45 protein-coding genes, 1 tRNA gene and 1 pseudogene (1 of these 47 cut by a window edge) are annotated in these 57,671 nt (G+C 71.0%); 19 read left to right on the forward strand and 28 right to left on the reverse strand.

What is annotated here, in order from left to right; genetic code table 11:
• The 5 genes from PCA76_RS30380 to PCA76_RS30400 all read left to right on the forward strand — a co-directional run.
• Positions 1–154, forward strand: the 3' end of a protein-coding gene (locus PCA76_RS30380) for a DUF742 domain-containing protein (RefSeq protein ID WP_272613857.1). The gene continues 335 nt to the left of window position 1, outside the view; only the last 154 of its 489 coding nucleotides appear in the window; its start codon lies beyond the left edge, outside the window; its stop codon occupies positions 152–154.
• Positions 132–899 carry a GTP-binding protein gene (locus PCA76_RS30385; RefSeq protein WP_272613858.1) on the forward strand — a complete coding sequence of 256 codons (768 nt, stop codon included), beginning with the start codon at positions 132–134 and terminating at the stop codon, positions 897–899. The genes PCA76_RS30380 and PCA76_RS30385 overlap by 23 nt, the downstream gene beginning before the upstream one ends.
• A gap of 38 nt (positions 900–937) precedes the next feature.
• Positions 938–1,453, forward strand: a complete 516-nt coding sequence (locus tag PCA76_RS30390) for a hypothetical protein (protein ID WP_272613859.1) — start codon at positions 938–940, stop codon at positions 1,451–1,453.
• Positions 1,454–1,488: 35 nt separating this feature from the next.
• The gene (locus tag PCA76_RS30395) at positions 1,489–3,714 is read left to right on the forward strand and encodes an AAA family ATPase (protein WP_272613860.1); all 2,226 of its coding nucleotides are present in this window, start codon (positions 1,489–1,491) and stop codon (positions 3,712–3,714) included.
• A gap of 92 nt (positions 3,715–3,806) precedes the next feature.
• On the forward strand, positions 3,807–4,739 hold the full coding sequence (locus tag PCA76_RS30400) for an SMP-30/gluconolactonase/LRE family protein (protein ID WP_272613861.1): 933 nt from the start codon (positions 3,807–3,809) through the stop codon (positions 4,737–4,739).
• 61 nt (positions 4,740–4,800) lie between these two features.
• On the opposite strand, the gene PCA76_RS30405 is transcribed toward PCA76_RS30400, so the two are convergent.
• The 9 genes from PCA76_RS30405 to PCA76_RS30445 all read right to left on the reverse strand — a co-directional run bounded on the left by PCA76_RS30405 (position 4,801) and on the right by PCA76_RS30445 (position 11,629).
• The gene (locus PCA76_RS30405) at positions 4,801–5,310 is read right to left on the reverse strand and encodes a GNAT family N-acetyltransferase (protein WP_272613862.1); all 510 of its coding nucleotides are present in this window, start codon (positions 5,308–5,310) and stop codon (positions 4,801–4,803) included.
• 131 nt (positions 5,311–5,441) lie between these two features.
• A complete protein-coding gene (locus PCA76_RS30410; protein WP_272613863.1) occupies positions 5,442–6,338 on the reverse strand; it encodes a hypothetical protein in 897 nt (298 codons plus the stop codon).
• Complete coding sequence (locus PCA76_RS30415; RefSeq protein WP_272613865.1) at positions 6,307–6,960, reverse strand: DUF3618 domain-containing protein; 654 nt, start codon at positions 6,958–6,960, stop codon at positions 6,307–6,309. Before PCA76_RS30415 ends, PCA76_RS30410 begins: the two co-directional genes overlap by 32 nt.
• 22 nt (positions 6,961–6,982) lie before the next feature.
• Entirely contained in the window at positions 6,983–7,378 is a 396-nt protein-coding gene (locus PCA76_RS30420; RefSeq protein WP_272613866.1) for a phage holin family protein, read from the reverse strand.
• Positions 7,375–8,025, reverse strand: coding sequence for a hypothetical protein (locus tag PCA76_RS30425; protein ID WP_272613867.1), 651 nt, complete (start codon positions 8,023–8,025; stop codon positions 7,375–7,377). The genes PCA76_RS30420 and PCA76_RS30425 overlap by 4 nt, the downstream gene beginning before the upstream one ends.
• A 165-nt stretch (positions 8,026–8,190) precedes the next feature.
• Complete coding sequence (locus PCA76_RS30430) at positions 8,191–8,592, reverse strand: DUF3263 domain-containing protein (protein WP_272613868.1); 402 nt, start codon at positions 8,590–8,592, stop codon at positions 8,191–8,193.
• A gap of 106 nt (positions 8,593–8,698) precedes the next feature.
• Positions 8,699–9,715 (reverse strand): ABC transporter permease subunit, encoded by a 1,017-nt coding sequence (locus tag PCA76_RS30435; RefSeq protein WP_272613869.1) that lies wholly within the window; start codon positions 9,713–9,715, stop codon positions 8,699–8,701.
• Positions 9,712–10,722, reverse strand: coding sequence for an ATP-binding cassette domain-containing protein (locus tag PCA76_RS30440; RefSeq protein ID WP_272613871.1), 1,011 nt, complete (start codon positions 10,720–10,722; stop codon positions 9,712–9,714). Before PCA76_RS30440 ends, PCA76_RS30435 begins: the two co-directional genes overlap by 4 nt.
• A 121-nt stretch (positions 10,723–10,843) precedes the next feature.
• Positions 10,844–11,629 carry a DeoR/GlpR family DNA-binding transcription regulator gene (locus PCA76_RS30445; RefSeq protein WP_272613872.1) on the reverse strand — a complete coding sequence of 262 codons (786 nt, stop codon included), beginning with the start codon at positions 11,627–11,629 and terminating at the stop codon, positions 10,844–10,846.
• Between the two features lie 200 nt (positions 11,630–11,829).
• Between PCA76_RS30445 and PCA76_RS30450 the strand changes: the two genes are divergently transcribed.
• The 3 genes from PCA76_RS30450 to nagA all read left to right on the forward strand — a co-directional run bounded on the left by PCA76_RS30450 (position 11,830) and on the right by nagA (position 15,063).
• Positions 11,830–12,759: an SIS domain-containing protein gene (locus PCA76_RS30450; protein WP_272613874.1), complete on the forward strand. Its 930-nt coding sequence runs from the start codon at positions 11,830–11,832 to the stop codon at positions 12,757–12,759.
• 232 nt (positions 12,760–12,991) lie between these two features.
• On the forward strand, positions 12,992–13,957 hold the full coding sequence (locus PCA76_RS30455; protein ID WP_272613875.1) for an ROK family protein: 966 nt from the start codon (positions 12,992–12,994) through the stop codon (positions 13,955–13,957).
• On the forward strand, positions 13,954–15,063 hold the full coding sequence (gene nagA, locus PCA76_RS30460) for an N-acetylglucosamine-6-phosphate deacetylase (RefSeq protein WP_272613877.1): 1,110 nt from the start codon (positions 13,954–13,956) through the stop codon (positions 15,061–15,063). Before PCA76_RS30455 ends, nagA begins: the two co-directional genes overlap by 4 nt.
• A 31-nt stretch (positions 15,064–15,094) precedes the next feature.
• Here the strand turns inward: nagA and PCA76_RS30465 are convergent, their stop codons facing one another.
• Positions 15,095–16,306 (reverse strand): DUF4032 domain-containing protein, encoded by a 1,212-nt coding sequence (locus tag PCA76_RS30465; protein WP_442930174.1) that lies wholly within the window; start codon positions 16,304–16,306, stop codon positions 15,095–15,097.
• A gap of 132 nt (positions 16,307–16,438) precedes the next feature.
• Here PCA76_RS30465 and PCA76_RS30470 point away from each other — a divergent pair, with 132 nt between their 5' ends.
• Both PCA76_RS30470 and PCA76_RS30475 read left to right on the forward strand, forming a co-directional pair.
• Positions 16,439–17,176, forward strand: coding sequence for a phosphatase PAP2 family protein (locus tag PCA76_RS30470; protein ID WP_272619740.1), 738 nt, complete (start codon positions 16,439–16,441; stop codon positions 17,174–17,176).
• A gap of 11 nt (positions 17,177–17,187) precedes the next feature.
• Positions 17,188–18,423, forward strand: a complete 1,236-nt coding sequence (locus PCA76_RS30475) for an APC family permease (protein WP_272613880.1) — start codon at positions 17,188–17,190, stop codon at positions 18,421–18,423.
• A 19-nt stretch (positions 18,424–18,442) separates the two neighbouring features.
• On the opposite strand, the gene PCA76_RS30480 is transcribed toward PCA76_RS30475, so the two are convergent.
• The 7 genes from PCA76_RS30480 to PCA76_RS30510 all read right to left on the reverse strand — a co-directional run bounded on the left by PCA76_RS30480 (position 18,443) and on the right by PCA76_RS30510 (position 38,270).
• Positions 18,443–19,228 carry an ABC transporter permease gene (locus tag PCA76_RS30480; RefSeq protein WP_272613881.1) on the reverse strand — a complete coding sequence of 262 codons (786 nt, stop codon included), beginning with the start codon at positions 19,226–19,228 and terminating at the stop codon, positions 18,443–18,445.
• On the reverse strand, positions 19,225–20,214 hold the full coding sequence (locus PCA76_RS30485) for an ATP-binding cassette domain-containing protein (protein WP_272613882.1): 990 nt from the start codon (positions 20,212–20,214) through the stop codon (positions 19,225–19,227). Before PCA76_RS30485 ends, PCA76_RS30480 begins: the two co-directional genes overlap by 4 nt.
• 30 nt (positions 20,215–20,244) lie before the next feature.
• Positions 20,245–23,103 carry a BTAD domain-containing putative transcriptional regulator gene (locus PCA76_RS30490; RefSeq protein ID WP_272613883.1) on the reverse strand — a complete coding sequence of 953 codons (2,859 nt, stop codon included), beginning with the start codon at positions 23,101–23,103 and terminating at the stop codon, positions 20,245–20,247.
• 255 nt (positions 23,104–23,358) lie between these two features.
• Positions 23,359–23,781, reverse strand: coding sequence for a hypothetical protein (locus tag PCA76_RS30495; RefSeq protein ID WP_272613884.1), 423 nt, complete (start codon positions 23,779–23,781; stop codon positions 23,359–23,361).
• Between the two features lie 183 nt (positions 23,782–23,964).
• The gene (locus PCA76_RS30500; protein ID WP_272613886.1) at positions 23,965–35,538 is read right to left on the reverse strand and encodes a LamG-like jellyroll fold domain-containing protein; all 11,574 of its coding nucleotides are present in this window, start codon (positions 35,536–35,538) and stop codon (positions 23,965–23,967) included.
• 109 nt (positions 35,539–35,647) lie between these two features.
• The gene (locus tag PCA76_RS30505) at positions 35,648–36,223 is read right to left on the reverse strand and encodes a hypothetical protein (RefSeq protein ID WP_272613888.1); all 576 of its coding nucleotides are present in this window, start codon (positions 36,221–36,223) and stop codon (positions 35,648–35,650) included.
• A gap of 64 nt (positions 36,224–36,287) precedes the next feature.
• A complete protein-coding gene (locus PCA76_RS30510) occupies positions 36,288–38,270 on the reverse strand; it encodes an NAD-binding protein (protein WP_272613889.1) in 1,983 nt (660 codons plus the stop codon).
• Positions 38,271–38,363: 93 nt separating this feature from the next.
• Here PCA76_RS30510 and PCA76_RS30515 point away from each other — a divergent pair, with 93 nt between their 5' ends.
• The 4 genes and pseudogenes from PCA76_RS30515 (at position 38,364) to PCA76_RS30530 (ending at position 42,365) form a co-directional block, all read left to right on the forward strand.
• Positions 38,364–38,852 carry an MSMEG_6728 family protein gene (locus PCA76_RS30515; RefSeq protein ID WP_272613891.1) on the forward strand — a complete coding sequence of 163 codons (489 nt, stop codon included), beginning with the start codon at positions 38,364–38,366 and terminating at the stop codon, positions 38,850–38,852.
• A gap of 26 nt (positions 38,853–38,878) precedes the next feature.
• Positions 38,879–40,431, forward strand: a pseudogene (locus tag PCA76_RS30520) (FAD-dependent oxidoreductase).
• Between the two features lie 67 nt (positions 40,432–40,498).
• Positions 40,499–41,707 carry a hypothetical protein gene (locus tag PCA76_RS30525; protein ID WP_272613892.1) on the forward strand — a complete coding sequence of 403 codons (1,209 nt, stop codon included), beginning with the start codon at positions 40,499–40,501 and terminating at the stop codon, positions 41,705–41,707.
• Positions 41,708–41,921: 214 nt separating this feature from the next.
• Positions 41,922–42,365 carry an HNH endonuclease gene (locus PCA76_RS30530; RefSeq protein ID WP_272613894.1) on the forward strand — a complete coding sequence of 148 codons (444 nt, stop codon included), beginning with the start codon at positions 41,922–41,924 and terminating at the stop codon, positions 42,363–42,365.
• Between the two features lie 70 nt (positions 42,366–42,435).
• Here PCA76_RS30530 and PCA76_RS30535 read toward each other — a convergent pair whose 3' ends face one another.
• The 3 genes from PCA76_RS30535 to PCA76_RS30545 form a co-directional block, all read right to left on the reverse strand.
• Entirely contained in the window at positions 42,436–43,914 is a 1,479-nt protein-coding gene (locus PCA76_RS30535) for a serine/threonine-protein kinase (protein WP_272613895.1), read from the reverse strand.
• Between the two features lie 132 nt (positions 43,915–44,046).
• Entirely contained in the window at positions 44,047–44,814 is a 768-nt protein-coding gene (locus PCA76_RS30540) for an enoyl-CoA hydratase/isomerase family protein (RefSeq protein WP_272613897.1), read from the reverse strand.
• 141 nt (positions 44,815–44,955) lie between these two features.
• Positions 44,956–47,343 (reverse strand): M4 family metallopeptidase, encoded by a 2,388-nt coding sequence (locus PCA76_RS30545; RefSeq protein ID WP_272613899.1) that lies wholly within the window; start codon positions 47,341–47,343, stop codon positions 44,956–44,958.
• Between the two features lie 152 nt (positions 47,344–47,495).
• Here PCA76_RS30545 and PCA76_RS30550 point away from each other — a divergent pair, with 152 nt between their 5' ends.
• Positions 47,496–48,047, forward strand: a complete 552-nt coding sequence (locus tag PCA76_RS30550; RefSeq protein ID WP_272613900.1) for a protealysin inhibitor emfourin — start codon at positions 47,496–47,498, stop codon at positions 48,045–48,047.
• 10 nt (positions 48,048–48,057) lie between these two features.
• On the opposite strand, the gene PCA76_RS30555 is transcribed toward PCA76_RS30550, so the two are convergent.
• From PCA76_RS30555 to PCA76_RS30570, 4 genes are all read right to left on the reverse strand, one after another.
• Positions 48,058–48,702, reverse strand: a complete 645-nt coding sequence (locus PCA76_RS30555; protein ID WP_272613902.1) for a histidine phosphatase family protein — start codon at positions 48,700–48,702, stop codon at positions 48,058–48,060.
• Between the two features lie 70 nt (positions 48,703–48,772).
• Positions 48,773–49,414 carry a DUF998 domain-containing protein gene (locus PCA76_RS30560; protein ID WP_272613903.1) on the reverse strand — a complete coding sequence of 214 codons (642 nt, stop codon included), beginning with the start codon at positions 49,412–49,414 and terminating at the stop codon, positions 48,773–48,775.
• A gap of 35 nt (positions 49,415–49,449) precedes the next feature.
• The gene (locus PCA76_RS30565) at positions 49,450–49,869 is read right to left on the reverse strand and encodes a VOC family protein (RefSeq protein WP_272613904.1); all 420 of its coding nucleotides are present in this window, start codon (positions 49,867–49,869) and stop codon (positions 49,450–49,452) included.
• Positions 49,870–49,904: 35 nt separating this feature from the next.
• Positions 49,905–50,330, reverse strand: a complete 426-nt coding sequence (locus PCA76_RS30570) for a helix-turn-helix domain-containing protein (RefSeq protein WP_442930175.1) — start codon at positions 50,328–50,330, stop codon at positions 49,905–49,907.
• A gap of 264 nt (positions 50,331–50,594) precedes the next feature.
• Between PCA76_RS30570 and PCA76_RS30575 the strand changes: the two genes are divergently transcribed.
• The gene (locus PCA76_RS30575) at positions 50,595–50,948 is read left to right on the forward strand and encodes a hypothetical protein (protein ID WP_272613905.1); all 354 of its coding nucleotides are present in this window, start codon (positions 50,595–50,597) and stop codon (positions 50,946–50,948) included.
• A 254-nt stretch (positions 50,949–51,202) separates the two neighbouring features.
• On the opposite strand, the gene PCA76_RS30580 is transcribed toward PCA76_RS30575, so the two are convergent.
• Positions 51,203–51,279 (reverse strand) — tRNA-Thr (locus tag PCA76_RS30580).
• Between the two features lie 350 nt (positions 51,280–51,629).
• Here PCA76_RS30580 and PCA76_RS30585 point away from each other — a divergent pair.
• Complete coding sequence (locus tag PCA76_RS30585; RefSeq protein WP_272613906.1) at positions 51,630–52,721, forward strand: ABC transporter ATP-binding protein; 1,092 nt, start codon at positions 51,630–51,632, stop codon at positions 52,719–52,721.
• A 167-nt stretch (positions 52,722–52,888) separates the two neighbouring features.
• Positions 52,889–53,488 carry a hypothetical protein gene (locus PCA76_RS30590; protein WP_272613907.1) on the forward strand — a complete coding sequence of 200 codons (600 nt, stop codon included), beginning with the start codon at positions 52,889–52,891 and terminating at the stop codon, positions 53,486–53,488.
• Between the two features lie 54 nt (positions 53,489–53,542).
• Here PCA76_RS30590 and rlmB read toward each other — a convergent pair whose 3' ends face one another.
• Entirely contained in the window at positions 53,543–54,673 is a 1,131-nt protein-coding gene (rlmB, locus tag PCA76_RS30595) for a 23S rRNA (guanosine(2251)-2'-O)-methyltransferase RlmB (RefSeq protein WP_272613908.1), read from the reverse strand.
• Positions 54,673–56,088 (reverse strand): cysteine--tRNA ligase, encoded by a 1,416-nt coding sequence (gene cysS / locus PCA76_RS30600; protein ID WP_272613909.1) that lies wholly within the window; start codon positions 56,086–56,088, stop codon positions 54,673–54,675. The genes rlmB and cysS overlap by 1 nt, the downstream gene beginning before the upstream one ends.
• 63 nt (positions 56,089–56,151) lie before the next feature.
• On the opposite strand from cysS, the gene PCA76_RS30605 reads away from it, so the two are divergent.
• Positions 56,152–56,916, forward strand: coding sequence for an IclR family transcriptional regulator (locus PCA76_RS30605; RefSeq protein ID WP_272613911.1), 765 nt, complete (start codon positions 56,152–56,154; stop codon positions 56,914–56,916).
• Between the two features lie 128 nt (positions 56,917–57,044).
• On the opposite strand, the gene PCA76_RS30610 is transcribed toward PCA76_RS30605, so the two are convergent.
• The gene (locus PCA76_RS30610) at positions 57,045–57,338 is read right to left on the reverse strand and encodes a hypothetical protein (protein WP_272613913.1); all 294 of its coding nucleotides are present in this window, start codon (positions 57,336–57,338) and stop codon (positions 57,045–57,047) included.
• Positions 57,339–57,671 lie beyond the last annotated feature (333 nt).

Raw genomic sequence — 57,671 nt, forward strand, 5'->3', positions numbered from 1 at the left:
GGCCCGGACCCGGCTGCACTTCGGCGTGACCCGGGTCCTGGTCGGTGACCTACGGGCGGCCGGACACCTGGACGTGCACGTCACCGACGCCGACGACGCCTTCGACCCCAACCTCATCCTGCGAGTGATTGATGGACTCCGTGCGATCTCCTGAATGGCCGGTCGCCCCGCTCGGCGGGGTCGCCGCAAACAGCGCCGCAGCCCGTTACGGCATGTCGTCGGGCACCGGGCCCATCATCGGGCGCGCCAGCCCGCAGCCGGCCCCGCCGCCACCGCCACCGCCGTACCAGCCGCCGTCCGGCACGGGGTCGACGCGGCCACCGGCCGGCAGACCGGCCGCACCGCCGATCCCGGTCAAGATTCTGGTCGCCGGTGGGTTCGGGGTGGGCAAGACCACCACCGTGGGTGCGATCTCCGAGATCGCGCCCCTGACCACCGAGGCCGAGATGACCACCGCCGGGATCGGTGTGGACGACCCGGGTGCCCGGTCCAGCAAGACCACCACCACGGTGGCGATGGACTTCGGCTGCGTGACCATCGACCGCAGCCTGAAGCTCTACCTGTTCGGCACGCCGGGTCAGTCCCGGTTCGGCTTCATGTGGGACGACCTTGCTCGGGGAGCGCTCGGCGCGCTGGTCGTGGTGGACAGCGCCCGGCTGGACGACTGCTTCCCGGCGATCGACTTCTTCGAGCGGGCGGGGCTGCCGTTCGTGGTCGGGGTCAACGCCTTCGACGGCCGGCTGGCCCTGGAACTCGGCGAGATCCGCTGGGCGCTGGCCATCGGTGACCAGGTTCCCCTGGTCCAGTTCGACGCCCGGGACCGACTCTCGGTGCGGGACGCTCTGTTGGTCGTCCTGGACCGCGCGCTGGACCGTGCTACCCGGGACAGGAGGGCCTGAGCCAACCGGCTCCGGCCGTGGCGGGAAGGGGTGATTCGGTGAGGGGCGACCTGGACGAGACACTGGCCCGACTGGCCCGGCGTGAGGAGGCGCTGCGCCGGCGGGCCAACGACCGTGACGACACCGCACCACCGCCGGAGCAGGTCGGACCTGGTCGCGGCGACGCCCGCAACGCCGGGCCGGGCCGGCACGACGCCCGCCACGCGGGGGCGGACGCCCCCGGCGACGTGGCCGGGTGGGGGCCCGTCGAGGACGTGGCCGAGGCGGTCCGCCAGGTCGTCGGCGCCTATCCCGGTTTGACGGTCACCGTGCACGTGGAGCACGCCGGTCGGACGTACCCGTTGCGGGTCTCCTGGGACGGACCGGACGTCACGGTCGGGCCGGTGCCCCCGGCAGCCCCGGTGGAACCCCCGCCGACCTGGCCGCTGTCCGGCCGGACGGTGCCCGCCTGGGTGCCCGGCCCGGACGGGTTGACCCCCGACCCGGCGGCCCGGTTGGCGGAGCTGATCCGGCGGGACCCGACGCTGTTGGACGAGTTGGATCCGCGGCGCTGACGGCGGGGCTGGCTGCCGGCGGCTACGGTCGGGCGGTGGCGCAACCCGACCTGACCCTGACGGCGAGCCTACGGCCGGCCGCGCTGGACGCCCGACGGGGCATCGTGCGGCTGCACCCGGAGGTGCTGACCGCGCTGGGGCTGCGCCCCGGTGATCCGGTCCGGCTTGCCGGCCGCCGGGAGACGGCCGGCATCGTGGCGGCCGCTGCGCCGGGCGCGAGCAGCGCGCTGCTGTACGCCGACGACCTGACGTTGGGCAACCTGGGCCTGCGTGACGGGGGTCAGGTGCGGGTGACTCCGGTGCCGCTGATCCCGGCGGGCCGGGTCGTCCTGGCCGGCCCGGTGGGGGTGGTCGCGGCGGTCAGCCCGGAGATGCTCCGGCTCGCCCTGCTGGGCAAGGTGCTCACCGCTGGCGACGACGTGTCGCTGTTGCCGCAGGATGTGCTGCCGGACGCCTCGGTGCGCAGCCTGGTCGAGGCGGCTCGACGCAGCCTCGCCAACACGGTCGGTTTCGCCTGGACCAGCACCCTGCTCACCGTGGTCACGGTCGAGCCGGGCGTCGGCGCGCTGGTCACCATGGACACGTCGATCGCCTGGGAGCACGGCCCGGCCACCCACGGCGGGATTGCCCCGGTCGACGCCCCGCCGGCCCAGCCGCGCGGGACGGCTGACGAGGTCCCGGCGGTGGACCCGCCCGACGACGCGCCCGACGTCGACGAGCTACCCGGGCTGCGGGCCCAGGCCGAGGAGCTGAACGAGCTGCTCGACCTAGGCTTTCACCACCGGGAGGTGCTGGGCCGGCTGGGCACCACCATCTCGTTGGGGGTGCTGCTCGTCGGCCCGGCCGGCTCCGGGAAGTCAGCGCTGGTTCGGGCCGTCGCCGCCCGGGTCGGTGCCCGCGTCCACCCGCTCTGGGCACCCGAGGTGGCCGCGCTGGCCAACCAGGCCGCCGCCGACCGGTTGCGCGCAGCGGCGACGGCGGCCCGAGCCGGCGCACCGGCGGTGCTGCTGGTCTCGGACGTCGAGGCGCTCGCGCCGGCGGACGATCCCGGCCCGGTGGCGACGGTCTTCCGCCAGGTGCTCGCGGAGAGCATCCGAGCCGGTGTCGCCGTGGTCTGCACCACCGGCCGGCCGGAGGCGGTCGACCCCGCACTGCGTGCGCCCGACCTGCTGTCACTGCGGATCAGCATCCCGCTCCCCGACCAACCGTTGCGCCGCGAACAGCTCACCGTGCTGACCCGGCAGGTGCCGCTGGCCGACGACGTACGGCTGGACGAGGTGGCCGCGCGTACCCCCGGGTTCGTCGCGGCGGACCTGGCCGCGCTGGTCCGGGAGGCCGGGGTACGCGCGGCGCTGCGGCAGAAGTCCGCCGAGACGCCGACGGTGTCGATGGCCGACTTCACCGCCGCTCTGGAGGTGGTCCGGCCGACCACGATGGCGGCGTCGACCCTGGATCTGGCCTCGGTGACTCTGGACGACGTGGGTGGCCTGGACGAGGTCAAGCAGACGCTGACCGAGTCGGTGCTGTGGCCGCTGACCTACCCGGACACCTTCGCCCGGCTCGGGGTGCAACCACCGCGCGGCGTGCTGCTCTACGGACCACCGGGGTGTGGGAAGACATACCTGGTCACCGCACTGGCTGGGTCGGGGCGGGCCAACGTGCTGTCGGTGAAGGGCGCGGAGCTGCTCTCCAAGTGGGTCGGCGAGAGCGAACGCGCGGTCCGCGAGCTGTTCCGCCGGGCCCGGGAGGCGGCCCCCACCCTGATCTTCCTGGACGAGGTGGACGCGCTGGCCCCGGTACGCGGCCAGGCCACCGACGGAGGGACCACGGACCGGGTGGTCGCCGCGCTGCTCACCGAACTGGACGGGGTGGAGACGCTGCGCAACGTGGTGGTCGTCGGCGCCACGAACCGGCCGGACCTGATCGACCCGGCGCTGCTGCGGCCGGGCCGGTTGGAGCGGCTGGTCTACGTGCCGCCACCGGACGGGCCTGCCCGCGCGGAGATCCTGCGGGCCGCGTCAAGGCAGGTGCCGCTGGCACCGGACGTCGACCTGGCCGTCCTCGGCGACGAGCTGACCGGCTTCTCCGCTGCGGACTGCGCGGCGCTGGTCCGGGAGGCGGCACTGGCCGCCATGCGGGAGTCGCTGGCTGCCGCCACCGTCACCGCCGAGCACGTGGCGAGCGCGCGGGCACGGGTACGTCCGTCGCTGGACCCGGCCCAGGTCGCCTGGTTGGCCGCGTACGCCGCCAACCGGGGGTGAGCGGAGCAGTACAACCTTTCGTCGCACCTCGGGCGTTCCTAGGAGGTCATCTTCCTCAGTGGAGTTATCCACTCGGACGTCAGAGGTGCTCCTTGCACAAGCTGTTCTCTCTCATCGCCGTCCCGCTGCTGGCGGCGGCGACCCTGTCCACGGTCGGCGCACCGGCGGCGGCTCACCCGACGAAGCCGTTCCCGGCCCGGATCGCCCTGCCCGACGGCTTCACCCCCGAAGGGCTGACGATCGGTCGGGGCACCACCGTGTACGTCGGGTCCATCCTGGATGGCGCCGTATGGCGGGGTGACTTACGCACCGGGCGCGGCTCCGTGCTGATCCCGGGCACACCGGGCACCGACAAGGCGGGCCTCAAACTCGACCCGCAGGGCCGACTCTGGACCGCCGACTTCTCCGGCGGCGGCGCCAGCGTGTACGACGCGGGCACCGGTGCCAAGCTGGCCCACTACCAGTTCACCGACGAGCCCGGCAGTTACGTCAACGACCTGGTGATCACCGACCGCGCGGTCTACTTCACCGACTCCGCACGCCAGGTGCTGTATGTCGTGCCGCTGGGACCCGGTGGTCGCCTGCCGGCCCCCACCGCCTTCCGGGTCCTCCAGCTCACCGGCCCGGCCGCGACGCCGGACGTCTACCACAACGGGATCGTGGCCCTGCCGGACGGCGATCTGCTGGTCGCGCAGATGCTGCCCGGGCGACTGGTGCGCATCGACCCGAGGACCGGCGGCAGCCGTCTCGTCGACCTCGGTGGCTACTCGGTGGAGCGAGCCGACGGGCTGGTCCTGCGTGGTCGGACCCTCTACGTGATCCGGAACCTGACCAACGTCATCGCGGTGGTCCGGATGAACGCCGGGTACACCGCTGGGGTGGTGCAGCGGGAGATCACCGGTTCGCAGCTGCGGTCGCCGGCCACCGGCGACCTGCTCGGCTCCGCGTTGTACGTGGTGAACGGTCGGTTCGACGTGGAGTCGACGCCGACCACCGACTACGACATCGTGCGGGTGCCAGCCTGATCGAGGCGGTCGGCGGTGACCCCCACGGTCGCCGCCGGCCGATCCGGCACCCGAGGAAGCCTCAGAGCGCGGGCGGCGTCGAATCCAGGCAGATCTCGGCGCGCACCTTGCCGCCCGCCTCGTGCAGGGTGGCCCCGCACTTCTTCAGCACGGCGACAGCACCGACGTTGTCCCGGTTCGTCTCGGCCACCACGGCCCGCATGCCCGCCCGAGCGGCGGCGTTCAACAGCTCCCGCAGGGCGGACGCGCCGATCCCCTGGCCCCGTGCGGAGCGGCCGAGCCACATTCCGGTCTCCACCGTGCCGGGCTCGTCACAGCGCGTCATCCGCACCATGCCCATCACCTCGCCGCCGACGAGGATCGCGTACATCTGCGAGCGCGTCGGGCCGCCCAGCCCGCCGAAGCTCGCTCTGTGGAACTCTCGGAACGCCTCACGGCGGGCGAGCGACCAGCCGGCGGGGGCCTCGACCGGAGGCATGACATCACAGGGCTCCGCCTCGGCAGCCGCTACGGAGAGCAACGGCTCCAGGTTCCGCTCGTCCACCGGCTCCAGCCGGACCGCACCCGCCACGTGCCGCAGTCTGCCGCCCTCATCGGCCGAAGTCCACCCCAATGGCGATGCACTGGCGGTCCGGCTACCGGTACCGGCCGGTCGGGCGGCCCGGGTGTCATTCCTCACGCTCTGTTGTCACCCGTTGGTGCTCAGACCGTCGGCCCGAAGTCGCAGAACACCACCGAGGCGTCGTCGGTGGGCTTGTGCCGTCGCAGCCGATCGGGGTGGTCGCGCTCGGCGTCCCGGACCCGGTCGAGCAACGTGCCCGGCCCTTCGTCGCTGAGCAGATCCAGCAGACCCGCCCAGTCGGTCAGCCCGAACTGCTCCACCGCGCTGGACGCGCCGTCACTGAGCAGGGCCGCCCGGCGAAGCGCCGTCGGACCTCGCCGGGGCATCGTTCCGGTCACCGCGTGGAAGGCCGCGTCCGGGTCGGAGGCCGCCACCCAGTAGCCGTGGGTGCGGTTCATCCGCTCCCGCTGAACGCTCACGGCGTGTCGGAACCGGGTGACCGGGTCCGCCGCTCCGCCGGGCACGGTAGTCACCGTCTCCCGCAGCTCCGCCATCGCCACGTCCAGCCTGTTGTCGGTCACCACGCTGACCTGACCGCCGGCGTCCAGAACCAGTGGGCTGTCGCAGAGCACCAGGTAGTCCACCTGGTCCCCGCAGTCTCGCAGGAGGCAGACCGTGCTGGACGGGGTGCCGGGATGGTCGAGGTCGCACTGCCCGCCGTGGTCGGCGCGCACCGCGAGGATGGCCGCGGCCAGGTTGCTGGTCAGCCGGGCCGCCGGGCGGGACGCCTCGGCGACGCCGAGCCGGGCGGCCAGGTGGCGGACGTACCACTCCGGCCCGTGCACGCAGCCGGTGTCGAAGCCCTCCGGCACGGTCGCGCCGTCCAGGACACCGACCAGCGGGCCGAACCGGAAGACCAGGTCCTCGTTGACCGGTCGGCCCGGGGCCGGCGCGGACGCGGATCGTACCCGCATCACCGGCACCGGCCCCGGCGCGCCGATCGGGTCAGCGCTGCCGAAGGTCGTCGGCGGCCGCATGCGCCCCTCCCTGCACCTGACCGGCAGCAGAGCGGCCCTGGTCGCGCACCGCGGACACGCCCTGCTGGGCGCTGGACCGCACCGACTGTGCCGCCTCCTGCGCTGGCCCCCGCAGGTTGTCCTGCATCTGGTGGCCGACCTGGCTCGCCTGCTCGCGCAGCTGATCGGAGTGTTCACTGACCATGCCGCGCGCCCGTCCGGCGAGCTGCCGCTCGCGCCCGCTCGGCGGGATCAGCGAGGCGGCCAGCAGGCCGACGCCGAAGGCGACCAGGCCGGCGGCCATCGGGTTGCCCTGAGCCTGCTCGCGGGACTGCTGCCCGAGCGAGCGCGCCTCGTCGCGCACCGAGCCCATGGCCTCCCGAGACTGGTGCCCGAGAGAACGGGTCTCATCGCGTACCGAGCCGGCCGCGTGCGACATCCGCTGGCCAGCTTCCTGCCCGAGATGGTTCGAGCTGCCCATCATCTTCTCCTTCGCTCGGGTGAACGCGCCGCGGGCCTGCCCGACACGGTCACCGGCGATCCGACGCGGGTTGACCTTGTCGGTCAGCGCGTCGACGTCATTGCTCAACTCGTTGCGGGTGGTCTCGATCTCCCGCCGGATCCGATCCGGATCACTGGACATGACCTGTTCCCTCCCGACTCGTTCACCGACCCCGCAGGGCGTCCGGCAACTCCCGGGCAGTCTGCTTCGTCCTGGGCAGAACCGCACGTGCCCGCTTCAGCTGGGTCCGGGCGTTGATGAAGAGACCACCAGCCACGGCAGCCCAGAGGACCGCGACGATCAACGCCGCCCACCCCTGGTCCATCGTGTTGGACAGCCCCCACCAGAGGGCGTACGACACGAAGAGCACCGCCAGGAACCCGGCCAGCCCGGCGCCGCCGAACATGCCACCAGCCTTACCGGCCTGGCTGACCTCCTCGCGGAGCTCGGCCTTGGCCAGCTCGACCTCCTTGCGCACCAGGGTGGAGACGTCCCGGGTCACATCGCCGAGCAGATCGCCGACCGATGCCTGGGTCCGTTCCTTCTCGGGGGCGCTCACGGTGCCACCCCGCCGGGCAGGTCCGGCGCGGGTCGACCGGCGGGCGAGACGTTCTGCGCCCGTGCCGTCCCCACGTACGCCTGCTGATCGGCATCCGCAGGTGCGCCCTGCGTTGGCGGGGGAGCACCGGACGCGCTCCCACCCTGACCGTTGCCCGAGGGCGGCGCGGTCAGGCCACGGGTGAGCCGCCCGACCAGCAGCCCGGCCACCGCCGCGCCCGCGAGGAACGTCCCCGGGTGGCGCCGCGCGTACGTGCGTACCTCGTCGAGCACCTCGCCGGGCTCGCGCTCGTCGAGCCAGCCGGCGGCCTGCTGGGCGGCGTCGGCCGCCCGGCGTACCGCTTGACCGGCCAGCCCGGAATCGCCGTCCTGCTCGGCCATCGACCCCAGGTTTCGGCCCAGGTCGCGCAGGCCCTCGGCGGCCCGCCGCTGCTGCGTCTGCGCCTGATCCCGAAGTTGCCCGGTGGCCTGGCCGGTCAACTGCTGGGCCTGTCGCCGCGCCTCTGCGGCCACCTGCCCGCCCTGTTCGGCGGCGGTGTGGGCGACCTGACCCCCGGCCTGCGTGGCCTGCTGGCCGACCCGGGAGGCCTCCTGTCGGGCCTGCTGCGCTCTGCCGCCCATCGAGCCGCTCTGGTTCGTTGCCGTCATACCCCGCTCCCTTCCTGAGTCCGGGGTCGCGTGGCGACCTCGGAACGCCTCCCGCCTACCCGCCCGGCCAGCCGGCATGCGGGTAGGCGGGCGGGCCAGGGCGGACAGACTGGCAGCGCGGGCCTAAACGGGAACAACAGGCGGAATACCCCGGCAGGGGTGCCGTCAGCGGCGGCGGTTGCGGGCGCGCGACGAACGCAGCCGGCGGAGCCGACCGATCAGCAGGGGGTCGGCGACAAGCGCAGCCGGGTTGTCCAGCAGACCGTTGAGCAACTGGTAGTACCGGGTAGAGGAGACCCCGAAGGTGTCCCGGACGGCCTGCTCCTTGGCGCCGGCGTGCCGCCACCACTGCTGCTCGAAGGCGAGGATGGCCCGTTCCCGCTCGGTCAGCTGGGCCGCTGATGCGCTCGGCTCGGCGTCGGCGCCGTCGTCCGGTGCGGGATCGTCGGTGCTCTCGACGGAAGGCGCCGGCCGGGGAGTCGGGACCGTGGGCCCACCGGTCGCCGCGACACCCGGGTGAGCCTCGGTGGACGGCTCGGGGGCGGTCGGGGTGGTGTCGGCGGGCATGGCGCTCAGCCTAACCAGGGTCGACCAGGGTCGCAGCAAGCGGCGCGGCCGGCCCTGAGCCGCCGGGAATCCCGACGGCCGGGCCGGCCGCGTCGCGTCGCTCTGGTCAGGAGATGTCGCGGCGACGCATCGCCCAGAGCGCCGCTCCGAGGATCACCACCAACCCGACCGAGAACAGCACGGAGGACTGCTGCCAGGTGATGTCCAGGGTGGCTGGTTTGCACTCCCCGTAGTAGGTCGCGTTGCAGGCGTTCCAGTCCTGCAGGGTGACCGTCTTCGTCATCCAGGCCAGGGCGTACGTGGGCAGCAGCCATGCCTCGGCAAACCGCACGCTCGCCATCGCCAGCAGGATGCCCAGGCCGAACTGGCCGACCACCATCACCGCCACCACACCGCCGAGTGCCATCGCGGTGTGCCGACCGAGTGAGGCGAGGGCGAAACCGATGGTGGTGAGCACCAACACCAGCACCACACCGCGTACCCCGGTCAGCATGAACGACTGCCAGACCCCGGAGGTCATCTTCTCGGTGCTGCCCCGGAACGAGGCAACTGCCCAGAACCCGGCAAACCAGAGCACTGCGGCGGGCAGCGCCACCGCCAGCATGCCGGTGAGCAGCGCGGCCAGCTTGGTGAGCAGCACGGTGAGCCGCTTGGGCCGCCAGAGCAGCAGGTTCATCATGCCGCCGGTGCTCCACTCGGCGCCGACGAAGGAGGCGCCGATGACGAACCCGACCAGCGCGAGGATCGCCGCGAACGGGACCAGCGTCTCGTCGAACGTCTCTTTGAAGTTGAACGTCGAGGGCAGGAACCAGTCGGCCTGAATCTGGTCCCGGGGCGGCGGCGCGATCATCGAGCAGTCGTCGGGGTAGCGACCGTCGTTCGGCGTGCCGGCCGTCTTGGCCTGCTCGCACGCGACACGCTCCTGCTCGCTCCAGCGCACCTGCTCCTGGTACTGCTGGTCGGCCTGACGCTCGGCACGGGCGAGCTGGCCGGCGTCGATCTTCTGGTTGGTGAAGAAGACTCCGACCACCACCGCGGCCAGCACCAGCAGGCCGAGCAGTGTCATGTAGCGGGTGAAGCGCCGCTTGGTGAGCCGGCGCAGCTCCGTACGAAAGAGGCTCACGCGCCCCACCCTCCTCCGGCGGCGGCGGCCTGACCCGTTCCACCGACCTTCATGGACTCGTCGACCTGCCGTGCCTGGCCGGGTACCGGCGCGGTGGCGGTCAGTTCGAGGAAGACGCTCTCCAGATCGACGGCGATCGGAGCCAGCTCACTGACGTAGAGGTTGCGCTCGGCGAGCAGCCTCGTCACCGAGGCCGGCTTGTCGACGCCGGTCAGCATCAGGTGGTCCGGGTGGCCGGTGACCCGGATCCCCGCCTGGGTGAGCGCCTCGGTGGCCACCGGCAGGTCGCTGACCGCTTCCAGCCGGATCCGGACCGCACCGGACGAGTGCTGCGCGAGCACCTCGTCGACCGGACCGAACGCGACCCGTCGGCCCAGCGAGATGATGGTGACCGAGTCGCAGATCAGCTGGATCTCGCCGAGGATGTGGCTGGACAGCACCACGGTCATCCCGGACTCGGCGAGGTTGCGCATCAGCGTGCGCATCTCCCGGATGCCGCCCGGGTCGAGGCCGTTGGCCGGCTCGTCGAGGATGAGCAGCTTCGGGTTCTTCAGCAGGGCCGAGGCCACGGCGAGCCGCTGCTTCATGCCCAACGAGTACGTCTTGACCCGCTCGCCGGAGCGGTCGCGCAGCCCGACGAGCTCCAGCACCTCGTCGACCCGGATGGCCGGCACCTCGCCCGCTCCGGCCAGCAGGGACAGCGTGTCCCGTGCCGAGAAGTGCGGGAAGAACTGCGGGCTCTCCACGATCGCGCCGACCTGGCCGGCGACCGTGGGCAGCGCGTCGGGGACCTCGTGTCCGAGCAGCGCCATCCGACCGCCGTCGGGCCGGATCAGGCCGAGCAGGGTACGCAGCGTGGTGGTCTTGCCGGAGCCGTTGGGACCCAGGAAGCCGTGCACCTGCCCCGCGTCGACCCGCATGTCGAAGCCGTCGAGCGCGTTGCGGGTGCCGCGTCGACGACTCTTGTACGTCTTACGTAGACCTTCGATCTCCAGGACAGCTGGCAAGCTGCACCTCCCCCGATGGGTGGGCGTGACAGCCGACACCATACGCGGTATGCAGGCGCGCGCAATACGCGGTATGCATCGACGCGCCGAACGGGCTATTTCATCGACGGAACGTGACCGCTCAGGCGCAGATGACGTGCACGCCGGCGGCGCGGAACGCGTCCACCACCTCGGGTGCGGCGCCGGAGTCGGTCACCAGCGTCTCTACCCGCTCGACCGGGCAGATCCGGGCGAAGGCATGACCGCCCAGCTTGGACGAGTCGGCGATGATCACCACGCGCTTGGCTCGGGCCACCATCAGGTTGTTCATGGCCGCCTCCCCCTCGTGGTGGGCGGCGGCACCGAGCTGCGGGTCGATCGCGTCCACACCGAGCAACGCGACGTCCAGGGTGACCTCGCGCAGCAGCGCCCCGCCCAGCGGGCCGACAAGTTCGAACGACTTCGGGCGTACCACCCCGCCGGCCACCACGACCTTCATCCGGGACCGGACCAGCAGCTCGTTGGCGATGTTCAACGCGTTGGTCACCACGGTGAGCTGCGCACCCTCGGCACTGGTGTTCAGGTCCGGCCGGACGGCGAGCGCCCTCGCCACCTCAGTGCTGGTGGTGCCGCCGTTCAGGCCGACCACGGTGCCCGGCGTGACGAGCGCGGCGGCGGCCGCGCCGATCCGCTGCTTCTCCGCCGAGTGCTTGGCCGTCTTGTAGCGCAGTGGCAGGTCGTACGAGACACCGTTCGCGACCGCGCCGCCCCGGGTCCTCGTGATCATCTGCTGCTGGGCGAGCTGGTCGAAGTCACGCCGGATGGTGGCCTGGGAGACGTCCAGCCGCTCGGCTGCCGCCTCGACGCTGACCCGGCCGTTGTCGGTCAGCATCTCGAGCAGGGCGTTCCATCTGGCGTACCGGTCCACCGCGGGGGCCCTCCCAGTAACTGCACGGACGGTGATTGATTGCGTGCACACTAATGCGCGAAACTAGGCTGGCGCAAAAGACCGACCTGCGCGATCGGCCGGTCGGTTGCCACGGCCACCCGCGCTCGCGCAGAATAACGCGCGAAATGCGGGTCTAACGAGCCGTATTGCGCACCGATCGCCCCTGCGAGGAGTTTCCCATGGCGTACGTGGACGCGGAGATCGCGAGCCAACCCGACTGCTGGCGGGAGGCGGCCAAGCTGGCCGATGTCGTACACGGTGACCTGCCGCGCCCCGGCGAGCGGGTCGCCGTCGTCGGTTGCGGCACGTCGTGGTTCATGGCGATGGCGTACGCGGCCCGCCGCGAGCAGGCCGGCCAGGGCGAGACCGACGCGTTCCAGGCGTCCGAATTCCCCGCCGGCCGCCGCTACGACCGGTTGATCGCGATCACCCGCTCCGGCACCACCACCGAGGTGCTGGAGCTGCTCGCCGCGCTACGCGGGCGGACACCCACCACCGTCATCGTCGGCGACCCGGCATCCCCGGCGGTCGATCTGGCCGCCGCCGCGGTGACCATGCCCTTCGCCGACGAGCGGTCGGTGGTGCAGACCCGCTTCGCGACCACCGCGTTGGCCCTGCTCCGGGCCCACCTCGGCGACCCGGTGGCCGCGCTCGCCGCCGACGCCGAAGTGGCGGTGCGCTCCCCGCTGCCGATCGACCCGGCCACCATCGGGCAGGCCACCTTCCTCGGTCGAGGCTGGACGGTCGGGCTGGCCCAGGAGGCAGCACTGAAGTGCCGCGAGGCGGCCACCTTCTGGGCCGAGGCGTACCCGGCGATGGACTACCGGCACGGCCCCATCTCCGTCTCCGCGCCCGGCCGGCTGGTCTGGGCGTTCGGCGAGCTACCCGACGGACTGCCCGAGGACGTGGCGGCCACCGGCGCGGCCTTCGTACACAGCCGCATGCACGGCTGGCGCACGGTGCTCGGCAGCTGGTCCGCTGGTCGTACCCCGGTCGACCCGATGGCCGACCTGATCCTGGCTCAACGCTTCGCGGTCGCGCTGGCGACCAGCCGGGGCCTCGACCCGGACGCGCCCCGGCACCTCAGCCGGTCGGTGGTGCTCGCGTGAGCGCGAGGAGTGAGCCGGGGTTGCGAGCCCCGCAGTCGCGAACCGAGATGACGCCGTGAGCGCGAGGAGTGAGCCGGGGTTGCGAGCCCCGCAGTCGCGAACCGAGATGACGCCGTGAGCGCGAGGAGTGAGCCGGGGTTGCGAGCCCCGCAGTCGCGAACCGAGATGACGCCGTGAGCGCGAGGAGTGAGCCGGGGTTGCGAGCCCCGCAGTCGCGAACCGAGGTGACGCCGTGAGCGACGCCGTGGACGCCGACCAGGTGGTCGTGGCTCTCGACGTTGGCGGCACCGGCATGAAGTGCGCGCTGGTCCGGCCGGACGGCGTCGCCGTACGCACCGAGCGGCACCCCACCGACGCCGCTCGCGGCCCGACAGCCGTGGTCGGCACCATCCTGGACGTCGCCGAGGGGCTGGCTGACAAGGCCCGCGCCGACGGGCTCACCCCGATCGCGGTCGGCATCGCCGTGCCCGGGGTCGTCGACGAGGCACGCGGCGTCGCGGTCTGGTCGGCGAACGTGGGCTTCCGGGACGTACCGCTGCGGCACCTGGCGGCGACGCGGCTCGGCCTGCCCACGGCGCTCGGTCACGACGTGCGGGCCGGTGGCCTCGCCGAGGCCCGGCTCGGTGCCGGACGCGGCACCGGGCACGTGCTGTTCGTGGCAATTGGCACCGGCATCGCCGCAGCCCACGTTGTCGACGGCACGGCCGTCGTGGGCGCCCACGGCGCCGCCGGGGAGATCGGCCACGTCCTGGTGCGGCCCGACGGCCCGCGCTGCGGCTGCGGTCGACCCGGCTGCCTGGAAGCGATCGCCTCGGCCGCCGCGATCGGCCGCCGCTACGACGAGTTGGCCGGCGAGACAGCCGACGCTCCGGTGACGGCCGCCGAGGTGGCCGAGCGGGCCGCGGCCGGCGAACCGCTCGCCAGCCAGGTCTGGCAGGAGGCGGTCGAGGCACTCGCCGATGGTCTCGCGACCGGGCAGGCGCTGTTCGACGTGGCGACGATCGTGCTCGGCGGCGGCCTGGCCCAGGCCGGAGATCGGCTGTTGACCCCACTGCGGGCAGCGCTGCACGAGCGGATGACCTTCCACCGCGAGCCGCAACTCGTCGCGGCAGCCCTCGGCGACGAGGCTGGCTGCCTCGGCGCCGCCCTGCTAGCCCTGGACGCTGTACGCGGCCGTGACCAACAGGAGAAGCAATGACCGTACGGGTGAACGGCCGAGTGGTGACCCCGACCGGTGTCATCCAACAGGGCTGCGTCGAGTGGGACGGTGATCGGATCACCGCTGTCGCCGAGTATCCGTCGGTCCGTGACGGGCACTGGATCCTGCCTGGCTTCGTCGACATGCACACACACGGCGGTGGTGGTCACACCTTCACCACCGGGGACGCCGACGAGGCCCGGGCGGCGGCCAACTTCCACCTCGCGCATGGCACGACCACCCTGCTGGCCAGCCTGGTCAGCGCGCCCTTCCCGCTGATGCGCGCGGCCACCGAGTCGTTCGCCCCGCTGGTCGACGAGGGTGTGCTGGCAGGCGTCCACTTCGAGGGGCCATATCTCTCCACCGCCCGATGTGGCGCACAGAACCCGGAGTACCTGCGCGACCCGTCGACCGACGAGCTGACCGAGCTGATCGAGTTGGGCCGGGGCGCGATCCGGATGGTCACCCTCGCCCCCGAGCGCGACGGCGCACTGGAGGCGATCAAGCTGCTCACCGCGCAACGGGTGGTGGCCGCGGTGGGCCACACCGACGCCACGTACGAGCAGACGCGCGCCGCGATCGCCGCGGGCGCGAGCGTGGGTACGCACCTGTTCAACGGCATGCGGCCCGTGCACCACCGCGAGCCGGGTCCGGTGGTGGCCCTGCTCGACGCGCCGACCGTGATCTGCGAGCTGGTCGCCGACGGGGTGCACCTGCACGACGGCATGCTGACCTTCGCCGCCGCGACCGTGGGCCCGGACCGGGCCGCGCTGATCACCGACGCGATGGCCGCCGCCGGAATGGCCGACGGTGAGTACGAGCTGGGCGGTCAGGCCGTCACCGTGGCCGACGGGGTGGCCCGGCTGGCCCGCAGTGGGTCGATCGCCGGCAGCACCCTGACCATGGACGCCGCGCTGCGGCACGCCGTGGATGCCGGGATCCCGATCGCCGACGCCGCGCGGATGGTGGCCACCACCTCGGCGCGGGCCATCGGCCTGGGCGACCGGGTGGGGTCCATTCAGGTGGGCCTTCGCGCCGATCTCGTCGTGTTGGACACCGACCTGAACGTGGTGCGGGTCCTTCGCAACGGCTCCTGGGTGGAGTGACGCCGGGTCGTCCGCTGCCGGGGGCGGAGGGTCAGCCGGCGGTGGGGACCTCGACGCCGAGGACGGCCTGCTCGTCGGGGCGGTGCACCAGCACGTCGGCCAGGTACGACTGGACCGCGTGGCGCATCCCCACGTCCCGGCCAGCCTGCTCGGAGAGCAGCCACTTGTGCTCGATGATCTGCGCGAACAGCTCCTGCGGCTCCAACTTGCGGCGCAGGTGTGCCGGAACGGCCCGGACCACCGGCTCGAAGACCTCGGTGAGCCAGCGGTGCGCGGCCTGCTGCTCGTCGGTCAGGTCGCTCTCCGCCCGATAGGCGTCCAGGTCGTTGAGCAGCTTGCGCGCCTGGTTCTCCTCAGCGTCCAGACCGGTCAGCCGCAGCAGCCGCCGGGTGTGGTAACCGGCGTCGACAACCTTCGGACGGACCAGGAAACGCCCGTCGTCGATGGACGACATGGCCACCTCGGCCACGTCGAAGCCCAACTCGTTGAGGCGGCGAATCCGGCCCTCGATGTCGTGCCGGGCCTCCCGCTCGATGGCCTGCTCGTAGGTGATCTCGTGCCAGAGCCGCTCGTAGCGCTGCACGACCTCCTCGCAGACCACCTCCGGGTCGATGGACTCGTGCAGCAGACCAGCGGCCTGTAGGTCCAACGCCTCGCCGAAGATGTTCACCCGGGCGATCTCCAGGTCCTCACCGCGCTGCCCGTTGGAGAGCGAGTTGTGCAACGCGCCCGTCTCCGCGTCCACCAGGTAGGCGGCGAACGCGCCCGCGTCCCGGCGGAACAACGTGTTCGACAGCGAGCAGTCGCCCCAGAAGAAGCCGGTCAGGTGCATGCGCACGATCAGCGCGGCGAGCGCGTCGAGCAGTCGGCTCATCGTCTCCGACCGCAGGGTGTGCGAGAAGAGCGCCCGGTACGGCAGCGAGAACTGCAGGTGCCGCGTGATCAACACCGATTCGAGGGGCTCCCCGTCCTCGGTCTGCCGGTCGGCGACGACCGCCACCGCCTCAACCGAGGGAAAGTCGATCCGCTCCAGGGCCCGGAGCAGGTCGTACTCCCGCTCGGCGATCCGCTCGCGGGTCTCCTTGAACGCGTAGACGTACTCACCGAGCCGGACGAACCGGACGATGTGTCGGGAGATGCCCTGCGGCAGCGCCACCAGGTGTTGGGCAGGCCACTCCTCCAGCGGTGTCGACCAGGGCAGGTCGAGCAGCGCCGGGTCGACGAGGGCAGATGTGATCCGCACGGGCACAAGCATGACTGGTCGCCCCCCGCATCCGCCTCACATCGTGGCTGGGCACACAGCGCGGGACGCCACGGCCTCGCGTCGGGCCGGTAGCGTGGTCGCGTGCTCAAACCCACGGCGGTACGACGTGACCTGCGGCTACGGCCTGTCCGCCCGGCCGGCTGGTGGTTCGACGCGCTGCTACTGGTCGGGTTGGTCGGGTTGACGGTGGCGCTCGCCGCCGACCAGCTCTTCGGCCTGGACCGGGCCGTCGCCGACTGGGCCGACGGGCACCGACCGACGGTCGCCTACTGGGTGGCCCGGGTGTTCAACCTGCTCGGCCAGGGCACCCCGCTGACCTTGATCGCCGCCGGGCTGGGCGTGTGGCTGGCCGTCCGGCTGCGGTCGGTGCGGCCGATCCTGCCGCCGGTGGTCGGGTTCGTGCTGACCTACCTGACGATCGGTCCGCTCAAGGTCTGGACGGCCCGGGCGGCACCGAGCGCCAGCGTCAAGGAGCCGTTCCTGACGCCCGAGCAGACCCTGCCGCTGTTCCACGACGACCTGCCGGTCCGGTTCGCCCAGTCCTACCCGTCGGGGCACGTCGCCAACGCCATCGTCTGGTACGGGGTCATCGCGCTCCTCCTCGCCCCGCTGGCCCGCAGCTTCGGCCGGCAACTGCCCGCCCGACTCGTCACCGTGATCCGCATCGTGCCGCCGCTGGTCGTCCTCACCACCACCACCTACCTGGGCTGGCACTGGCTGACCGACTCGGTGGCCGGGCTACTGCTCGGGCTGCTCCTGGACCGGCTGCTGCACCGGGCGCCCTGGGACGGCCTGCCGCTCCCCGGTCGGCTACGCGAGTGGGACCGGCCGTTCACCTCGTACCCCTAGGGTTTCGGCCCGTGGATCAACTGGCGCGGCGGCTCGGCGTACCCGATGCGGTTGTCATCGGGTTGGGCTCGATGCTCGGCGCGGGCGTCTTCGTGGTCTTCGGGCCTGCCGCGGCGGAGGCCGGCGGCGCCGGTCTGCTACCCGCGCTGGTGCTGGCCGGTCTCATCGCCTTCTGCAACGCCACCAGCTCGGCGCGGCTGGCGGCCCGCTACCCGGAGTCCGGCGGCACCTACGTCTATGGCCGCGAACGCCTCGGGCCGTTCGCCGGGTTCCTGGCCGGCTGGGGCTTTGTCGTCGGCAAGACCGCGAGCTGCGCGGCGATGGCGTTGACCATCGGGGCGTACCTGTGGCCGGGACAGGCCCGGCTGGTCGCGGTCGGCGCGGTGCTCGCCGTGACCGCCGTGAACCTGCGCGGCATCGGCAAGACGGCCACCGTGACCAGGGCACTGGTCGCGCTTGTGCTCGTGGTGCTGGCTCTGGTCGCGGTCGTCGGCGTGGCGGGCGGGCCGGTGCACCTGGATCGGCTGACCGACCCCGGCGGCTCCGCCCGGGGCGTGCTCACCGCGGCCGGGCTGCTCTTCTTCGCCTTCGCCGGGTACGCCCGGATCGCCACGCTCGGCGAGGAGGTTCGCGACCCGCAGCGGACCATCCCCCGGGCGGTGCCGCTGGCGCTCGGGGTGGTGCTCGTGATCTACCTGGTGCTGGCCGTGATCACACTCGGCGTGCTCGGCGCCGACCGGCTGGCCGGTTCCGCCGCGCCCCTGGTCGACGTGGTGACCACCGCCGGGCTGCCCGGCCTGGCCTGGGTGGTCCGCGCCGGGGCCACGATCGCCGTCATCGGTGTGCTGCTGTCCCTGGTCGCCGGAGTCGGCCGCACCACGCTCGCGATGGCCCGCCGCCGCGACCTGCCCGGTGCGCTCGCCGCCGTGCACCCGGTACACCAGGTGCCACACCGCGCCGAGCTGGCCGTTGCCGCCGTGGTGATCCTGGTGGTGCTGCTCGGCGACGTGCGGAACGCGATCGGCTTCTCCAGCTGCACGGTGCTCGTCTACTACGCGATCACCAACGCGGCGGCGCTCACCCTGGGCCGGGACCCGGACCGGCGGTTGCCGGTCCGGGTGCTCGCCGGTCTCGGGCTCTTCGGTTGTCTGCTGCTGGCGGTCAACCTGCCGCTGGGCAGCGTCCTCGCCGGCTTTGGTGTGCTCGCCGTCGGCGCCGCCTTCTACGCCCTGCGGGCTCGCCGCTGACCCGGGCAGGCGGCCGGAGTCAGCGACTCAGCCGCTGGTATCGACGAACCGCCAGCGGAGCGAACGTCGCGATCAGGAGCACCGGCCACACCACCGCCAACAGCATCGCGTGCTCCGCCGGCCAGGAGTCGCCACTCAGGCCCGGATTGCCGAACAGCTCGCGGATTGCCGCGACGGTGGCCGACAGCGGGTTCCACTCTGAGATCGCACCGATGACCGGCGGCATGAGCTCAGGCGACACGAAGACATTGGAGATCGCGGTGAGCGGAAACGCCGCCGGGAAGACGATGACGCCGACGGTGTCCGGGTTGCGGACCAGCAGCGCCAGGTAGATCCCCATCCAGGTGATCGCGACTCGCAGCAGCAGGAGGAGCCCGACGGCGAGCAACGCTTTCCCCACACCATGTCGCCACTGCCACCCGACGAGCAGGCCACAGACCAACAGGGTGGACATCTCCAGCAGGGCGCGGAGCAGGTCGGCGGCACTGCGGCCGGTCATCAGGGCGGACCGGGCCATCGGCATCGACCGGAACCGGTCGACGACACCTCGGCTGAGATCCAGCGCCACGCCGGTCGCGGTGGCGCCAAGGCCGTACAGCATCGTCATCACGAAGACCCCGGGCAGCAGGAACTCCCGATAGTTGCCGCCACCCGGCACCTGCATGCCACTGCCGAACACGTACCCGAAGACCAGGACGAACATGATCGGCAGGGAGAAGTAGAGGATCACCTCCTCCGGCTGGCGGACGACATGGATCATGTTGCGCCTGGTCATCGTCCAACCGTCGGCTACCGCAGTGGTCATGCCACGGCCGCCTTTCGTCCGGCGCCAACGGGTCCGCGGGCTTCGTCTGACCGATGCCCGGTCAGGTGCAGGAACGCCTCGTCCAACGTGGCGCGCCGCAGGCCGATGTCCTCGACCGCGATCCCCGCGTCGTCCAACGCCCGCACGACGTCGACCAGCCCGGCCACCCGGTCGGCCACCGGGACGCTGAGTCGCCGAACCTCCGGATCGCGCGTGGGCTCCACGCCGCAGACCGATGCGACGATGCGGACAGCCTGGGTCAGGTCGGCCGCGTCGCGCACCACCACCTCGATCCGGTCACCGCCGGTCATCGACTTCAGCTCGTCCGGTGAGCCCTCGGCCACCACCCGCCCGGAGTCGATCACCGAGATCCGGTTCGCGAGCTGATCAGCTTCCTCCAGGTACTGCGTGGTGAGCAGTACCGTGGTCCCGTCCGCAACCAGGGTGCGAACCAGGTCCCACACCTGGTTGCGGCTGCGCGGGTCCAGGCCGGTCGTCGGCTCGTCGAGGAAGAGCACGCGCGGTGTACGGATCAGGCTGGCGGCGAGATCCAGCCGACGGCGCATACCACCCGAATACTCACCGGCGGACCGACTCGCCGCCTCGTCGAGGCCGAACCGTTCCAGCAGCTCCCCGGCTCGTTGGCGGGCTGCCCGTCGGCCGAGCCGGAACAGCCGGCCGAACAACTCCAGGTTCTGCCGGCCACTGAGGGTCTCGTCGATCGCGGCGTACTGCCCGGTCAGCCCGATCCGGGCACGCACCTCGTGCGGCTGACGCAGCACGTCGAACCCCGCCACGGTCGCCCTGCCGGTGTCGAAGCGCAGCAGCGTGGCAAGGATCCGTACGGCCGTCGTCTTCCCGGCGCCGTTCGGTCCCAGCAGTCCATACACCGTGCCGGTCGGCACGGCCAGGTCAAACGTGTCCAGCGCGCGGGTTGGGCCGTACCGTTTGCCCAGACCCTCGGTGACCACCTCGAATGTCGTCATGCCCCCACGGTGGCCTGGGGCGCTGACGGCTCACGCACCGTCCGCTGACGGCGGCGCGCCAGGCCCGGCTTTCTCCGCTTCGGTGATCTGCTCGAGGACGAGCATGATCTCCGAACGCGTGGCCTCGCCGACATACCAGCCGGTGAGCCCGCCGGTCAACGCCTCCTCGGAGAGCCGTCTCGCCTCGACGAGATCTCCGCGCAGCCGTGCCACCTGGGCGAGGCCGAGCCGGGCGCCGGCGACGAACTCCGGCGCGCCGCTGCGCTGCGCGAGGAGCAGCGCAGCGGCGAAATCATCGCGCGCCCCGGCGAGGTGACCGGCGCGTAGCCTGATCTCGCCCCGGGTACGCAGCATGTCGGCCTGGTCGACGGCCGATCCGAGTTCCTCGGCCAATCCCATGGCCTGATCCATGTGGGCGCTCGCCGCCTCCGGGTCCCCCTGCCAGGCGGTGAGTTCACCGAGCGCGCCGAGTGTGATCATGGAACCCCACCGGTCCCCGGCGCTTCGGAAGCCGTCCAGCGCGGTGACCAACGCGGCGTTGGCCCGATCCCACCGGCCACTCCACATCTGCGCCGAGCCGCTTCCCATCGCGCCCAGCGCGTTGATCCAGACGTCCGGGCCGACCAGCCGGCGCAGCTCCAGCATCAGCTCGTCGACGTGCTCGGCTCCGCCGGACGGCGGCCCGGTCGAGATGCCCGACAGATACAGCAGGAACGGTTGTCGAGGCGGCCGGTCGAGGCTGCGGATCACGGAACCCTGCGTGCCGAGAGACGGCAGGTGGCCGGAACCAGCGAGCGAGGCGTTGTAGACGCAGAGCGCGAACTCCTCGACGAGGCCCGGCGGCGCTTCGGAGCCGAGCACGTCGAGGACGTCGGCGGCGAACCGGGCCCCTTCCCCGCGCATGCCGCGCAGCCACCAGTAGAACGACAGGGCCGCGACCATCTCGGCAGCTTCGGACCCGTCACCCGCCGCGGTGGCACGGCGCAGCGCCGCATGCAGGTTGTCCCGCTCAGCGTCGAGCCGTCGTAACCAGTGCAGCTGCTCCGCTCGCCGAAGGTGATCGCTGGCGGTCCAGGCGAACTCCAGGAAGTACGCCGCGTGAGCGCGGCGCAGTTGGTCGGCCTCGCCAGCCTCGGCGAGACGTTCGGCGGCGAAGGCACGCACCGTTTCGAGCATCCGGTATCGGCCGCCACTCATCTCCACGAAGGACTTGTCGACCAGACCGGTCAGCGCGTCGACGAACTCGGCGGTGGGCAGACCGGAGACTCGCCCGGCCGCCTCCAGCGTGGCACCGCCGGCGAAGACGGTCAGCCGGCGGGCCAGCCGCCGTTCGGTGTCGTCGAGCAGATCCCAACTCCACTCGACCACGGCCCGGAGTGTGCGGTGTCGCGGTGACGAGGCCCGGCTGCCCACCGAGAGCAGCCGGAACCGATCGTCGAGACGGGCGGCCACCTCGGCGACGGGCAGCGCCCGCAGTCGCGCGGCGGCCAGCTCGATCGCCAGCGGAAGGCCGTCGAGGCTACGACAGATCCGCAGCACCACCTCGACGTTGGCCGACGTGACGGTGAAGTCGGGCGCGACATCGGCGGCCCGCTGGGCGAACAGCCTGACTGCGGCGTAATCGTCGACGTCCAGCGCCGGCGCGTCGGGCGGCGGCAGGGTGAGCCCGGACAGCGGGCACAACGCCTCACCGGCCAGCCCGAGCGGCTCGCGACTCGTGGCCAGGACGCGCAGCGCCGGGCACGCGCTCAGCAGCCGTCCGGTCAGCCGGGCCGCGTGGGCGATGACATGCTCGCAGTTGTCGAGCACGAGCAGCAGCCGCCGCTCGGCCAACGCCTCGACCAGCCGGTCGGTTGGATGGCGGCCCGGCTCGGCCGGGGCGCGCAGGCCCGCATCGCGCAGGCCGAGAGCGCTCAGCACCGCCTGCGGTACGTCCGCACCGTCGGCCAGCCCGGCCAGCTCGACGAAGCGCACCTCGCCGTCGAGACGGCCCGCGGCCTCGATCGCCAACCGCGTCTTGCCCGCTCCTCCGGGGCCGGTGAGGGTGATCAGCCTTCGCTCACCGAGCAACTCCCCAACGCGCTCGAGTTCCGCCTCCCGCCCGACGAAGGTCGTGAGCTGGCTCGGCAGTGCCTGCTCGGCCGCCGCGCGTTCCTCACCGCGCAGCACCGCCAGGTGAATCGCGGCCAGCGCGGCCGACGGGTCGACGCCGAGATGTTCGGCCAGCGTGCGCCGGGCGTCCTCGAACTCGGCCAGTGCTTCGGCCGGCCGGCCCAGGGCGGAAAGGGCCCGCATGAGTTGGCCCCGCGACCGCTCCCGCAACGGATGCGCGACGACCAACTCACGTAGCTCCGCGACCAGCGTGGCGTCCGCGCCCAACGCCAGCTCCGCCTCAACCCGATCCTCCATGGCAGCCAGCCGCAACTCGTTCAGCCGAGCCGCTTGCGCGGGTGCACCCCCCACGTCGGCGACATCGGCCAGGGCGGCACCACGCCACAACTCCAGCGCCTCGCGCAACACGGTTGCCGCGCTGGGCCACTCGCCATCGGCGAGCGCGCGACGCCCCACCTCGGCGAGCTGCTCGAACCGGTACGCGTCGACGTCAGCGGGATCCACGGCGAGGCGATAACCGGCCGGGTGGAACTCGACCGCGTTGTGCTCGGCGGGCAGGGCCTGGCGCAGGCGCGACACCTGGGACTGAAGCGCGTTGGCCGCGCCCCGGGGCGGATGCTCGCCGTACAGGCCGTCGATCAGCCGCTCGGCGGAGACAACCCGGCCCGCGTCGAGCAGGAGGAGTGCCAGCAGGGCGCGCAGCCGCGGACCGCCCACGGGGATCTCGTGCCCGTCGGCCAGCAACACCTGAGTCGGCCCCAGGATGCGGAAACGCATGACACCGATTGTCGCTCAGTGCCGGACTGTTCCTGCGGACCGATCCGCCGATCTTGCGGATCAGGAGGTCTGGCCCACCTAAGTTCGGACCAAGTGCGTCCAGCCCGGGCTTACGGGCTGATCGACCGGTCCAGGGCTACCGCGACTGATCACCGCTACGAACGCAACCATGGGGTGTACCGCGCATTCATTACTCTTGCCGCCGCATTCACCTGCCACAAGCGCTGCCTCAAACCCACTACCGCGGAAACGCTATCAGTACCAAATCTGGAGCCGGAGGGCGGAGGGTAAATGACCAGCATCACCCGACACGCGCAATCGCGCTTCTCCAGGATTATCGGTAACTACCTTCATTGAGATCCAGTTATCTGGGTCGTGCAAGATGAATTCCCCATGCTGCGACGATATGGTGCCGTCGAACAGGACGGCACCATCGAGGACCAAGTCCTCTGACTCGCCCTCAAGCACCTCCACCGACACTGGCCCGTCGACGTAGGTCTGGACACGCAGGTAGATGGAGTCAGGCGTGGCATGCACCATGTCGCCGCCATCCCAGCCTGCATGGGTGTCGACGGACCGCACGTCTCGGAAAATCAGCAGCCCGTGTTGTGCAAAGACGCAGAAGGATCCGACGAAGCCGTCGTCCTCTGCGGAATACTCAGCTACCACGACCGTCACCCTCAATTTCGTAGCCTCAGGGAAACACGCTCCCGGCGAGGACAGTACTACCTGCCAACAGGTTCCGTCTCTGGGGCCGCCAGCCAATCAAGTCCCTAGCAGCAGGGCCGGCTCGGCGTCTCGTGATCCATGCGAGCCGGCCCTGACGCGCGAGGACGCGCGTCATGAGGTTGACAAACTTTACTATCTGAGGTTGATCAGGTTCAGATGTCGGGCATCCTGGAGAGAGCGCTCAGGTGGAAAGTCATAGTTTTCCTGGGACAACTGGCTCGCCATTCCACCTTGTTGCGCCCGGCACTTATCGCAATGCGGATACCCGGTCCCCCTGTAAGGCCCACTGACGGTCGAGACTGGCGGCTGATGGTCGAAGATCCATTCGCCGTTCTTGGTGCCCGGAAGACGAGCCCCACACGTGTGACATCCGTGCGCAATACCGTTGGTCTGATTCTCCCAGTACTCCGCATGATTGCGGGTCACCTTACGCCGTGTGGTAGAGACTCCCTCAACCGCGTAAGGCCCAGCACCCAGCGTCTGTTTGCACAATTCGTTTTCGTCGACGTTGTGCACAAGCACAGGATTGCTGTCGACCATCACGTAGTACGTGTGGATGTTAGCGACGGTGAGGTCGCGCATCTCCTCGACGCCGAGCTTGTTGAGCACCGCCACGACGGTGACCGCGCCCTTGCCCCTGACCAGCAGCTTGGTGCCCGGCTTCAGGTCCTTGGCGTCGCTCCACTTGCGCTCCGAGTTGTTCCAGAACGGGTGGTGCCAGGTCGTCTCGACCTTCGTCACCTTGCCGTCCTGGTCGCGGACGGTGAGGTCGGTCAGGTCCTTGTCGACGTTCCGGTGCAGCTGCGTGACCTGCTTCGGCTCCGACTTACCCGCCACTGGGTCGGTCGCCATGACCTTGTCGCCGACGTTGACGTCCTCGATCGGCCGACTGCTGCCATCGGCCATCAGGACCCGGGTCTTCGGGTCGAAGCTGTGCCGACCGCCCTTACAACCGCCACCGCCACCACCGACCGCGAGGCCGAGCGGGTTGAACCCGCCACCACCGGAGCCACTCGAAGAAGCCCCGCCGGAACGCGCCCCACCACCGCCCTTGCGGCTCAGTGCCCCGAGCCCCGGCACCATGTTCTCCGCGGCCGCCCGCGGGTTGTAGGTACCCGACGAGGCCAGCTGCCCGACCGCGTCCTCGACACCGTTCTCGGCGGCCTCGGTCGCCAACCGGCCCACCAGGCCGGTGCCGACCTTCTTCGCCACCGCCGCACCAACCCGCGCGGCGATGGCACCACCCGCACCGCCGATCAGCCCGGTGACCGCACCCGTGCCCAGCGAACCCAACGCATCACCGATGCTGTGGATGTCACCCTGCGCGGCGTCCTTCGCGAGGCTGATCAACGCCCCCGCGCCGGCCATGCAGGCGATCGCACCGACACCGGCCGTCACCGCCGTGCACGCGATACCAGCGAGGATCGCGCCGCCGATCGCGGCGACCTCCAACAGGACGTCCTTGTGCTCCTTCACCCACTTGGTCGTCGCGTTCGCCGCATCCCGTACGGCCGTGGTGGCCTTCTTGACCACCCGCTGCGCCTTGGCGGCGACCTTCTTACCGGCCTGCTTCAGTTTTGCCGCCGCCTGTTTGGCGCGTTTCTTGACCGCTGCGGCCTTCTTGGCGACGTATTTCCGGGCCTGGTCGAGCTTCTTCTTGGCCGCCCGTTTGGCCTGGTTGTACTTCTTCTTGACCTGCTTCTTGACCTGGTTGTACTTCTTCTTGGCCTGGTGATACTTCTTCTTCACCGCCGCCTTGGCCCGCGAGGCCGTCTTCTTCACGGTGGACTTCGCGGCACTGTAGGTCGACGACGCGTACGAGTAGGCCGACGACGCGTACGACGAGGCGTACGAGTAGGCGGACGACGCGTACGAGCGGAAGCTTGAGCTGACCGAGCTGACCGCACGGGAGAAGGACTTCTTGAGGCTGCCCAGCCCCCAGTGCCCGCTCGGGTCGGTGACGGTCAGTGGGTTCGCGTCGCCGTACTGGTAGCGGTTGGCGTTGATCGAATCCGGCAGCGGGCTGTTGCTCGCCGTGTCCCGGGTGTCGAACTGCCCGGTGTCCGTGTTGTACCAGCGGGCGAGCATGTTCACCCGGTTGGTGAGCGCGTCCGTCCACTCCGACTGGTAGCCGAGCTGGCCGAGCAGCCCGCTGGTGTTGAGCGCCTTGCCCAGCGGGTCGTAGGTCACCGAGCCGGCCAGTGTCGCCCCGGTCGAGGTGAACTGCCCGACCACGTCGGAGTGCAGGTCCGTCCAGACCATCCGCTGGTTACCGCCCGCGGTGGTCCCGACCACCTCACCGGACGCCCCCCGCACGTAGGTCGCGCCCGCGTCGGCCGCCAGGTCGTTCCCCAGACCGGTGTACGAGTGGCCGGGCCGAATCGCCCGCCCCAACCCGTCGTACGTGTAGGTCTGCGTACCGGCCGCCGACTGCTGCGACACGACCTGCCCGAAGGCGTCGGTGCTGGTGGTGTTGCCGCCGGCGTTGGCCAGGGTCCCCCGGGCGGTGTACGTGTAGTTGGCGCCGTCCGCGGTGAGCAGCCGGTTCCGCTGGTCGTAGGTGAACAGCTTGGAACCGTTCTGCACCCGGTTGCCGGACTTGTCGTAGGCGTACGCCGTGGTGTTCGTGCCGTTGTTCCAAGACGTCAGCCGGTCGGCCAGGTCGTAGGTGTAGGTGTTCGCGGCCGAGCCGGCGAAGCCGGTCGTCGACTTCGAGGTGATGTTGCTGTTCGCGTCCCAGCCGTACGTGATCTTCGCGAGCGACGCTCCGGCCGACGACTTCAACTCGTCGCCGGTGAGCCGACGCAGCGGGTCGAAGGTGAAGTTGCGGTTGTTGCCGTTCGACCCGTACGTGATCTTCGAGACCTGGGAGAGCGTGTTGTAGGTATAGGCCATCTGCACACCGGCCGACGAGTTGGCCAGCGCCGAGAGGCGGCCCGCGCCGTCGTAGGTGTAGGACGTCGCGCCAGCCGCGTCCTGCCGGGAGGCCAGTCGGCCGTCGGGGTCGTAGCCGAACGTCGAGTTGCCCGACGGGCCGGTCACCGACCTCGGCAGGCCCCGGTCGTCGTACGCGATGGTGTTCGTGCCGCCCGAGCCGGACAGTGAGGTCATCCGTCCGGCGACGTCGTAGCCGAAGGTCCGGTCCTCCGTGGCGACCTCGGCGCCCGCGCCCGACTGCCGGACCAGTTGACCCAGATCGTCGTACGCGTTGGTGACCGTCACCCCGCCCGGCATGGACTGCTTCGTCGGGCGACCGGACCGGTCGTACTCCAGGGTGAAGGTCCGGTCCGCCGCGTCCGGGTGGGCTGCGGTGGCCGGTTCGGTCATCGCCTCCGGCAGCCCCCACGAGTTGTACCTGGTGTGGAAGGCGTTGCCCCGACCGTCGGTGAACCGCGTGCGGTTGCCCTCCAGGTCGTAGCCGAACGTGGTGACGATTGAGTCCGACGCGGAGATCGGCTGCGTCTCCTTGGTGACCACGCCGGTCGCGTCGTACTCGTAGGTCACCGTGGTGCGGCGGGCGTCGGTGCTGGCCACCATGTTGCCTGCCCGGTCGTAGCGGGCCGACTGCTCCGACAGCAGCGTCCCGGTCGGGCTGTACTCGGCGGTGCGGGTGGCCCGATCCGCCATGTCGTAGGTGACCGAGGCGTACGAGCCGTCCGGGCGGATCGTCTTCGTGGTCCGACCCTCGGCGTCGTACTCGTAGCGGCTCACGTTGTTGGCGCCGTCGGTGACCGTCAGCGGGTCACCGACCACGTTGTACGTCGTCGAGCTGTTCACACCGGCGGCCGTGGTGACCTGCGACGGCCAGCCCTGGGCGTTGTACGTGTAGTTGGTGGTGTGGTTCTTGCCCTCCTGCCGCACCACCTCCGTCGAGGTGACCGTGCGGCCCAGGTAGTCGTAGGTCGCGGCGCTCACCGCGCCGGTCGGGTCGGTCGACGACAACACGTTGCCCGCGTCGTCGTAGGTGTAGGTGGTGGCACCGTCGTTCGGCGCGATCTCCTTCGACGTCCGGCCGAGCTGGTCGTACTCGTAGCGGGTGACCTTGCCGAGCGGGTCGGTGACCGTCTCCAGTTGACCGCTCACGTCGTAGCTGTGCCGGGTCTCCGGCACGATCGGCGTCGTCGACCCCGGCGGCGTATACGCGGGCGCCTTGTCCGACACCATGCGACCGACCGCGTCGTACGCCACCACCGACCAGTTGCCGTTCGCGTCCCGGGTGTCGGTCGGCTCGTCGAAGGTGTTGAACCCGACCAGGCTCACCGCGTTGGCCAGGGCCGGGATCTGGCCGGGCTGCTCGACCATCGCCGCGGGGGCGGTGGTCTTCACCGCCCGACCCTCCTCGTCGTACCCGTAATAGGTGGTGCTGCCGTTCGGGTCGGTGACCGAGGTGGGCAGGTCGTCGGAGTCCAGCACCTGCGAGGTACGAATGACCTGCGCGTCCGCCGCCGGGGCCGTGCCGGCCCTGACCTGCGAGACCTCCGCGTCACTCAGGGCCTTCTGATAGACCTGCACGTCGCTGACCGAGCCGGGGAATCCGCCCCACACGCCCGCGCCGCCGATGGTGAAGCCCGTGGACGTGTTGTTGAAGGTCTCAGTCGTGGTCGCCGTGGCCTGCAGTGCGCCGTTGGCATAGAGCTTCATCGTCTTGCTGGCCGGATCCGCCGTCAGTGCCAGGTGCGTCCAGGTACCCGCCACCGCGGAACCGACCGGCCCTCCGCCCTGAAGGAACGTATTGGTCCCGTCCGCCTTCCGGACCGCCACACCGGCATACCACCGATCGTCACCGGGTGCGTAGAAGACCTTTGCCGCCGAGTCGCCGATCGCGCCCGAGGCCTCGAAAACGAGCTGCTCACTTCCCAGGGCGGGATTCTCAGTGGCGAGCTTCGCCCAGGCCGAGATCGTGAACGCACGCTTGGTGTCCAGGATCTGGCCGGTTCTCAGGTGCGCGCTGGTGCCGTCGAAGACGGCCGAGCCGCCCCGGTCGGTAGACCAGGCGACGTTGCCGACCGCCGTGGCCGAGCTGTTGCCGGCGGAGTCGGCGGCCTTCGTGCCGCTGGTCTCGTCGAGCTTCCAGCGCGCCACCGGGGTCAGCGCCGCCGACGGGTACTCGGTCTCGGCGATCGCGCGGCCGGCGCTGTCGTAGAGCGCATCGGAGACGCTGGTGACGGCACCGTCCGGCCCGGAGGACACGGTGGAGATGACATTGTCGTCGGCGTCGTAGGTCAACGCGGTCCGGCGCTTCAAGCCGTTGGGGTCGACGACCGAGGCCGTCGTCCGGCCCGCCGCGTCGTACTCCGTGGCGGTGACGGTGTGACCGTTGTTGGAGATCTCGCTGACCACGTTGCCGGCGGCGTCGTAGACGTTCTCCTCCACCACGAACGTCCGGGTGCCGTCGGTCCGGCTGACCTTCGCCTCCAGACCGTTGTCGGTGTACGTGTAGCTGGTGGTCCAGCCCATCGCGTCGGTCTCGCTGGCGAGCCGGCCCGCCGGGTCGTACGCCCGGGTGGTCGTCACCAGGTCGCGGGGTGCCGAAGGGTTGTTCGGGTCACCCGTGTAGCTCTTCACCGTCGTGGTGAGCAGGTTGCCCTCGACGTCGTAGGTGCTGGTGGTCACCCCTCCGTCGGGGCCGGTCTCCTTGACCACCCGGCCGTACCGGTCGTACTCGAAGGCGGTGGTCTGGTTGACGCCGTTGGTGGTCGTCGACTCCTGCCCGTACGCGTTGTAGGTGTGCCGCTCGGTACGGGGCGCGTCGCCGCCGGTCAGGTCGCTGACCGTGACCTCGGTGACGTTGCCGTCGTCGTCGTGGACGGTGGTGGTGCGGGCGGTGTGGATCGCGCCGGTGACCCGGTTGGTGACCCCCGGCTCGGTCTCGGTGACCTCACGGCTCAACCGGTCGTACTCGTGGCTGGTGGTGAGCCCCGCGGGGTAGCTGTCGGTCACCTCCGTCTCGGTGAGCAGCCGGCCCAGCCCGTCGTACGCGTAGCGGGTGACCTTGCCGCCCGGCTCGACCATCTCGGCGACGTCGCCGCTGGCGTAGTAGGTGATCGTCTGCTTCTGCCCGCCGGCGGTGGTCACGGTCGCCGGCAGCCCTGCCGGGGCAAACCCGCCGTCCTTCGCCGCGACGGTGGTGCCGTCGGTGAAGGTGGTACGGGTGACCCGGCCCAGCGGGTCGGTGATGCTGGTCTGGTTGCCCTTGCCGTCGTAGCCGTAGCTGGTCAGGTACCGGTTGTCCGTGGCCGACGACGAACGGCCGTCACGCATGGTCAGGATGACGTCGTTGCGTGGATCGGGCGTGCCACCGATCTTGATGGAGCTGCCGGTCGCCCAGCCACCGGCCCCGTTGCCCGACACCAGGTACATGTCGTTGTCGGTGGTCTTGTGGTAGACGATGTCGGCCTTCTTGTCGCCGTCGAAGTCCCCCGCGCTGAGCAGGGCCTTGGCGCTGCCCCACCCGGTGCCGACCCGGGTGGCGGTGGTGCTCAACCAGCCTCCGGACCCGTTGCCCCGCAGCATGTAGAGGTTGTTGTCCACGTTGCTGCGGTAGATCACGTCGGCCTTGCCGTCGCCGTCGAAGTCGCCCGGCGAGACGAGCAGGTTCGCAGCACTCACGTTCGGGCCGATGAGGGTCGCGGTGGTGCTCACCCAGCCACCCGAGCCGTTGCCCTTCAGCAGGTACAGGTTCTTGTCGGCGGAGCTTCGGTAGATGATGTCGGGTTTGCCGTCACCGCTGAAGTCCTTGGAGTAGACCATCAGGTCTGCGGCGCTGACGTTCGGCCCGATCTTGACCGAGGTGCTCGACACCCAGCCGCCCGCACCGTTGCCGGCCAACATGTAGAGGTTGCCGTCGGAGGCGCTGCGCCAGAGGAGGTCGGGCTTGCCGTCGCCGGAGAAGTCCTTGGCAGCCACCGCCATGTTCGCCGATGCCATGCTGGTGCCGATCTGCGTGGGCAGGCTGGTCAGCCAGCCGCCCGTACCGTTGCCCTGCACCATCTGGATGGTGTTGTCGGCCGCCCGGTAGACCACGTCCGGAGCGCCGTCACCGCTGAAGTCCTCGAACATCGTCGGCAGCGCCGCAGTCGCCCAGTTCAAGGGCTCGGCCGAGTTGGCGTAGTAGGTGTAGTAGACCGACGAGCACTTGCTGGCCGACTGGTCCTGGCAGGTGATGACCTGTTTCGTGTTGCCCCGGGCGTCCTGAAGTTCCTGGGACCACACACCGCGCGGGTCGTACGTCAGGTTGCCGTAGCCGCCCACGTCGTACCCGAACTTGGTGGTGTTGCCCAGCCCGTCGGTCTGGGCGACCATCCGGCTGCCGTTGACCAGGTCGTAGCTGTAGGAGATCTTCTCGCCCGTCGGCCCGGTCACCGAGACCGTGGAGACGGGCATCGGGATCGCGCTGGCGACACCGTTGACCATGGTGACCGCGACCGGCGCGGTCTGCTTCGACGCCTGGAAGTGCGCGCTGACCTGGTCGGCGGAGAGCTGCGAGCGGTAGAAGGCGACCTCGGCGATCGATCCGGTGAAGTAGCCGACATCGCGGGTGCCGTGCCCCGGCCAGGCGCCGGCCCACTTGCCCGCGCCGACGTACACGTTCTGCCTGTCGGCGGCGACCAGCGCGTTGTCGAGTTTGCCGACCGCGACGCCGTCCAAATAGAGCGACTGCGTGTTGCTCGCAGCGGAGAGCACCACGTGGTGCCACTTGTCGTCGTTGACCAGGCCGGTGCTGGTGATCACTCGGGTGGCATCAGCGGTCCAGAACCCGCCCCGCAGTTTGCCGTCCGTACCGACGTAGAGCGCTGGAGTCCACATACCGGCCACGGCCGGGTCCGACACCGGGCTGGCCTGGTATCCGTAGAGAACCCCACCGGCGGTGTTGCCGGCCGGCATCTTGAACCACATCTCGACCGAGTTGGGTCCGGTGGTCGGCGCGTCCTCGGGCGGAAGTTGCAGGTACGACGTCGTGCCGTTGAAGGATGCCGCCCGGCTGTCGCTGAACGGGCCGGCGACCCCCAGGGTGGCGGAGCTGTAGGTGGCAACGCCGCCCTGCACCTCGTTGGCGGCGTCCGTTGCTCCGAAATCTCCGAGCCGCCAGTAGTCGGCCGGCTTGCCGCCGAGCACCGAGGCCGCGTAGACGTCGCTGCTACCCGAGACGGTGGGCGTGCCCATCGTCCAGACGCCGCCGTTCTCGTCGGTGACGGAGGAAACCCGACCGGAGGCCTTGTCATAGCCGACCTGTGCGGTGACCCCGCCCGACGGGCGGACCACCTTGGTGAGCACCGGGTGGGCGGTCTGGCCGGAGCTGTGCAGGGCGGTGACCGTGGTGCCGGTGAGCGCCTGGTTGAAGAACGACACCTCACCGATGGATCCGGTGAAGTAGGTGGCCTTCGCGGGCGAGGCACCGGTGTTGACGTGGTTCGGCCAGCCACCGCCGACGAAACCGGCACCGACCAGCACGTTCGCCGACCCGCCGGGAATCTGGGCGATCGTGCCGTCGAGTGTGCCCTTGTCGACACCGTCCAGGTAGAGCTTCTGGGTGTCCCCCGCACCGGCCAACACCACGTGGTGCCAGGCGCCGTCGGTGACCGTCACGTTTGTGTTGATCGGGGACGGGGCTCCACTCCAGAACTGCCCGCGCAGCTTGCCGTCACTGCCGATGTAGAGCGACGGGGTGTAGTTGCCCGCCGTGGTGCCCTTGGTGATTGCATCGGCCTGGTAGCTGAACAGCACGCCGTTCGGGGTGGTGGTCTTGAACCACATGCTGACCGACTGGTACTGGCCGTCGCTGACCAGGTTGCCCGGCAGCTGCACATGGGAGCTGGTGCCGTTGAAGCCGGCGGTGGTCGCGGTGGAGCCGGGCAGCGCCGCCGCCTGGCCCAGCGTGACGTTGTTGTAGCGCGCGTTGTCCACGCCCGCGTTGCCCAGCACCGAGCTCGCGGCCGTGGTGGCGCCGGCAGCCTCGGTCAACCGCCAGTACGAGTACGGCCCGGCGTTCAGGGTCGCGTTGGCGTACTGCGAGGTGTTGTCGTGCTGGTAGGTGGTGCAGGCCGCGAGGCTCGTCGGGGGGCAGACCTTGGCCAGTTGGTCGCTCGTGCCGTAGGTGTACTGCCAGGTCGTCGAGGTGTTCGAGTCACCGGCGACGGCCGGGTCGGTGTAGACCGTCGCCGGGTGGGCGTACGTCGAGCCGGCCGGGGTGGACCAGGTGACGTACAGGGACCGGCCGGAGGCGGCGGTCACCTTCGTCACGTTCGAGCTGGCGTCGTACGTGAACGTCATCGTCCGACCGTTGGCATCGGTGACGCTCGTGATCTTGAAGACCCCGCTGCCGGCCAACTGCGCGAACACGTAGAGAGAGGCGTCCTTGTCGGTCAACGTGTAACCGGTGACGGCACCGCTGACGTCCTTGTTCTCCTTGAGGACGGAGAACCGGCCCGAGGCAGGGGTGAACGTTCCGTCGGCGTTACGGCCGAGTGCCACGTCCTGACCGGTCGGGTACGTGATGAGGACCGACTGCACCTGGCCCGCCACGTCGCGTACCTGGGTGGCCCGGGTGTCGAGCATGCTGGACCAGCCGGCGCCGAAAGCGTTGCTGCGCCGGGCGTCCAGGCTGTTGTAGCTACGGGTGATCGCCAGCGACGGGCCGACCGTGGCGACGCTGGCGTCCGTCGCCGAGGTGGTGTAGTTGCCGATGCCGGGGTCGTAACCCTTGCCGGAGTTCTGCGCCAGGCTCCCGGTGAGCAGCGGCTGCGGCACCGACGTGGTGAACGCGTACGCCGGGTAGACCGCGCTGGAGCCCGCCTTGTCGTTGACCTGGACGGTGTAGAGATAGCTCTTGTTCCAGGTCAACTTGCCCGCCGGAACGGTCCAACTCGCCGTCGCGACCCAACCCGAGTTGGCCACCACCGCGCCGGTCCCGGCGTCGGCCACCACGTAGTTGTAGGTGAAGCCCTTGGCCGGCCAGTTGTCCGGGTCGACCGCCCGGGAGTGCAGCTCGGGGGTGAGGGTCTGCACGACCGCGTTGTTCGTCGGGTAGCGGACGTTGACCTGCGGCGCGACGTTGTTGGTGTAGGTCAGCTCCAGGTACGGCTTGTAGCTGCCGTCCGAGTAGTTGGCAGCGGTGAACCGCTTCCAGGCCGTCGAGTCAGTCTCCGAGGCGGTCAGCGCGAGACCCTCGTTCACGCCACCGGTCGACCAGTCGTTGAACGTGTCGACGGCCAGCGGCACGGTCACCCACTTGCCGGTGCTCCGGTTGGGAGGGTCGTTGGTGCAGGCCGGGTAGTTGTCGGTGATGGTGAGCGAGCCGATCGAGGGGGAGATGGTCGGCCCGGGGTGCGCGGCGCTCGTCAGGCCGGCGACCGTCCACGCCTGCGTCACCCGGTGCACGTCGAACGCCTTGTGCGAGGTGCAGTTGAGCGACCAGGTGTGGTAGAGGCGCAGCTTGGCCGCGCTGAACCGCTTCCCGGCGAGGCCGTCGCTGGCGAACTCGTCGAAGTGGATGAACGAGCGAGCCTTCACCCCACCTCCGTCGTACGTGCCGACGGGCAGGTTGTCGCCGTTGTGGTTGGTGGTCTCGGTGTCGCTGTCCACGTACACGTCGCCCGTGGTGCCGGTGGTTGCCGTCGGGTCCACCCGCACCGGGTACTGGCGAGCCGGGTCCCGCAGCCAGGCCGGGTCGGCCACGACCTTCAGCGCGGGCGCGCCGTCGAGCGTGATGATCTCGAAGGTGACGGCGTCGGATTCGGCCGGCGCACCGGACCTCCGGTCGACCTTTGAGTCCTGCATCGAGCCGTGCGGAAACCAGGCCACCGCCGTGCCATCGGCATTGAGCAGCTCCACCGAGCCCGCGGCGGTGAGCCGAGGGGTCAGGCCGGTGAGTCGCAGCGGGAACACCCAGGTCGAGGCCGCCTCCGGCGAGCGCAGCACCAGAGTTTCCTTGACACCGGCGTCGAAGGTGGTCAGCTCCAGGTCGGTGTCCGGGAGAACGTCCCGGTAGCGAGCGGTCGGCCCGGTCACCTCGGGCGCGTTGATGGTGCCACCCTCGAGCCGGTAAGCGACGCTCTCGCCGCCGGGCAGGGTGAGCTGGGCGAGGTCGCCGTCCGTGGTCGAGTTGGCGGCACGCCCGGTCGCCCCCGGAGCTCCGCCGGCCACCGACACGCCGAGCCGGTTCGCCGTGACGTGCAGACGGCCGTCGGAGCGGCGGGCGAGATTCGAGTTGATCTTCTGCCAGCTGCCGTCCGCCGCGCGGTAGTTGACCGGACGGTTGTAGGTGCGCTTGGTGAAGGAGCCGTCGGCGTTCGCGAAGATGTCCGAGCGCGCGCTCGACTTGCGGGCGTCCCGCGTGCTGGTGCGGGCGTCGAAGCCCGGCTCGGCCGCATCCGTCACCTCGGGCGTGGTGGCGATCCGGTGCGGCTGGTACGCCTCAAGGGTGCCGGGCGCGGGCTGGGGTGCCCGCCCTGCGCCCGAGCCGGCGTCGGTCGCCGAAGCCGGAACGTGCGGGTCGACCGTGCCCGGCTTCCCCTTCTGCTGCACGGGAAGGCCCACGAACGCCGCGGTCGCCGACCAGGCGGGGCGCTGCGCCAGCCAGCTGAGCCACGTGAGTGGGAACTCACCACCCGGCCGCACCACGTCGGCCGGTATGGCGACAGTCAGCCCGAAGACAACGGCGACCACGAATGCGGCACGGCGTGTCCCATTGGTAACGGATCGGCGCACGGCCGGTCCCCTCCCCCGCGAAGTGAAATTACCAACGCGGAGTGTGAGGGTTCTTCGATCTTCAGCACAAGATGTCCGAACGGCCAATCCTGAGAGAAACCTTGGAGCGTCAGTCCCTGTTGGACGCGAGCGCCGCAACCACGTCGCGGGCCTTACGCTGCGCCGATTGCGGGTCGGTGGCTTCCTCGACGACCACGTTGGGGCCCGGGGTCGCGGCACCGAAGGCGATAAATCTCGCAGCGGGGAACCGTGCGGCGGTGGGACCCACCGCCCGCACCGGAGCCTCGCCGACAGCGAGGATCACCCCACAGCGGCTCTGCACCAGGCTGGCGAGGAACGTCTCGGCGTTCTCACCGGTCTGCGGGCCGTCCACTTCCAGGAACTGCACCTTGACCTGCGTCGCGAGGGAGGCCTCCTGCATGCCCGTCCACACTGGACGCGCATCGGGAGCGGCGACGCCCGCAGCGCCGGTGAGAAGGCACGCCGTCTCGGCCCGGTACTCGCGCTGGCGCGGCTCCGGCTCGGCCTCGGGCCACAGCGCCCAGCCCACGACCACCAGCACGACCAGACCCGCCGCCGCGAGCGGCCACCACTTCGGCCGGGCCCGCAGCCACCGTACGACCACGGCATCGCGGCGCGGTCGTTGCGCGTCACGGGCTCGTCGACCCACCCCACCACCAAGCACGGGCGCACCATACTCGGCCGCCTTCGCCGGTGGGAGCCCCACCGGCCGCGCGGGGTGGACCCCGTCAGCTCACCTCGCTGGTCCCGTCGCGCTGGCGGGTCAGCTCAATGTCCTCCGGTGGCCCGCCACTGGTTGCTGAGGGAGCGCCGACGGCGGGAGGAACGGGATGTGCCGCGCCGGGCGCGGAGGCGGCGACCTCCCAGTCCGCGGGCCCCCGCACCACGGTGGGCGCCGCCGTTGGGGTGGGCTCCCCGATGTGGACCGACCCGGCCGGCCGAGGGACCGGGCCCGTACGGACAGGCGGGGCGCACTGCCGCGTCAGCCAGTCCAGGCCGCGGCGGCGGGCGACCACGGTCAGCCGGTCACCCGCGGAGATCACCTGTCGGGGGTCGAGGTCCTTCCACCAGATGGTCTTGCCACCGCCGGCCGGGGTCCGGGCGATCAGCCGGACCTGCCCGTTCCGAGAGACCGCCTCCAGCGGCCGGCCGTCGAGCCCGGAGCCGGCGGCGACGGGCACCTCGGCCACCGGCAGCGCGTGCCGGTCGACCGGGATCGTGGTGATCACCGCGCGTTCGGTGAGGGCGCCGATGAAGGCCGGGGCAGCCAGATAGGAGACCGACCGGGAGACTCCGAGGGCGAAGGTCTCCTCGACCCGTTCGGCGAAGTCACCATCGAAGAGCCGCAGCACCACCCGCAGGTCGCCACGGAGATCCCGGGCAGCGAGCGCCGCCTCCAGGTTGGCCACGTCGTCGGTGGACGCCACCACCAGCGCCTGACAGTCGGCCACCGACGCGGCGACCAGAGTCTCCGGCAGCGCCGCGTCACCGACGATCAGCGGCACCTCCAGTTGGCGGGCCAGGGCGGCGCCACGCGGCTCCGGATTCTTATCGATCGCCACCACCTCGACGTCGTACTCGCGCAACTGGGCCATCACCCGGGTCCCCACGTTGCCGAGCCCGATCACCACGACGTGCCCCATCCGGGCGGGCTGCGAGCGGCCGGTGTGCAGGGCCAGCCGCGCGTTGACGATGCCGTCCACGACCACGGCGGTGATCAGCGGAATCAGCGCCAACCCGGCGAGATTGAGCACCACCTGCATGATCTGCGCGCTGGCCGCCTTGTGCGTGTCCGGGTCCGCGCCGCTGAGCGTGGTGACCAGCGTCAGGTAGAGCGCCTCGGCCGGAGAGACACCCTCGGCCCGGGAGATCAACGCGCCGAGCACCGCGATCACCGCGAGCACCAGCATCACCGCGATGCCGATCTTGCGGGTGGCGAAGCCGCGTACCGCGCGCAGCAGCACCTCCATCGGGCGACGCCGACGGCGGGCCCGGACCAGCCGGCGAGCGGCGACCTCGGTGCCCGGCGGCTGGCCGGTCGCCTCGGCCAGCACCAGGTCGGCCGGGACCCACTCGTCCGGCAGCAACTCCACACCCTGCGCGGTGATGTGCGCCAGCGCGCAGACGACATCCTGCTCCCGGACGTCGGCCCGGCGGGCCACCCGCAGCGTCTTGTCCCGATGCTGGAAGGAGCTCGAATCGACCTCGCCGAGCGCCGCGGCGACGAACGCGGGAGCGGCCATCTCAGCGTCGGAGAGCACCTCGACCGGCGCCTTGAGCAGCTTGCGGACCCCATCGGCGAGGGTGCCGTTGAACATCCGCAGCACCTGACGGACCCGCTGGTCGACGGCCTGCGCGCAGAGCGCGGCGTACAGGTTGCCCACGTCGTCCTGGTGCAGCAGGGCCAACCCGGCCGCCCCGGCCAGGCCGGCGGCCTCGAAGGTGGCGACGTCCAGCCGATCCGAGCGGACCACCCGGAGCCCGCGCAGCCCGGCCACGTCCGGCCCGTTGCTGCGGTAGCGCTCCGGAACCACCACGGTCACCCGAGCACCACCGTCCGGCAGGTCGGATTCGAGCATCGCCCGAGCCACGTAGTAGGCGAGCGCGTCCCGCCCACAGATCACGTAGTGCGGACGCGGATCACCAGCGGACCGCAGCCGCCAGTTCCAATCGACCGCCCGTCGCGCCCGGTCCCGCCACGGCTCCACCATGCCCGGATCGTAGCCAGCACGACCACGTCGGGCGACCCTGTCCGGATCATCCAGACCAGGCATGCCCGCCCGGGTGGCGGGTAGAGCAGCGGCATGCAGACCTTCCTCCCGTACCCGGACTTCCTGGCCAGCGCCCGCGCGCTGGACCAGAAGCGGCTGGGCAAGCAGCGGGTGGAGGCCATCCAGGTGCTGCGTGGGCTCACCCGACCCGGGTACGGCTGGCGCAACCACCCGGCGGTGAAGATGTGGGCCGGGTACGAGGAGGCGCTCACCCGCTACGGGCTGGACATGTGCGCGGTCTGGACCGAGCCGGGGCGGGCCGACACCTGCGCCACCACGATGACCGTGGACCTCGCCGCCGCCTGCGGAGCCGGTGTCGTACGGACGCAGGACGAACTGGCCCGGGCCGGTGAGCTGCCACCGTGGCTGGGCCGCGACGACCTGCACCTGAGCCACCGCTCGTCGCTGCTGCGCAAGGACCCGACGCACTACCGCCCCATTTTCGGCGATGATGTGCCGGGGGACCTGGAGTACGTCTGGCCCGGCTCGGACCGCACCCGCCGCTGCTTACCGCCCGACTGAGCCGAAGGTGCGGCACACTGGTGTCCATGGCGTTGTCGCAAGTGGTGGGTCGGTTCATCGGCGTACGCCAACATCAGGTGGACCCGGGCGGTGGTGGCGCCGATCGCGTGCCGCAACCGGCCACGGCGGTGGTGGTTGGCGGCGGCATCGCCGGCATGTCGGCGGCGGTGGTGCTGGCCGAGCGGGGTGTGGCGGTCACGGTGCTGGAGGCGGCGCCGACGCTCGGCGGTCGACTTGGCGCCTGGCCGGAGGCGCTCGCCGACGGCAGCCAGCAGAACGAGCACGGCTTCCACGCGTTCTTCCGGCAGTACTACAACTGGCGGTCGATCCTCCGCCGGATCGACCCTGACCTGGGCTTCCTCAAGCCCATTCCGGGCTACCCGATCCTCAGTGCGCAGTGGCCGACCGAGGAGTTCGGCAAGCTGCCGCCCGCACCGCCGGCGAACCTGCTCGCGCTGCTGTTGCGCAGCCCCAGCCTGCGCCTGGGTGACCTGCGCCTGATGGACCGGGACGCCGCGCTGCCGCTGCTCAGCTACGACCCGGTACGCACCTACGCCGAGTTGGACGACACCACCGCCGACGAGTTGCTGGCGTCGCTGCGGCTGCCGGACCGGGCGCGGGCCATGCTGTTCGAGGTCTTCTCGCACTCGTTCTTCAACCACGAGGCGGAGATGTCGGCCGCCGAGATGGTCGCCCAGTTCCATTTCTATCTGCTCGGCAACCCGGAAGGGCTGGCGTTCGACTGCCCGGACGAGGATTACGGCACGGCGATCTGGGAGCCGCTGACCCGGCACGTGGAGAAGCACGGCGGCCGGGTCCTGACCAGCTGTGGCGCGACCGGGGTGCGCCGCGACGCCGAGGGTTGGCGGGTGACGACCACCGACGGCGGCAGCCACCCGGCGGGCCACGTCGTGCTCGCCGTCGACCCGCCAGCGCTCGCCGCGCTGGTCGCGGCCTCCCCGACCTGGCTGAGCAGGCACCGGAGCTGGCGGCGCGGATGCCCGCCTTCGGCACGCCCGGCCCGCCGTACGCGGTCGCCCGGTACTGGTGTGACGGAGACGTGGCCGCTGAGCGGGCGGTGTTCAACGGTGTGTCCCGCCAGCCCACTCTGGACTCGGTGACGCTCTACCACCGGCTGGAGAACGAGCCGCGGCGCTGGGCGCGGCAGACCGGCGGGTCGGTCATCGAGCTGCACGCGTATGCCTGCGAGTCCGGCGTGCCGGCCGAGGAACTGGCCGAGCGGATGCGCCGCGAGCTGGTCGAGCTCTGGCCGGAGGCCGGCGAGCTGCGGGTCCGCGAGCTGCGGGCCCGGGTGGAGGCGCAGGCGCCAGCGTTCACGCCGGGCAGCCACGCCTGGCGACCAGGGGTACGCACCGATGCGCCCGGCCTCTACCTGGCCGGTGACGGCATCGCCACGGATTTCCCGAGCGCGTTGATGGAACGCTCCGCGGCGACCGGGATCATCGCCGCGAACCACATCCTGCGCGCCGAGGGTGCCTCGGCCGAGCCGGTGCGCTCGATCCGGCCGCGGGGGCTGCTGGCCGGCCGCAGCGAACCAAAGCGACAAAACACCACATAAGCATCGGTACGCTGCCGTACGCTCGAATGATCAACCGTCGATCGACCGGGCGGGAGGGCAGCGGGAGATGTCACCACTGCACCGCGCCGGCGCGGAGAACGGCCCAGCGATCGACGAGATCGGCCGCGACGACGCGTACCCGCTGATCCGCGACGAACGCGCCTGCGTCGTCACCGCACTGCGGCTCGGCTGGTGGATGGCGGACGCCTACCACCACGGGCAACACGCGGAGCTCGGCGCTCCGGTCGAGGCCCGCCCGGCCGTACCGCCGGCCAAACTCTCCAACCTCACCGAAATGTCCGCCCATCGGCGAATGCGGATGTATCTCGACGGGGTGGACGTCGCCCTGGCCCAGATCGCCGAACTCACCCGGCACAGCGGGCCGGTGCCCGACACGTCCACCGCCCGGGCCCTGCTACCCGACCTGGGCCGACCCGACCCCGCCGACCCGGTGCCGCTGCTGCTCGCCCTCGACGACCTCAACGTGGAGGTGCTGCGCTGGGCGATGGCCACCAACCACCGGGTCGGGCTGGCCTACCGGCTGGGCCGATCAGTGGCCGACACCGTCCGAGCCGGCGACGCCACCCAGTTGCTCAGGCAGTTCGGCGGCCGGCAGATCCAGATCAGCCGGTGGTTGGACGAGTTGGCCAGCGTGCTGCCGCCGTACTCGGCCGCAGTGGTGCGCCGGTCGCTGGCCGCGTGGGCGAGCGCGGTCGACCGGGCTGGCCACGGCGACCCGGCCGGGCCAGCACCCGCCGAGCTGAGCCGGGCGCTGCGCGGCCAGGGTGACCTCTGGCGCGACGTGCTCACCGGCGGCCTGCACCCGCGCGACCTGCTCGACGAGGAGGACTACGCGGTGATCGCCAGAAATCTGATCATCCGGGACCGGCGACTGGTGGCGCAGGCGGCACGGGGCATCTTCTGGCCGGTGCTCGTACCCCTGCTGTTGGTGCTCTTCGCGGTGGTCGGCGTGAGTGCCGCCGCAGCCGCCGGCTCACCGACCACCCGGGCCACCGTCGCCCTGGTGGGCCTCGGCGCCGGGCTGGCCGCGATCTGGCGGTCGGTCTCCGGGCCGGCGCTGGTCGTCGCCGGCGAGGTCAACCGGCCCCTGCTGGACAGCGAACTCACCGCGCGGATGGCCCTGCGGCTGAACCGGCCACTGACCACCGCCCAGGTCCCGGCGAAAGTCACCCCCCGAACCCGCCGTCAGCGCCGCGCCGGGGAGCCCGGCCGATCGAAATACGTTGCCCGCCCCTCCCGCATCGACCTACCGTGATCGCGCAAGGTCAACCACCGCCGCGGGAGCAGCTCATGACGATGTCGCACGTCACCACCGTGCCGTCGACGCTGCCCGGCGACGGTTGCCGAGCGGAAGGTCCCCGGGCGGGCCGGCCCGACTGACGCGTACCCGTACGCGCCGTGAGCCGTCCCGTCCGACAGCCGGACCGGGCGGCTCTTCGCTGTCCGTCACCATTGTGGAAGGAGTCCTGGTGGACGCCGTTCTCGTCATCAACGCCGACCTCGGCCCGCTGCACCGGGTCACCGTTCAACATGCCGTGCGGATGCTCTGCCGTCGGGTGGCCGAGATCCACGAGGCCGAGCCGGACCGGGTGATCGGGGTCTTCCCGATGCCCCGGGTGGTGCGGCTGGTCCGCTACGTGGTCACCCGGTGGAGGTTCGGCTCCGGGCCCGCCTGGTCCCGCGCCGGCGTGCTGCGCCGCGACGGCCAGTGCTGCGCGTACTGCGGTGGCCCGGCCTTCACCATCGACCACATCCTGCCCCGCTCACGGGGCGGTCGGAACACCTGGCGAAACACCACCGCCGCCTGCTACGCCTGCAACCAGCGCAAGGGCGACCGGACTCCGGCAGAGGCGGGTATGCCACTGCGCCGGGAGCCGGTGAACCCCGGCTGGGGGTCGCTGGCCGGGCGGTGACGGACCGGCCGGCGGGAACGGGGGGCCGCGTTCCGGGTACGTCCCGGGCGCGGCACCCGCCGGCCCCCAGTCAGACGGCGCGTTCCTTGACCTTCGGTTTCGGACTCCCGTTGGGGCAGTGCACCCGAATCTCGCTCCGGTACTCCGTGGAGGCCAAGTTGACGTGGACCTGCTTCGCCGGGCCGGGGTCGTACGCCTCTGCCCGGTAGCCGGGCGCGAGCGTCACCGCGAGCACGTCCGCCAACTTGCCGACGCAGCGAACGGTTACCGTCCCGCCGCGCGCGTCCACCTTCACGCCGGAGGTAGGGGTGGGCGTCTGCACGACCCTGGTCGGGGTCGGTCCTGGAATGGTGGCGCTCGGGCCCGGGGTAGCGGCCCCGCCCGGGCCGGTTCGGGATCTGGGCGCAGTGTTCCTGGCCGACGGGACGACGGACGGTCGAGCGTCGACTGCGGCGGGCTCCTCGGTGTGTGGCATCCCCACCGTGCTGGTGCCCGGCCCGATGCCGGTCGATGATGCGCCGTGCCCCGGTCGACGATCGCTCGAGTCGCCGAGCGACCCGGCCATCGCCATCGCGGCGATCACCGCACCGCTGACCGCCAGCATGACCCGTCGTCGACGCCACGACCCCCGCCCGAAGGGAACGCCACCGCTCATCGACTCCGCGGGATCGGCGGTCACGGCGGCGGTCTGCTCGACGGTGCCTGCCGCTGGTCCGACCGGGGTTCCACTGGCGGCCGCCGTGCTGGAGGCAAGAAGCAGGATGCGGGCCGCCTCGGCAGCCGGCGGCCGATCAGCGGGGTCCCGGGCCAGGCACCAGCGGTGGAGCCGGTGCACCTCGGGCGGCACGCCGTCGATCTGTGGCAGCGGGTCTGGCAGGACCTGCGCGTCCGCACCGAGAGTTTCGGCCTGTGCCTCGACATGCCCCGGCAGCCGCCCGGTGAGCACCCGGTGCAGCAGCAGGCCAAGGGCGTAGACGTCGCAGGCCGGCAGCACCTCGCCGGCCTGAAGTCGCTCCGGCGCCAGGTAGGCCGGCGTGCCCAGCAGCCGCCCCTCGAAGTCGATTTCCGGCTCACCGACAACCGCCGCGATGCCAAAGTCGAGCACCTTGGCGCCGGTGGGCGTGAGCATCACGTTGCCCGGCTTGATGTCGCGGTGCACCAACCCCTGGGCATGCGCGGCAGTGAGCGCGGCGGCCACCTCAGCGCAGACCCGCAAACCCGCGCGCGGCGACAGCGGCCCGGCCACCAGCCGTTGTTCGAGGCTGTGACCGCCGAGCATCTCCATCACCACGAACGGGACCTGGGCACCGTCGACCAATGACTCGCCGAAGTCGTAGACGCTGGTGACGTGTGGGTGCGACAGCCGGGCCGCCGCCTTGGCCTCGCCCCCGATCCGCTGCCGGGCGTTGACGTCCGAGGCGACGAGCACTTTCACCGCCACGTCCCGTTCGAGCACTTCGTCGTACGCCCGGTGCACCGCCGACATGCCGCCACTGCCGAGACGCTCCAGGAGCCGGTAGCGGCCCGCAAGCAACTGATCACGCTGCACAACGGACAGCCTGCCGTACCCACCCGCCCCGAGACCACCCGGGATCGAGGTATTGCGATGAGACAGCTGTCGGGGGCGCGCGGGATCCGGCAGGGGTTCGGCTCAGCCCTTGCTCTGCTTCACCCGGCGCACTCAGTCGTCGGCCTTCGCCTGCCAGGCGAAGCGGGGCGTCCGGCGTTCGGTGATCGCGGCGACCCCCTCCCGTGCCTCGCCGGTGGTCGCCACCTTCCGGTGCCACCAGGCGATCCGTGCGGGCTCGGCCCGATCGTCGACGATCTCCTTCGCGGCGGCGACGCTCAACGGCGACCGCTGGGCGATCGTCGCCGTCAGGTCGTCCACCCGCTCGGCGAGCCGGTCGGCCGGCAGCAGCTCGTCGACCAGGCCGATCCGCAGGGCCCGTTCGGCGTCGATCAGCTCGGCGGTGAACAGCAGGTGCTTGGCGGCGGACGGGCCGACCAGCCGGGCCAGCCGGCGCGTCGTCGGCGCCGGATAGACCAGACCGAGCCGGGCCGGCGGTACGCCGAAGCGGGCGTCGGCCGCGGCGATGCGCAGGTCGCAGGCGACCGCGAGCTGGGCGCCACCCCCGACGCACGCGCCGCGGATCGCCGCGACAGTCGGCTTGGCGAACCGGGCCAGCCGTTCCTCGGCGGCCACCGCGATGCTGGCGTCACCGGCGTCCAGCAGCTCCGCCAGGTCGCCGAGGTCCGCACCCGCACAGAAGGCGTCGCCCGCACCGGTGAGCACCAATGCCCGGACGTCGGGGTCGGGTTCCAGCCGGTCGAGCAGTTCGGGGAGCTGACGCCACATGGCGGCGGTCATCGCGTTGCGGCGCGCCGGGTTGTGGATCACCACGGTCGCGACCGGTCCGGTCACCTCGACGGTCAACTCCGCGTCCGACACGTCCGCCCCCTTCCGCGCCACCCGTCCGACGCCGCCGATCCGACCCGACCGACGTCCTGCGCCGGTGGGGCGACCATAACGGCGCGAGCCCGACGACCACCGTGAGGGGTGGCCGCCGGGCCCGCTGGGGAACCGGTGAGGTCAGGAGACGGTGAGCGCGGTGTCGTCAACCACGAAGGACGTCTGCAACGAGGAGTCCTCGGTGCCGGTGAACTTCAGGCTGACGGTCTGGCCGGCGTACGCCGCCAGGGAGAAGGACTTCTGGCTGTAGCCGGTGGCCTTGTTCAGGTTCGAGTAGGTCGCCAGGGTGGCCAGCACCGTTCCGCCCGAGTTGAGCACCTGCACGTTGAGCTTGTCGTAAGCGATGCTGGTGGTGGTCTCGGCGGAGTCGATGTGCAGCCAGAAGCTGAGGGCGTACGACGAGCAGCCGGCCGGCAGGCTCACCGACTGGGCGAGCGTCTCGGTGCGGGTGCTGCCGTACCCGTTCAGCCACGCCTTGTACGACCCGGTGCGGGCCGCCTGGCCGCTGGAGTTGGTGATCACGCCGGAGCTGGCCGTCCAGCCGGTCGCGCCGGACTCGAAGCCCGGGTTGGCCAGCTTCTGGCCCGCGGAGGTGCAGCCACCGCCGGTGCCGTTCACGGTCAGCGTGTAGGTCGCGGTCCGGGTGACCGCACCCGCGCCGTTCACGGTGATCGAGTAGGTGCCGGCCGGGGTGCTCGCCGAGGTGCTGATGGTGAGGGTGGACGAGCCGCCCGAGGTCACCGAGGCGGGGCTGAACGAGGCGGTCGCCCCGGTCGGCAGGCCGGACGCGGAGAACGTCACCGTCTGCGCCGAGCCACTGGTGGTGGCGGTCGACACGGTGGTGGAGACCGCGCTACCCGGGTTCACCGAGCCGGCGGTCGGCGAGAGCGCGACCGAGAAGTCGTTGCCGGTCGAGCAGGCCGAGTCACTACCGGCCACGTTCACCGCGGTCCAGGCGGCCTGCACGGCCTTGTACTCGGTGGAGCAGCTGCCGTACAGGTCGGTGGCCGCCCGCAGGCTGTAGGCCCGCGCGGTGTTCGCCGGGGTGGTGGTGTTGACGTACGACGTGTTGGAGGTCATGTACACGTCCAGCGCGCGGTACCAGATCTTCTCGGCCTTGGCCCGACCGATGCCGGTCACGGCGGGGGCGGAGCCACAGACCGGCGAGGTGCCGTACGAGGTGGCGCCGGTGCCCTCGGCCAGGTTGAAGAAGAAGTGGTTGGCCACACCCGAGGAGTAGTGCACGTCCTTGTTCTTCGTGCTGGTGGACCAGCAGCTGTCGGACGAGCCGTCCAGCGACGGGTTGTACATGTAGCGCAGCGGCGTACCGTTGCCGTTGATGTTGATCTTCTCGCCGACCTGGTAGTCGCCCGGGTCGCTCGGCGCGGCAGCGTAGAACTCCACCATGTTGCCGAAGATGTCGCTGGTGGCCTCGTTGAGGCCGCCGGATTCGCCGGAGTAGACCAGGCCGGCCAGCGCCTCGGTGACGCCGTGGCTCATCTCGTGCCCAGCCACGTCCAGGGAGACGAGGGGGCGGGAGTTGCCCGAGCCGTCGCCGTAGGTCATCTGGGCGCCGTCCCAGAAGGCGTTGACGTAGTTGCTGCCGTAGTGCACCCGGCTCGGCACACCGGCGCCGTTGCCGAAGATGCCGTTACGGCCGTGCGTGTTCTTGAAGTAGTCGAACGTCTTGGCGGCGCCGAAGTGCGCGTCCACCGCGGCGGACTGCCGGTTGGAGTTGGCCCCGGTGCCCCAGGCGTTGTCGGCGTCGGTGAGGGTGGTGCAGCTCGACGTGCCGTTGTTCATGTCACAGGTGCGGCCGTTGCCGTGCGACGGGTCGATCATCTGGTACGTGCTGCCGGAGAGCGTCGTGTCGATGCTGACCGCGCCGGTGTAGATGCCCTGGCCACTGCCGACCACCGACTCGATCTCGTCGAACGACCCGACAGTCGCATTGGTGGTGGCGTCGGTGATCACGTGCAGCCGGGACGGGGTCTGCCCGTCGGGCTGCCACCCGCTGACCACGGTCTCCCAGGCCAGTCGACCCACGCCGGAACTGGCGTCGACGAACAGCTCCGGAGTGCCCACCGCCTCGGCCTTACCAGTGAAACTGGCACTGGCGGCCTTCTTCGCGGCCGCCGCGGTGATCCTGGCCGAGGTGGCGAGGGTCAGCGGCGCGGCCAGCCCGACCGAACTACCGGCGTACGTGCCGTTCGGCGCGGTGTGGATGACGAAGTCACCGCCGTACACCCGTAGGCCCTGGTAGCTCCGGGTGTAGCGGGTGTGGGCGGCGCCGCTGGCGTCCACCTTGGTGCTGTGCACCTGATAGGACTCGGCGCTCGAACCCTGGACTGCGCTGGGGTTCGTCTGTAGAACAGTTGTCGCTCGGGCCACGGCGGAGGTGTCCGGCGCGGGAGCGGTGGGCGGGGCCGCGTGCGCCGCGGTGGCGACGCAGGTCAGCAGACCGCTGGTGAGCAGTACTGCGCTGACGGCGGCAAGGGGTCGTTTCACGTGCCCTCCTGGAAGGAGAATGAGTGTGACTAGGGAGTCACGCATGTAGATATAGCAATACATGAAGGCGAAGAGAAGACCTGGACCGCTCCCAGCCATCGATGATGGCCGTTCGGATGAGGCTCATAATGAGGGAACCAACCCTCGGAGCCATGCGTCCGACGGATATGAGACCCGCCTCGACAACCGGCGTCACGATCGCGCTACTGGTCGCCCTCCTGGCCGGCTGCACCACGTCCGACCGGGCCGGCACCACCCCGGACCAGCCGCCAAGCACCCCCGGCCCGACCGCAACCACCCCGGCCAACGGCGCTCCGGCGCCAACTGTCGCCCCCACGGTCGTCCCCACGACCAGCGCCGCGGCCATCCGGGTGATGCTGAAGCGCTCCGGTGGCTTCGCCGGCCGCGGTGACGCGGTGACCGTCGAGCCGGACGGTCAGTGGGCGGTGGTGGACCGGGCGGGCAGCCGGCGTACCGGCCGCCTCGACCCTGCCGACCTCGGCCGTCTGACAGGACTGGCCGCCGACCCCCGGCTGGCCGCCGAGGCGCGTCAGACGGCCGCTTCGACCGGCTGTGCGGACGTGTTCAGCTACCAACTCACCGTCGGCACCATCGAGACCGGATACGTCGACTGCCCGACCGACGCGCCCCCGCCGCCAGCCACCCGCGCACTGGTCGAGCTGCTGCTGCGGGCCACCGCCTGACCCCCGACAGTCAGACCAGGTAGTCCGCGGGCAAGCCGGTGCCACGCAGTTCCGGCGGCAGGTGGGCCACGTCGTTGACGGCGACCAGATTCGGCGGTCCGGTTGGGCTGTACCGGATCACGGTCAACCCCGCGTTGTGCGAGTTCAAGCCCAACCAACGCCACTCCGGCGCGTCGAGGGCATGCCGCACCAGCCAGCCGATCAGGAAGCTGTGCGTCACGATCAGCTCGCGAACCGGCTCGTCACCGGCGGCTCCCTCGCCGACCGGGCCGGCGAACCGCCGCACCGCCTCCGCCGTCACTCGCGGTCCGTCGACCCGCTCGGCCGCCGAGAACTGCCCCAGGAATTTGGCGTACGCGGGCGGAAGTCCAGCCGGATCCGTGTCGTGCGGTAGGTGGTCGCCGGCCAGCTCCGTCGCGTACACCGGAACCTCGGGCAGTGACCTGGCGACCAGCTCGGCGGTCTGCGCGGCCCGGCGCAGCGGCCCATGGTGGACGGCGGCGAACCGGCGGCCTCGCAGGCGCTCGCCGAGCAGCGCGGCCTGCCGCCGGCCGCGCTCCGACAGACCGGAATCCGGTTCGGCCAGATCGGGCTCAGCCGGCTCGGTCAGATCCTGCTCAGCGTGGCGAGTCAGGTACAGCAGCCGGGTCACCATGCCGGACACCTCAACACAACGGGAGGCGCAGGTTCAACCCCGCACCCCCCGGTCCCCGCGGCCGTCAGCCTCAGTCGGCCTGGCCCGATGCCGTCCGCGCGAAGGTGACCGAGACCCACAGCCAGCCGAACGCCACCGCCAGGCCGAACGCCACCATCACGGCCGGGGAAGGGCGGACGATCAGCGCGATCCACGCCACGGCGAAGAAGATCCCGGTCGCCAGGCTGTACGCGGCTCGGCCACGCTCACCCTGCCGTGCGGCCCGGCGGGCCGCCACCACCGTCGCCACGATCAGTGACACGAAGGCGACCGCCGCGACCAGGAAGTGCAGGCCGCCGTGCCAGCTGATCTGACCGGCACCCCGAGGCGTGCCGGCCGGGAACCCATCGGCCGGGTCGGCGCTGAAGATCGCCGCCCCGACCAGGCCCAGGCCGTACAGGACGAGCAGCCGGGGCAGCCAGACCGACCCGCTGCCGGTACGGCGACGCAGCACGTCGGCGGCCAGCGCACAGAGCACTCCGGTGACCAGGAACGTGACGATCTGGATCCAGCCCAGCTCGCCGGTGCTCAACACACTGACCGGATGCCGACGGAAGTCGAAGCCCTCCCGGGTCGACGCCTGCACGATCGCCGAAACGGCGAAGATCGGGCCGGCGAGCACACCGCCGATCAGCAACACACGGTCCCGGCCAACGGCGGCCGGTCCTACCACGGGGAAAGGCGCGGCCTGGCTCATCGTCCGCGCCCCTACGCCCGCGGGAACATCTGGCCGATGCGGATCCGGTTACCGAACGGGTCCCGGATGCCGAAATCGATCCCGTACGGCCGCTCGGTCGGCTCGTCGGTGATCTCGACGCCCTTCGCCACGAGATCCTCGTACGTCTTGCGGGCGTCCTCCGTGGTGATGCTCAACCAGCCGCTGAGGGCACCCTTGGTGAGCAACTCCCGGACCTGCGCGGCGGTGGCCGGGTCCAGCGCCGGCGGGCCCGGCTTCTCCAGCAGGATCTCCCGCTCCGGGTCGCCGGGCAGGTTGACCGTCAGCCAACGCATGAAGCCGAGATCCTGGTCGGTGTTGACCTCCATGCCGAGCTTGTTGACGTAGAAGTCAAGCGCCTCGTCCTGGTCGAGCACGTAGATCTGGGAGCGGGTGATCGCGTTCATCGTCATGCCCATGACGCTAGAGGTCGACCGTGACCTGCTGCTTATCCAAAACTGCTGGGTCGGGTCCACGCCTTCGTGAAGCACGACGGCACATTGGCCGGCGCGACACGATGACGCCGGAAATCCGAGGGCGACTCGCCGACGATCTGCCGGAACGTCCGGCTGAACGTACCCAGGCTGCCAAAGCCGACGGCGTAGCAGATGTCCGTCACGTCCCGGCCGGTCTCCACCAGCAACGCCATCGCCCGCTCGACCCGACGCCGTTGCAGGTAGCGGTGCGGGGTCTCACCGAACGTGGCCCGGAAAGTACGAATGAAGTGCGCCTCGGAGACGTGCGCGATCCGGGCCAGCGCGGGGATGTCCAAGGATTCGGCGTACGCCCGGTCCATCGCGTCCCGGGCACGCAGCATCGCCCGGTTCGACTCCTCCACCGCGCGACTCATCGGCCCCCGTTCCGCTCCGCTCATTGCCACGCCCAGGCTACAACTCACGGCAGCCGCAGCAGCGCCGCTGACGGTCGTCACTCAGGGCCCGCGCTGAGTACCCGGACGGATGCGCGACGACGGGATCGGGGATGTTCTGGCATCATGTCGCGACACATCGACAGTCGACGGGTGCTCGATCCGGCTCGCTGGGGGTGGACAGGCGTCCGCGCGCTGCTGGCTTGCCTCGTCCTGCTGCCTTCCGCTGGATGCGCCCCCTCGGGCCACGACAGGGCTCGGGATTGGGTCTTGGAGAGGGCCGAACAGGTCGCCCACGAAACCGAGCCATGGGCGACCGACTCACTCGGTCTTAAGGGCTGGAAAAGCAACCAGTCCGTACTCAACCGGCTTGTCGCCGAAACCGGAGGCGAGCGGCTCACCTCCTCGGTCCACGATCCGGACGAGCGTGGGGTGGGTCTGCTGGCCACGCTAGAGGTAATGATGGTGGGCCGCGCGTCTGAGGGCTGGCTGGCCGGCGACGAGGTGTACTACAACATCTGCGTGCGCTTCGACGTTCGCCGGGAGACCAGTGGGCCCCGCGAGATCACCCCCGTGCCCGTCGACTGCCCACACGGGGTTCCGGCCACCCGGACACCGCAGTGACGTCGCGGCAATCGGTCCCGTGGTGGCTTGACGCACGTACGGACGCTGGCGGGCCGGACGGTGGTCTGCTCGGCTCGCCCAGGTCGCCGGCAGGCGGGATGGCCCTCGTCGTCCAGGCCATCGCCCGGCACGCCGACGTGAAGACCACGCTCAAGGTCTACGCTCACGCCAACCTCGACGGAAAGCTCTCGTGGTGCCGTTGCTGTCAACCGGTCAGCTCGCGGCGGTGCCGGTCGGGGAAAGCCTGGTGGAATTGGAGCCCCCGGCCGGGATCGAACCGGCGACATCTCGCTTACAAGGCGAGTGCTCTGGCCAGCTGAGCTACAGGGGCGCGTGCGTCGAGGCCAGCATAGCGACTGACGTCCGGATATCCCGCTCGCGAGGCCTCCCGAGCACGGGAAACGTCAACAACCCGACGCCCGTACGCCTTCACGTCGCTTGGCCGCGCGTCGATTGATGGCCGAGCGTGCCGGAGTGACCGGAATGCGTAGGCCGCGCGCCACGTTCAGCGCCTCCCTGCCTTGGCAGCGCGGGGAAACCCGTTTACGGTTCAGTGACACGGACGACAGCCCGGCGCCCTGCGACCGAGCCGTCGTCCGCTGACCGGTGCGGATACGTGCCGGTCGCTCCTTCACTCGGATCGTCCGGCACGTTCCTGCCGGTGAAAGGAAGCGCTTCACCATGGCTACGGTCACTTACTCCAAGGCGTCCCGGGTCTACCCGGGCCAAGAGCGTCCCGCCGTCAACGAGCTCGACCTCGAGATCGGCGACGGCGAGTTCCTCGTCCTGGTCGGTCCCTCCGGTTGCGGCAAGTCCACCAGCCTGCGGATGCTCGCCGGCCTGGAGGACGTCGACGCCGGCTCGATCTACATCGACCAGCGTGACGTCACCCACCTTCCTCCGAAGGCCCGCGACATCGCGATGGTCTTCCAGAACTACGCCCTCTACCCGCACATGACGGTGTACGAGAACATGGCGTTCGCCCTCAAGCTGCGCAAGACCTCCAAGTCGGAGATCGACCGGCGGGTCAAGGAGGCGGCCGCGCTGCTCCAGTTGGAGGAGTACCTGGGCCGTAAGCCGAAGGCGCTCTCCGGTGGTCAGCGTCAGCGTGTCGCGATGGGCCGGGCGATCGTCCGCGAGCCGCAGGTCTTCCTCATGGACGAGCCGCTGTCGAACCTCGACGCCAAGCTGCGTGTGCAGACCCGTACCCAGATCGCGTCCCTGCAGGCCAAGCTGGGCGTCACCACGGTCTACGTCACGCACGACCAGGTCGAGGCCATGACCATGGGTCACCGGGTCGCGGTGCTGCTCGACGGTGTCCTGCAGCAGGTGGACACCCCGCGGGCGCTCTACGACACCCCGGCCAACGTGTTCGTCGCCGGCTTCATGGGCTCTCCCGCCATGAACATCAAGACCGTTCCGCTGAACGACAAGGGCGCCGAGTTCGCCGAGCTGCACATCCCGCTGACCCGGGAGCAGGTTGAGGCGGCTCGCGCCGAGGGTGGCGACGGCAAGGTCACCGTGGGCTTCCGCCCGGAGGACTGCGACCTGGTCAGCCCGACCGAGGGCGGCATGCCCGTCGTGGTCGAGCTCGTCGAGGACCTCGGCTCGGACGCCAACGTCTACGGCCACGCCGCACTGGGTGGCACCTCGGAGCGCTTCGTCGTCCGCACCGACCGGCGCAACATGCCGAACATGGGTGACACCGTGTTCGTCCGGCCGAGTGCCGGTCGCAGCCACGTCTTCCACGCCGCCACCGGCAGCCGGATCTGACGTAACGCCGTACCGACAGGGGCGGTCCGCTTCGGCGGGCCGCCCTTTCGTCGTACCGGCGGTGGCTTCCCACCCTGCGGAGCCAGCGCGGATGTGGCTCTGTGGGCTGACTCGGCACGGCGGGCCGGACTCGTACCGTCACGGCGACCCGAACCTGAGGAGACGCCGTGCCCACCGATCTCGCCCACTCCGCTGCTCAGCACCCGGCCGTGCGTTCCCGGTCGTACCGGGCGATCCGCCTGGCCGGCCGCAGCCTGGCCTACTGCGCGACTCTCATCCCGGTCGCCCTCCTCGCGCTGATGACCGCCCCGCTGGGCGGAGCCGGAGCCGCAATCACCCGCTGGCGGTCCCTGCGTACCGGGCTGCTCGGAATGCCACCGACACCGGCGCCCGGCCGGCAGCCCGGCACGGTCGCGGTGCTCGGCCACGCGCTGCTCAGCCTGCTCCTTGGTGCCGTGGCCCTGCTGCCGCTCGGCGTCCAACTGCTGATGCTGCTGCGCGGCGTCCTGTACGGCGTGGTGGACTCCGGGCCGTACGTCCATTCCTGGGGTGGTCCGACCCGGGCCGGCGCGTGGCTGGCGCACTTCCTCGTCGGCCTGCCGCTGTCCGCCGCCGGGCTGGCCGCACTGATCGGCATCGCCGCCGTGCACCAGCGGCTGACCCGACGTCTGGACGGGGAGCGGAGTCCGTACTGGTTGATCCCGACGGTGCTGCTGATCGCGCTTGCCGGGGCGCTGCTCTTCGTCGCGTGGACCCGTCAGATCTAGCGACGAGGCCCCATCCCGCGGTTGGCGGGATGGGGCCTCGGTGACGGGTCGTTCTTACAGTTCGGCAGCGCGCCGGCGGGCGACCTCGGCCAGGGTGACCGCGGCGGCCACGCTGGCGTTGAGCGACTCGACCTCAGAGATCATCGGAATGCTGACGGTCAGGTCGCAGGTCTCCCCGACCAGGCGGGAAAGCCCGCGCCCCTCGGAACCGACCACCACCACCAGCGGACCGACCGCGGCCTCCAGGTCGTAGAGGTCGGTGTCGCCGTCGGCGTCCAGGCCGACCACCATGAAGCCGGCGTCCCGGCACGCCTTCAGCGAGCGGGTCAGGTTGGTCACCTGCGCCACGGGCACCCGCGCGGCCGCGCCGGCACTGGTCCGCCAGGCGGTTGCGGTGATTCCAGCGGCACGCCGCTCGGGTACGAAGACACCCTGCGCGCCGAACGCGGCGGCCGACCGGATCACGGCACCCAGGTTGCGCGGGTCGGTGACACCGTCCAGCGCGACCAGCAGCGGGGCCTGCTGCTCCAGTGCAGCGGCGACCATGTCCTCGAACGCCTGGTAGGCGAATGGCGGCACCTGCAGCCCAACGCCCTGGTGGAGCACCCCGCCGGTCATCCGGTCCAGCTCGGCCCGGCTGATCTCCAGGTTGGCGATGCCACGGTCGGCGGCGGTCCGGATTATCTCGTTGATCCGGTCGTCCATGTCGATGCCCTGGGCGACGTAGAGCGCCGTCGCCGGCACCAGGGCGCGCAGGGCCTCCACCACGGGGTTGCGCCCGACCAACAGCTCCGGGGTGTCCTTGCTCGGGTTGGACTTGCGCCCCGGCGAGACCCGGGGGCCGGACCGCGCGGTGGGCTTGCCGCCCCGGCCGCCGGTGGCACCCCGGCCGACCGGTACGCCCCGACCGCCGCCCCTGCCCCAGGTGGTGTCCTTGCTGCCCGGCTGACCGATCTTCGGAGCGCGCCCCTCCTCGGTCGCCGCGCGGCGCTCCTTGTCCTGCTTCCAGGCGGTGCGCTGGGGCAGCTTCTCAGTGCCCGAGTAACCCTTGTGCCACGGCCGCTCATCGGCGGGCAGGGTGCGTCCCCGCCCAGCCAGCGAGTCCTTGTTCTTGCCGCCGGTGCCCTTGGGGGCGCTTGCCTTCGACGTCAGTCGCCGGCCACGGCGCTGCGAGTTGCCGGCCATCAGTCCTGCTCTCCAATAGTCCAACGGGGGCCCTGGGGGGTGTCCTCGACCACCACGCCGGCCAGCTTGAGCTGGTCACGTACCGCGTCGGCGGCGGCCCAGTCCTTGCGGCCCCGGGCCTGCGCGCGCTGCTCCAGGGCCAGCGCGATCAGGGAGTCCACCACGGCACGTAGATCGTCCGAGCGACCGCCGCCGGTCCAGGCCGGGCTGAGGGGGTCGATCCCGAGGATATCCAGCATTGCCCGCACCACGGCCAGGGTGGTGCGGACGGTCACATCGTCGCCGATGCTCAATGCGGTGTTGCCGTCCCGGAGGTGCTGTTGCAGCACGGCCAGCGCGGCGGACGTGTTGAGGTCGTCGTTCATCGCCGCGACGAAACCACTCGGCAGCTCAGCGAGCTGCCCGGCACCGACCCGCTCGGCCGCCCGCTGCACGAAACCCTCGATCCGGCGGTACGCGGTCGCCGCGTCGCGGAGCGAATCCTCCGAGTAGTCGATCACCGAGCGGTAGTGCGCGGCTGCGTAGTAGTAACGCAGCTCCACCGGCCGCACTCCGAGCGAGTCCACGTACGCCAGGTCAAGCGCGTTGCCCGCGGACTTGCCCATCTTGGCCCCGCCGATGCTGAGCAGCCCGTGGTGCACCCAGTAACGGGCGAACGGAAGCCCGGCCGCCTGGGACTGGGCGATCTCGTTCTCGTGGTGCGGGAACGTCAGGTCCAGTCCGCCGCCGTGGATGTCGAACTCCGGGCCGAGATACCGCCAGCACATCGCCGAGCACTCGATGTGCCAGCCCGGACGGCCCAACCCCCACGGCGACGGCCAGTAGGCGTCGGCCGGCTCGTCCGGTTTGGCGCCCTTCCAGAGGGCGAAGTCGCGCGGGTCCCGCTTGCCCCGGTCGGGGGCATCCCCGGCCGACTGCATCGCGTCCGGGGATTGACCCGACAGCGACCCGTACGCCGGCCAGGACGCCACGTCGAAGTAGACGTCGCCGGAGCCGTCGGCGGCCGGGTACGCGTGCCCGTCGGCGATCAACTTCATGATCAGCTCGTGCATCTCCGGGATGTGCCCCGTGGCGCGCGGCTCATAGGTGGGCGACAGCACGTTCAACGCCCGGTACGACTCGGCGAGGAGCAGCTCATTGGCGTACGCGATCGACCAGAACGGCCGACCCTGTTCGCCCGCCTTGACGAGGATCTTGTCGTCGATGTCGGTCAGGTTGCGAATGAAGGTGACCTCGTAGCCGGCGGCCAACAACCAGCGGCGCAGCACGTCATAGTTGACGCCGGAACGAAGGTGGCCAATGTGCGGCGGGGACTGAAGGGTGAGACCACACAGGTAGACCCCCACCTTGCCGGCTTCCCGCGGGACGAAGTCCCGCACCGATCGGGTGGCGGTGTCATACAGGCGTAGCGTCACCGTACAAGGGTAGCTGTCCGTGCCTGTCCGAGTCCGCCGGTGCCGGGTCGTACGCTGCCAGGCGTGGATGTGACCGCACGCTCCGGTGAGACGCCGGCCAGCCCCAGCGCCCCCGCCGACGCGCTCGTAGGGCAGGCCGACGCGGTCGCTGGGCGGGCTGACGCGGTTGCGGGGCAGGCCGACGCGGTCGTTGGGCGGGGTGGGGAGACGTCGCAGACCCTCGACCGGGGGTTACGGCTGCTGCACCTGGTCGCCGACGCCTCGGGTGGTCTGACCGTCACCGAGGCCGCGAACCGGCTCGGCATCGGCCGGGCCGCCGTCTACCGACTTGTCGGCCCGCTGACCGGGCACGGCATGCTGCGCCGCGACGGCGACGGCCGGCTGCGCCTCGGCGCCGGGTTGTTGCACCTGGCCCGACGCGCCCAGCCGTTGCTCGCCGAGGGCGCGCTGCCCGCGCTACGCCGCCTCGCTGAGCAGGCCGGCGCGACAGCGCATCTGACCGTCGTCGAGGGCGGCGAGGGCGTCGCCCTGGCCGTGGTCGAGCCGAGCTGGACGTCGTTCCACGTCGCGTACCGGGCCGGGGCACGACATGCGCTGGACCTGGGGGCGGCGGGCCGGGCCATCCTGGCCGGTCGGGCCGGGGTGGCGGAGCCGGTAAGCAGTAGCGGGGAGTTGCAGGCCGGGGCGTACGGGGTGGCCGCGCCGGTGCTCGGCGTGCCTGGCCTGGAGGCCAGCGTCGGCGTGGTCGCTCTCGCACCGCTGGACGTCGACACGATCGGCCCCCAGGTGCTGGCCGCCGCCACCGCCATCACCGCCGCCCTCACCTGATCCCTGGCAGCCGCCACCGGCCCCAATCGCGATCTGATCAACTCGGGATCACGGATATCGCGGTATCCCAATGCCGCCGACCGCCCGCCTTCCAAGAACGCGAGTGGATCACCGCCTGACGGACCTGATCAATCGGTCGCCCGGGCCATACCACGATCGGCGAACGGACTCGCCGTTGTCCACAGGGTCGGACGGCGCGCGCGGGTCAGGTTGTCCACAGGGGTATCGGCGGTCGATGGGTGGTCGGCAGGCTGCTGGGCATGCCACCACGTCCGCACCGCCCCGACGCCCTGGCGTGGCAGGTCTTCCGCGGCTCCGATGCTGTCCGGGATGGCCTGCTCACCGAGCATCAGCTGCGCAGCGCCGCCTGGGTGCGACTGCGCCACGACATCTACGCCGACGCACGGCTCGACCGGGACCACACCCTGACCTGTCGCGCCGCCCTCCTCCGGCTACCACCCGGGGTGGTGATCGGGGGTCCGTCGGCCGCGTACCTGCACGGTGTCGAGCACGCCGCGGCCTTCACCGATGACGTTCACGTCCTCGTGCCCCGACCGTTGCGAATCGGCCCACAGCGCGGCCTCCGCGTGCACGCCAACGCCATCACCTCGCTGTTCGACGTCGAGACGCCGGAGCGCGTCGGGACCTCAACGATCTCAAGGCGTCCACCGAACGCTGGCCGACCACCGAACATGCGACGTCCACCAGGCGGGGGACATCCACCAGGCGCGGGGCGACCGCCGGACGTAGCGCGA

It is taken from the genome of Micromonospora sp. LH3U1, from assembly GCF_028475105.1.
GTDB lineage: Bacteria > Actinomycetota > Actinomycetes > Mycobacteriales > Micromonosporaceae > Micromonospora.

Bases quoted from the DNA above. Each gene is read 5' to 3' on its own strand.
- PCA76_RS30510 (WP_272613889.1), bottom strand. From the start codon at position 38,270: ATGGTGGAGCCGTGGCGGGACCGGGCGCGACGGGCGGTCGATTGGAAC.
- PCA76_RS30425 (WP_272613867.1), bottom strand. From the start codon at position 8,025: ATGACGGCAACGAACCAGAGCGGCTCGATGGGCGGCAGAGCGCAGCAG.
- PCA76_RS30450 (WP_272613874.1), top strand. From the start codon at position 11,830: ATGGCGTACGTGGACGCGGAGATCGCGAGCCAACCCGACTGCTGGCGG.
- PCA76_RS30570 (WP_442930175.1), bottom strand. From the start codon at position 50,330: ATGAGCGGAGCGGAACGGGGGCCGATGAGTCGCGCGGTGGAGGAGTCG.
- PCA76_RS30525 (WP_272613892.1), top strand. From the start codon at position 40,499: ATGTCACCACTGCACCGCGCCGGCGCGGAGAACGGCCCAGCGATCGAC.
- PCA76_RS30480 (WP_272613881.1), bottom strand. From the start codon at position 19,228: ATGACCACTGCGGTAGCCGACGGTTGGACGATGACCAGGCGCAACATG.
- PCA76_RS30585 (WP_272613906.1), top strand. From the start codon at position 51,630: ATGGCTACGGTCACTTACTCCAAGGCGTCCCGGGTCTACCCGGGCCAA.
- rlmB (WP_272613908.1), bottom strand. From the start codon at position 54,673: ATGGCCGGCAACTCGCAGCGCCGTGGCCGGCGACTGACGTCGAAGGCA.
- PCA76_RS30415 (WP_272613865.1), bottom strand. From the start codon at position 6,960: ATGTCCAGTGATCCGGATCGGATCCGGCGGGAGATCGAGACCACCCGC.
- PCA76_RS30485 (WP_272613882.1), bottom strand. From the start codon at position 20,214: ATGACGACATTCGAGGTGGTCACCGAGGGTCTGGGCAAACGGTACGGC.
- PCA76_RS30515 (WP_272613891.1), top strand. From the start codon at position 38,364: ATGCAGACCTTCCTCCCGTACCCGGACTTCCTGGCCAGCGCCCGCGCG.
- PCA76_RS30490 (WP_272613883.1), bottom strand. From the start codon at position 23,103: ATGCGTTTCCGCATCCTGGGGCCGACTCAGGTGTTGCTGGCCGACGGG.
- PCA76_RS30385 (WP_272613858.1), top strand. From the start codon at position 132: ATGGACTCCGTGCGATCTCCTGAATGGCCGGTCGCCCCGCTCGGCGGG.
- PCA76_RS30430 (WP_272613868.1), bottom strand. From the start codon at position 8,592: ATGCCCGCCGACACCACCCCGACCGCCCCCGAGCCGTCCACCGAGGCT.
- PCA76_RS30565 (WP_272613904.1), bottom strand. From the start codon at position 49,869: ATGACGATGAACGCGATCACCCGCTCCCAGATCTACGTGCTCGACCAG.
- PCA76_RS30410 (WP_272613863.1), bottom strand. From the start codon at position 6,338: ATGCGGCCGCCGACGACCTTCGGCAGCGCTGACCCGATCGGCGCGCCG.
- PCA76_RS30555 (WP_272613902.1), bottom strand. From the start codon at position 48,702: ATGGTGACCCGGCTGCTGTACCTGACTCGCCACGCTGAGCAGGATCTG.
- nagA (WP_272613877.1), top strand. From the start codon at position 13,954: ATGACCGTACGGGTGAACGGCCGAGTGGTGACCCCGACCGGTGTCATC.
- PCA76_RS30550 (WP_272613900.1), top strand. From the start codon at position 47,496: ATGCGTCCGACGGATATGAGACCCGCCTCGACAACCGGCGTCACGATC.